The organism is Bradyrhizobium sp. NBAIM03, assembly GCF_020194055.1.
Taxonomy (GTDB): Bacteria; Pseudomonadota; Alphaproteobacteria; order Rhizobiales; family Xanthobacteraceae; genus Bradyrhizobium; species Bradyrhizobium yuanmingense.
This window is the reverse complement of record NZ_JADYVS010000003.1, coordinates 56,951-112,651: the sequence shown is the minus strand read 5'-3', so window position 1 is coordinate 112,651 and position 55,701 is coordinate 56,951. Positions and strand designations below refer to the sequence as shown.

Genomic DNA, 55,701 nt, shown 5'->3' with positions numbered 1-55,701 from the left:
CAACAACGCCTATGATTTTGGCCTCGGGGCCGGCTTCTATGTGGACGCCACGCAAGAGCCGTTCGCGCGCAATTATCGCATGTGGAGCTACGTCACGGACGAGCTGCCGAAGCTGGTTGCGGAGAGCTTTCCGGTCGATGCCAAGCGGCAATCGGTGATGGGCCACTCGATGGGCGGCCACGGCGCGCTGACGGTGGCGCTGCGCAACCCGCACCGCTTTCGCGCAGCCAGCGCCTTTGCCCCGATCGTGGCGCCTTCGCTCGTGCCCTGGGGCATCAAGGCGCTGACCGGCTATCTCGGACCGAACAAGGAGGCCTGGCGCAATCACGACACGGTGGCGCTAATCGAGGACGGCGCCAAGTTCTCCGGCTTCCTAGTCGACGTCGGCGAGGCCGACAATTTCCTGAAGGAGCAGCTCAGGCCGGAGCTGCTCGAGGCCGCCTGCGCCAAGGCCGGCATCCCGCTGACGCTGCGGCGCCAGGCGGGCTACGACCACAGCTATTATTTCATCTCGACCTTCATGAGCGATCACCTGCACTGGCATGCGGAGAGGCTGAAGGGGTGATGTCTTTCTCCTTCTCCCCTTGCGGGAGAAGGTGGCGCGAAGCGCCGGATGAGGGGTTCTCTCCGCTCGCACGACCATTCGTGGGGATGGAAACCCCTCACCCGTCTCGCCGCTACGCGGCGAGCCACCCTCTCCCACAAGGGGAGAGGGAAAACCTCTTCACGGCTTCCCGTAGTTCGGCGCCAGCAGGCGGTTGCGGATGAGATAGCTCATCGTGCGCGACCAGGATTCATCCGTGTTGCCGCGCATGTCGGCGCTGGCGACCGCGACCATGTTGCCGGTCTTCACGTCGCGCAGATAGATGTTGAGATTGATGATCAGGTTGGAGACCTTCTGCACAAGGCCGGTGATCTCCAGATCGGCGCCGAGCTGGCCGGCGAGCTTGAGGTCGCAGCCGCCGCAGGCCTGCAGGTTCGCGCCACGGGCGGCCTCCCGTATCGGCGCGATGTCAAGCACCTGGAACCGGCCCGACTCTGCCAGCTCCTTGCGCAGCTGCTCGCTGATGCGCATGAGCCGCGCCTCTTCCGGCTTGGAGCCGTAGAACTCGCCCGGCAGGCTGGTGTCGACCAACTCGAAATCGAACACCGCGAGCTTCGGTGGATCGGCGAGCGCGCCCGCCCCCGTCGGCAGCAATGCTGCGGTTGCCAACAATGCTCGCATGATCGTGATTCCCGGCTTCGCGCGCGCGGGGACGAAATGCGGGGTTGCACGGCCTGACAAATTGGTCATGCTTGAAGCAGAGACAATTCTTCACCGGCGGTCAAGCCGGGGAGATCGTCTGGAGGAAACATGATCCGATGGTTGGCCGGCCTGATCGGCTTTGGTTTTGCCGCGACGAGCGCGCTTGCGGCCGATCCCGTCACGATCGGCGTCGGCTATCTCGCAATCGCCGGCACCCGATCAACGCTGTCGCTCGCCGAGCAGCCTGCCGAGAATGACGGCCTCGCCGGCGCGCGCCTTGCCATCGAGGACAACAACACCACCGGGAAATTCACCGGCCAGCGCTTCACGCTGGAGGAGCGCCGCATCAGGGAAGGCGAGGACGTGGCGCAGGCTGCGACCGCGCTCGCCGAGAAGAACGGCTTCATCATCGCCGACCTGCCCGCCGATGCGCTGTTGAAGGTCGCGGACGCCTTGCGCGACCGCGGCACGCTGCTGTTCAACGCCGGCGCGATCGACGAGCGGCTGCGCGAGACCGATTGCCGCGCCAACGTCATCCACACCGCGCCGACGCGTGCGATGCTCGCCGACGCGCTCGGCCAATATCTGGTGTGGAAGAAGTGGTCGCGCTGGCTGCTGGTGGTCGGCTCGCACGACGAGGACAAGCTGTTCGCGGATGCTATCAGGCGCACCGCGGCGCGGTTCGGCGCCAAGATCGTGCAGGAGCGAACCTTCGAGGACAAGGGCGGGGCGCGGCGCACCGATAGCGGCGTGGCGCAGATCCAGCGTCAGATCCCCGTCTTCACGCAGCAGGCACCGGCCTATGACGTGCTGGTCGCCGCCGACGAGAGCGAGGTGTTCGGCTCTTATCTGCCCTATCGCACCTGGGATCCGCGCCCGGTCGCCGGCTCGGCCGGCCTCGTGCCGCGCAGCTGGGACGCATCGCAGGATCAGTGGGGCGCGATCCAGATGCAGAACCGCTTCATCAAGCTGAATTTGCGCCGGATGACCGCGCGCGACATGCAGGCCTGGACGGCGGTGCGCATGATCGGCGAAGCCACCTCGCGCGCCAATTCCGGCGAGGTCAGGAAGGTCACCGATTTCATCAAGGGCCCGGATTTCTCGGTCGCCGCCTTCAAGGGCACGCGGCTGACCTTGCGCGACTGGAACCTGCAGCTGCGTCAGCCGATCCTCCTGGTCGACGGCCGCATGGTGGTGTCGGTGTCGCCGCAGGAAGGATTCCTGCACCAGGTCTCCGAGCTCGACACGCTCGGCTACGATCGCCCGGAGAGCAAATGCAAGCTGAAGTGAGGATGCAGATGTCGCGGATGTGGCGTGTTGGACTTCTCTCCGCATTGGCGCTGGCGGCAGCCCCAGCGCATGCGTTCATCGCCTATGTCTCGAACGAGAAGAGCAATACGGTCTCGGTGATCGATACCGACAGCTGGACCGTGACCAAGACCATCAAGGTCGGCCAGCGTCCGCGCGGCATCGACCTTACCCGCGACGGCAAGTTCGTGATGGTCGCGGTCGGCGACGACGACACCATCCAGGTAATCGACGCCAAGACGCAAACCGTGGTGGACAGCCTGCCCTCCGGACCCGACCCCGAGCTGTTCGCGCAGGATGCCGCCGGCAAGATGCTCTACGTCGCCAACGAGAACGACAACACGGTGACGGTGATCGACCTCGAGAAGCGCGCCCGGCTCGGCGACATCCAGGTCGGTGTCGAGCCCGAGGGCATGACCATCAGTCCGGACGGCAAGACGCTGATCAACACCTCGGAAACCACCAACATGGCGCATTTCATCGACACCGCCTCGCGCCAGATCGTCGCCAACGTGCTGGTGGACGCGCGGCCGCGCTACGCCGAGTACAAGCATGATTCTTCCGAGGTGTGGGTGTCCTCGGAGATCGGCGGCACTGTCTCGATCATCGACCCCAAAAAGCACGAGGTGATCGGCAAGGTCACGTTCGAGATTCCGGGCTTGCGCAAGGAGGCGATCCAGCCGGTCGGCATCGGCATGACCAGAGACGACAAAACCGCGTTCGTCGCGCTCGGCCCCGCCAACCGCATCGCCGTGGTCGACGTCGCCTCGCGCAAGGTGACGAAATATCTCCTGGTCGGGCAGCGGGTCTGGCACATGGCGTTCACGCCGGACGAGAAATATTTGCTCACCACCAACGGTGTGTCGAACGACGTCTCCGTCATCGACGTCGCCGCGCAGAAGGTGATCAAGACCATTCAGGTCGGCGAGCTGCCCTGGGGCGTTGCGATCGCGCCATGACCAGCCCCGCTCCGATCGCCGAAGCGCAGGAGACGCCGAGACCCGAAGGAGCCACGGTGCCGGCGTTGTCGATCGACGGCGTCAGCCATGCCTATGGTCCGCGGCGCGCATTGATGGACGTGTCCTTCAATGTGCAGCCCGCGAGCTTCACGGCGCTGCTGGGACTCAACGGCGCCGGCAAGAGCACGCTGTTCTCGCTGATCACGCGGCTGTTCGGCATCCAGTCCGGCCGCGTCGGCATTTTCGGGCACGACGTCAGCAAGAGCCCGGGCGAGGCGCTGCGGCTGCTCGGGGTCGTATTCCAGCCGCGCACGCTCGATCTTGATCTGTCGCTGACGCAGAACCTGCTCTACCACGCCGCCCTGCACGGCATTGGCCGCCGCGAGGCCTCGGCGCGCAGCGCCGAGCTGCTCGGCCGCATCGGCCTTGCCGATCGCGCTGCAAGCAAGGTGCGCGACCTCTCGGGCGGACAGATGCGGCGGCTGGAGATCGCCCGGGCGCTGCTGCACCAGCCGCGCCTCTTGCTGCTCGACGAGCCGACCGTCGGCCTCGACGTCAAGGCGCGTGCCGACATCATCAGCCACGTCCGCCAGCTCGTGACCGAGCAAGGCATCGGCGTGCTCTGGGCCACGCACCTGTTCGACGAGATCATGCCCGGCGACGATCTCGTGGTGCTGCACCAGGGCAAGGTGCTGGCGCAGGGGCCGATGAGCCGCGTCATCGCCGCAACAGGCGCGCAGGACGTCAACACCGCCTTCATGCGCCTGACCGGCGCACAAACCATGCCTGGAGGCGGCGCATGAGCAGCATCACGACGCGCGAGGCGCCGCGCGGCTTCTCGTTCGCCGAGTACATGACCTGCCTCAGCGGCATCGTCTGGCGCGAGGGCCTGCGCTTCCTGCATCAGCGCGAGCGCTTCGTCTCGGCGCTGGTGCGGCCTCTGGTGTGGCTGTTCATCTTTGCCGCCGGCTTCCGCCAGGTGCTCGGCATCTCCATCATCCCGCCCTACGAGACCTACATCCTCTACGAGGTCTATATAGCGCCGGGACTGATGGCGATGATCCAGCTCTTCAACGGCATGCAGTCCTCGCTCTCGATGGTCTATGACCGCGAGATGGGAAACATGCGCACGCTCCTGGTGAGCCCGCTGCCGCGGGGGTTCCTGTTGTTCTGCAAGCTGCTCGCGGGCACCGCGGTATCGCTGCTCCAGGTCTATGCGTTCCTGCTGATCGCCTGGCTCTGGGACATCACCCCGCCGCCCCAGGGCTATCTCACCGTGCTGCCGGCGCTGATCCTGTCGGGGCTGATGCTGGGCTCGCTCGGCATGCTGATCTCGTCGGGCATCAAACAGCTGGAGAACTTCGCCGGTGTCATGAACTTCGTGATCTTCCCGATGTTCTTCGCCTCCTCCGCGCTCTACCCGCTCTGGCGCGTGCAGGAGGGCAACCCCTATCTCTATTATCTGTGCGAGGCCAATCCGTTCACCCATGCGGTCGAGCTGATCCGTTTCGCGCTGTATGGCCAGATCAACTGGATCTCGCTGGCGGTGGTCGCTGCTTGCACAATCGTCTTCATGATCGGCGCGATCCTGGCCTATGATCCCTCGCGCGGGCTGGCGCGACGCGGGCCTGCGGGAGGCGAAGGATGATTGTTCGGGTTCTGGTCACCTCTCTACTGGTGCTCGCTGTCGCGAGCACGACGGCGCACGCCGCCGATCCGCGCTATCCGGACTGGCCGTGCACCCAGGCGAAGGTGCCCGAGATCTCGCTGGCGGCCGTGTGGGGCGGTCCGCCGCTCGACGACGTCCAGAACAGATGGAAGGACGACGCCAGGATCAGCGCGCTCGTTGCGAAACTGGCGGCGCGCAAGACGCCACTGGATGAGGCGGAAAAGCTGGTGAAGGAGTTTCTCGCGGGTTCCGCTGCCGACAAGACCGCGAACGCAAAGCTGCTGTTCGCCGGCCTGTTCGACACGCTCAACGCCCAGCGCTCCCAGGTCATGAACGGACTCGAGCGAGTCAGCCGCAAGCAGCGCGATGCCGCCGACAAGATCCGCGAGGAGGCAATTCAGCTCCAGGCCCTGCAAGGGGCCACACCGCGTGACGAGGCCAAGGTCCAGGCGCTCAGCAACGAGCTGATCTGGAAGACCCGGATCTTCGAGGACCGTAACAAGGTGGTGCGCTTCGTCTGCGAGGTTCCAACCTCGCTCGACCAGCGCCTGTTCGCGCTCGGACGCGTCATCCAGCAGGAAATGGAATAGCGTCAGTTACGCTGACCGCTCACGAAAAGTTCCCGCAATCGCCCCGGCAACGTTAACCTTTCGCCGCGCTATGTGCCGGAACCAAATCGATTTATGATGGCTTGTCGACGTGAACTCAAGACGTCGGGAGGCCTCGATGGGAACCACAAGAATCATGTTTGCGGGCGCTGCGGTCCTCAGCATGCTCGCAACCAGCGCCTTTGCTGACGACATGACCGGGATGATCACGCGGATCGATCGGCTCAACGGCACGATTTCGATCCAGCAGACCCAGAAGGGCACGGTCGGCGCCAGCACAGGCAGCGCCGGCGCGCTCCAGGAGTACAAGGCCAAGGATGCGGCGATGCTGGATGCCGTCCATGCCGGCGACAGGGTGAGCTATTCTGCGACCGAGACCAACGGTACGGGCACCTTGACGAAGCTGCAGAAGCAGAAGTAACGGCGCAGGCGCCTGATCTCTCCTGCTTGCATCAATGTTGCTCCGGCCGCGGCTCCGGCTGCGCCTCTTCCGTCGGCAGCTTCGCGCCCTCCCAGCCGTCGGTGCCGTCAGGATACCAGGCGATGTTGGCATAGCCGTAAGCGAGCGCACGCTTCGCCGCGTTCCAGGACATCCAGCAATCGGCGAGGCAATAGATCACCAGCAGCGCGGCCTTGTCGCCGCGTGAGGCGCGCGCGAGGCCACGCTGAAGATAATCGTCCATGGCGGGCGGCAAGTTGCCGTAGCCGGTGTCCGGCAGCCAGAAGCTGCCCGGAATGTTCCTGCGCGGCGCGTCACGCCACACCGTGCTCACAGGAAGGTTCTTTGGTTTCGGCGCGCGCGGCATCACGTCAACGAAGGTGCCGCTGTTCGCACGCCAGATCGCCTCCGCCTCGCCGGTCGTGAGCACGCGCGCGCCAGCGAGCGTCGCCGGCACCGGCGCGCGATAATTGTCGGTACGATATCCCTCGGGCTCGAACGGCTCCTGCTGCTGGGCCGACGCCGGGGCCACGAGCAAGGCAACGACGAACGCAGCGGCAAGCGGCCGGCTCATGGCGCCTTCTTGGCCGTCTCCGCGCCGAGCGGCCGGTTGTTCTCGTCCAGCAGCGGCACGCCGAAATCGAGCAGGATCTTGTTGATCTCGCCCTGGTTCTCCTGGATCACCCGGTTGAGCTGCCGCTTCCAGTTCTGGTCGGCGGGTCGCACGCCCATGCCGATGCGATAGACCAGCTTGGACCCGGTGGTCTCCTTGACCAGCGGCATGACGTGCAGCGAGGGGCCGGCTTTCTTCGCATAATAGCCGGCCATCGGTCCCCAGAGCACGCCGGCGTCGATCTTGCCGGCAGCGAGGTCGTCGATCATCGCCTGCGCGGAATTGTCGAAGCGCGTGTCGATCATCAGCTGATAGGGCTTTGCATCGCCCATCAGGCCTGCCAACGCCATATTGGTCGCCGGCGGCGTGCCGGCGACGATGCCGATATGCTTACCTTTCAGGCGTGCGTCCTCCAGCGTGTCGACGTCCTCGAGCCCGCTACCGGTCTTGGCAACCAGTGCATAGGTCGTGCGGTAATAGGGATTGGTGCCCTGCACGAGGTCGTCGCCCTGCGGGTAGCCCATGATGACGTCGCAGCGATGCGCACCCAACGTCATGCGCACGAAGCCGGCGGCCTGCGGGAAGAACACGTAGTCCAGCTTCTTCTGCAGCTTGTCCGCCAGAAACTCGGCGAGCTTGTTCTCGAAGCCCTCGCCCTTCTCGTTCGAGAACGGCAGGTTGCGCGGGTCGGCGCAGACGCGCAGCACCTTCGGGTCGACCAGCTCGAATGAGAGATCTCCGGTCTCGTTGGTCTGCGCGATGGCGAGATCGCCATAGGCACATGATGCGATCACGATCCAGAGTGAAAACCACCAGCGACGATGTCGTCCGGCCTGCGTCATCGCGCTTCCTCCTCGTTTTGTTTGAATGTAATCCATGCAACGCATGACGCGCCACGTGTGCCAACTTTTGCCGGCTTTGCTTTGTTGCAGTGCAATGAGGCCAATCCTTTGAACTGAGGCGGAAAAGTGTCTCGCATCGCTCTCGTGATCGCAGCCTTGTCCCTGGTAACAGCTACGCTAGCACGCGCCGGGGCGGGCGAATTGCCTGTGAGCGAAGTCGCGCCGGGAATCTTCGTACACTCCGGGGCCATAGCGCTGATGAGCCGCGAGAATGAAGGCGGCATCGCCAATATCGGCTTCATCATCGGAGGTGACGCGGTGGCCGTGATCGACACTGGCGGCAGCCTGCGCGAAGGCGAGGCGCTGCTGGCGGCGGTACGAGCGCGCACGCAAAAGCCGATCCGCTATGTCATCAACACCCATGGCCATCCCGACCATGTCTTCGGCAATGCTGCCTTCATGGGGGAGGGAACCAGCTTCGTCGGCCACAGCAAGCTGCCGCAGGCGCTGGCGAGCCGCGGGCCCTTCTATCTCGACAATTTCAGGCGCCTCATGGGCCCCGAGCTGATCGATCCCGTGAAGATCGTACCGCCGACCCTGCTCGTAACGGACACGCTCACGCTCGATCTGGGCTCGCGCCGCTTGACCTTGCGCGCTTGGCCGGCCGGGCACAGCGACAACGATCTGACCGTGTTCGACGAGAGCACCAAAACCCTGCTTGCCGGCGATCTCGTCTTTCTCGGCCACATTCCGGTGATGGACGGCAGCATTCGCGGCTGGCTCGCCACGCTGAAAGAGTTGGAGACGATCCCGGCGCTGCGCGTTGTTCCCGGTCACGGTCCTGTGAGCGACTGGCCAGCGGCGCTGAGCGATCAACGACGTTACCTGTCAACGCTGCTGTCCGACGTCCGCGCCCTGAACAAGAGGGGCGCGCCGATCCGCGCCGCTGCGGACAAGGCGGCGGCGGACGAGCGGCCGCACTGGCAGCTGTTCGAGGACTACAACGCCCGCAACGCAACTGCAGCATTTTCGGAAATTGAATGGGAATAGCGGGCGCGCTACGCTGGCAGGAGATCAGCGTCGCCTAAACCCACGAGCATGACCATGATGGGATGCACACGCCGCCTGCCCCTGATCGCCCTACTCCTCGGCATCGCCTTCGCCGCGCCGACGCAGGCGGACGAGGCCTCCGATCCCTGGCCGGGCCTGGTGCAGGACATCTTCAGCAACCGGCCGATGAACGACGGCGCCGAGGTCATCGGCATCGAGATGCCCTATCGCGCCGAGGATGCCGCCATCGTGCCGGTGACGCTGCGCAGCAAGCTGTCGCCCGGCGACAGCAGACGCATCCGTTCGATCACGCTGGTGATCGACCGCAATCCCGCGCCGATGGCCGCGAAGTTCGAACTCGGGCCGGAGGCCAATGTCACGGAAATCTCCACCCGTGTGCGCGTCAACAATTACACCGACGTGCACGCGGTCGCCGAGCTCAGCGACGGCCAGCTCTACGTCTCGAAAGTCTATGTGAAGGCCTCTGGCGGCTGCTCGGCGCCGGCTGCAAAGAACGTGGAGGAAGCCAAGAACCGGCTCGGCCAGATGCGCTACCGGCAATTCGCCCGTGAAGAGGGTCCGGCAAGCCGGCTGCGCGAAGCGCAGATCATGATCGGCCATCCCAACAATTCCGGCCTGCAGATGGACCAGGTCACGCAGCTCTATATCCCCGCCTTCTTCATCAACCAGCTCAGATTGACGCAGGACGACAGCCCCGTGCTGTCGATGGAAGGCGGCATCTCGATCTCGGAAGATCCCAACCTGCGCTTCACCTATGTCTCCAACGGCGCCAAGCGCTTTCGTGCGGAGGCCCGGGATACGGACGGGCATGTGTTCCGCAATGAATGGGATGTGGAGAAACCGGGGACTTAGTTTCGTCAGACTTGCGCTGAAGCCCCCTCTCCCCTTGCGGGAGAGGGTGGATCGCCGCGTAGCGGCGAGACGGGTGAGGGGTATGTTTCCGCGCCCACCTGCCTCTCATGCTGGAATATGCCGATAGAACCCTCATCCGGCGCTTCGCGCCACCTTCTCCCACAAGGGGAGAAGGAAGATCGCACCGTCTGTGCCGCGATAGCTAAAAACACCTCACCTCGGCTTCCGCCTGCGCGCGCCTTAAGTCATTCACCGCCGAGTTGGCCTGCTCCGAGGTGCGAAACTGCACGCCGAGATCGCCGCGCACTTGCGACATGCTGAGCGCGGTCTCGGCGGTAACATAGCGCTCGTAGGGTATGATCGAGGCGACCACGTCGATGGAGCAGGAACATTGCTCGATCGCGGAGCGCGTCTCGCCGTTGGCCTTCATGCAGCCATAGACGTATTCCGCGCGCGCCGCGGTGGGATAATCATTGGCCTCTTCGGCCCGTGCCACGCATACGCTGGCAGCGAGCGCCGTCAATGCGGCGACAATCGGTCGTAGCCGTCCGGCCAGATCCATGCGCGTCCTCCCGCTGGTTGCGACCAAGGCTATGCTATGCGTATTGTGCTGAAAAGCACTCTGTCAGAGGAAACGGCTCACAAGGTGATGACAGTTTTGGCGCGAATTTGGGCGCTCGCAACGGTGCTGGCGCTAGCCGCACCTGCCGGCGCTGCGGACACAATCCGCCTTGCGGTGCAGAAGACCGGAACATTCTCGTGGGAGCTGGCCGCGATCCGAAGCGCCGGCCTCGACAAGGAGGCCGGCCTGGCGCTGGAGGTCACCGAGCTCGCGAGCACCGAGGCCGGCAAGATCGCGATGCGCGCCGGCAGCGCCGACATCATCCTGTCGGACTGGCTGTGGGTGTCGCGCGAGCGCACGCTCGGTGCGAAGCTCACCTTCTATCCCTATTCCAGCGCGCTCGGCGCCGTGATGGTGCCGGCCTCATCGCCGATCAAGACGCTCGCCGACCTCAAGGGCCGCAAGCTCGCGGTCGCCGGCGGGGCGATCGACAAGAGCTGGCTGCTGCTGCAGGCGCGGATGAAGCAGGACGGCATCGACCTCAAGTCGGAAGCAACCATCGTCTACGGTGCCCCGCCGCTGATCGCCGCCAAGGCGCTGGACGGCGAGATGGATGCGAGCCTCAACTTCTGGAATTTCTGCGCCCAGCTCGAGGCCAAGGGTTTCAGGCGCCTGACCGGCATCGAGGACATCTTGCCGAAGCTGGGTGCCAAAGGCGCGGTCGCCGCGGTCGGCTATGTCTTCGATGAGAGCTGGGCCGCGAGCCATAAGGAGGCCGTCGCGCGCTTCATCGCGATGACCCGCAAGGCCAAGGAGTTGCTGGCGACCTCGGATGCGGCCTGGGACAAGGTCGCGCCGCTCACCGGCACGACGGATCCTGCCCTGCTCAGGACCTACCGCGAGCGCTACCGCGACGGCATTCCGCGCCGGAGCATCGATGACGAGGAAAAGGACGCGCGCGTGCTATACCGCGTGCTGGCCGAGATCGGCGGCCGCGACCTCGTCGGCCCCGCAGCCGAGCTCGATCCCGGCACCTTCTATCACGCAGTCCCCGGAGACTGAGGTGCTGCGCCTGCTGTCGTTCGCTCTGTTCCTCGCGATCTGGTGGATTGCCGCGCTCGTGGTCGGCGGCGCAAAGCTGCCTTCCCCGCCGGCGGTGCTTCAGGTGATGATCGCGGAAGCATCAAGCGGCGCGCTGTTCCTGCATCTCGGCGCCACGCTGGCGCGCGTCGCGCTCGCCTTCACCCTCGCGATGTCGCTCGGCAGTGCCATCGGCTATTTGATGGGCCGGGTGAAGCTCGCCGACCGGCTCGGTGATCCCTGGCTGATCCTGCTGCTCAACCTGCCCGCATTGGTCGTGATCGTGCTGGCCTATATCTGGGCTGGCCTCACCGAGGCCGCCGCGATCGCAGCGATCGCCATCAACAAGCTGCCGACCGCCATCGTCACCTTGCGCGAGGGCACGCGCGCGCTCGACCGTTCGCTCGACGAGATGGCGAGCGTGTTCGCAATGCCGCGCTGGCGCGCCTTCCGCCACGTCGTGCTGCCGCAACTGGCGCCCTATATCGCGGCCTCGGCCCGCTCCGGCCTGTCGCTGGTGTGGAAGATCGTGCTCGTCGCCGAGCTGCTGGGGCGGCCGAACGGCGTCGGCTTCGAGATCGGCGTCGCCTTCCAGCTGTTCGACACGCCGCGGCTGCTGGCCTATTCCCTCACCTTCGCCGCCGTCGTGCTCGTCATCGAAACCTTGCTGGTGCAGCCGTTCGAAGCCCGCGCAAACCGGTGGCGGCCCCGTGCGGCTTGAGGTCGATATCACGGGCAAGACTTTCAGGAGTGCCGCGGGCGGAACGCACGAGGTTCTGGCGCCCGTCAAGTTCGCGCTGCAATCGGGCGAGGTCGGCGTGCTGATCGGCCCCTCCGGCTGCGGCAAGAGCACGATGCTGCGCATCATTCTGGGACTGGACCACGATTTTGCTGGCAACGTCGCGCGACCGCCGGAGGCACGGATCGGCATGGTGTTCCAGGAGCCGCGCCTGCTGCCGTGGCGCTCGGTCGAGCAGAATGTACGGCTGGCTGCGCCCGATGTCGCTGATGCCAAGCTCGCCGAGCTCTTCAGGATTTTGGAGCTGGAAGCGCATCGCGACCACTATCCCGGTGAGCTCTCGCTGGGTTTGGCCCGGCGCGTGGCGCTCGCCCGCGCCTTTGCCGTCGAGCCGGATATTCTGGTGCTCGACGAACCGCTGGCATCGCTCGATGACGCTCTCGCCGGACGCTTGCGCGATGAAATTGCAACGCTCGTCGCGAGCCGGCCGGTGATGACGCTTTTGGTGACACACAGCCTGGACGATGCCGTGCGCCTGGGCGACCGGCTGTTCTTCCTATCGCCGCGACCAGCGCGGATCGTGGCCGAGGTGCCCATCGGCATCCCGCGCGACACACGCGGCGAAGCCGAAATTGCAGCGATAAAGGCCGGCCTCGCGCAACGAACTCAAGGCGACCGCACTGAGCGAGATGCCTCATAGCCGGTCGCCTGGCGGACGTGCTAGATTAGCGGGCGGCGGAGCTGATGATGACACGAACAGTCGCCTTCGCAACGCTTGGTCTTGCAGCGCTTAGCCTCGCACTCGTTGCGGTGACGGCGGGCGCGCAGGACATGATGCGTGGCGTCGACCTCACCTCCCCCGCGATGGTCTCGGCTGAAATGACGAGGCCGGAGGTCGAGGCCATGTTGGCCAAAGCGAGCCCAAAGCAGCCTGCCGATTTCACCGGCAAACGCCTGTCGGGTCTCGATCTGTCGGGGCTGGACCTGTCCAACACGGTTCTCCGCGCCGCGCGGCTCAACAAGACAATACTTCGAGACGCCCGGCTGGACGGTGCGATCCTCGATCAGGCGTGGCTGCTGGATGCGGATCTTACCGGCGCAAGCCTGAAGGGCGCCAATCTATTCGCCTCGCAAATGGCCCGCGCGCGTCTCGACGGTGCGAACCTGTCAGGAGCGCGCATCGCTGCCGACCTCACCGGCGCAAGCCTGGTCGGCGCCTCGATCGCGGACGCGAATCTCGGCGCCGATATGCGCAACCAGTCGATGGGACTGATGCGCGCGGTGCTGAGATCCGCCAAGCTGGAACGGCTGAACGCGCGCAACGCCGATTTGTCGCGCGTCGACCTCGAATTCGCAGTCCTCAGGGGCGCCGATCTGAGCGGCGCATCACTGAAAAACGCCCAACTCGGCGGAGCCGATCTGACCGGCGCCATCGTCATCGACGCCGATTTCGACGGCGCCGATCTCATCTCGGCGAAGCTGATCGCACCAAACGGGCTTGACCGCGCCAAGAATTTCGACAAGGCAAAGAACCGCGAGCGCCTGATCAAGGAATGACGGCGCCCTTTGGGAGGACTGGCTGATGCGTGGGGTTCTTGCTTTGATCGCGTTGTTGACGCTTGCCGGCGAAGCCGCCGCGCAGACCAAGGGCAAGGGCATAAGGCTCTGGAATCTCACGACGGAGACCATCTCCGGCTTCCAGCTCGCACCCGCCGGCAAGACCGACTGGGGTCCGAACCAGTGCCTGAATGACAAGGACAAGGAGGTCGACCACGACGAGCGGTTGCGCATCAACGGCGTCGAGCCCGGCCGCTACGACGCCAGGGTCAGTTACCCCAATGCACGGCAGTGCGTCGTCCGCGATATCGAGATCAAGGCGGATGCAGTGTTCTCGATTGCGGACAAGGATCTGAAGGACTGCACCAAGTAGCGTTCGAACCGATTCTGGCAGCTCACGCCTTGTCGTTCGGGTGCGGATATTCGCAGCGCCACTTCACCGCGTGCCACTTCGGATGCTCACCGACCCATTGCGCGATATAGGGCGGCGCGGCCATCGCGCATTGCCGCGGCGACCCGGAATAGTGGAACACCAGATGCCGCTCCTCGCAGGTCGCAGGCGAGAGCACCGCGCACACAGTCACCACCAGGTCAATCGGGTTCATGCCGGGATCCTCTCGCAAGGGGGCGATGGAGAGATTAGCACATGAAGCTACGCGCGAAGGAGGGGGAAGTTTCATAGCGCCGAAGCCTCGTCATGGCCGGGCTCGGCTATCCACGCCTTGCCTCGTGGAACAAAGAACGTGGATGCCCGGGCCGTCGCCTCGCCGAAGCGGCTTCGGCCGCGTAGCCGGGAGAAGCCCGAGCATGACGACCTTCCGTGTTAGAAGTTCACGCCGAACACCAATCGCGCCTGATGCCGCTCGAAATTGACGAGGTCGAGATTGCCGCCTGAGCCGGCCGGGCGCCCCCAGGCCTGCATGCTCCAGCTTGCGGTGAGCCGGGAACGCTCGGAGAGCTGGAAATAGGCGGTGGGGCCGACAAACAGGGCCTGGCCTGAGAACTCGCTAAGGCCGATGCCCTCATATTGCCGGAAGTAGCGCATCTCGCCGCCAAGCAGCACATTGGGCCGCACGCGAACCAGGCCGGCAAACGCGGCCCCGATCGTCGAGCTCTTCTCGGATGCCCCTCCAATCTCGAAGCGCGCCCATTCCGGCTGGTAGATCAGGTTGAGGGCGCCGATGGCGAAGTTCGGAATGAGTTCGCGGTCGAAGGCGAGCGTGAATTCGGTGCCGTACATCCGCCCTTTCGCGCCGCTGGTCTCGTCGATGCGGTCGCCGTGGAGCTCGGCCGCAATCGTGAAGCCGAATGGTGCGCGCTCGCGGTCGAGCAGGCGATAGCGCAGGTCAAGCGAGATGCCCTGGAAGTTGAACTGGCGGCGGTCGTCTATATCAGGGACGCCGGTGATGTGGTGCAAGCTGGCGGTGCCGCCGACCTCGACACGAAAATTCGGCAGCGGCACGACCTCGATCTCGACCTCATGTTCAAGGGCGCGATAAGCGCCCCCGCCTTTGCCGAAGCGCCCCGTCGTCTGGGTCTGGAATTCGCGCTCGCCGACATTGCCGATATCGGTGCCGATCATGAAGCCGAAGATGTGCTCGGTATCAAAACCTGCCTCGGCGCTGCTGCGCGCCGGCGCCAGCACGATCGCGCACACGATCACCGTCCAGAACTTGCAGGCTCTGCCGCCCATCCCGTGCCCCAAAGGCGCGCGCCGCTGTGATCCGGCAGCAGCGCTGACCGGGCGTCAGCGTAACACACTGCCGCAGAGCACGGTCGAAATTTTGCGGGAAAAGAATTGAAGCCCCTCCACGTGCGGCTTTCGCGCGATCCGCAAAGCATGGAGCACGGCGAGGCGCAGATCCGACACTGCCACGGCTCCGACGGCGTTTGCCATCGAAGCCGCGGCAGGTCGTCGGTCTTACTTGCGCGAGGCGCAGGCGTACATGTTGATTTCCATGCCGACCGGCACTTCCACGATCTTCGGAGCTTTCCAAGCCATTCGGGTCTCCCAAGGTATTGAGCGCGACATCGCGCGGCGAAAAACCTAGGGCTGCGTCGAGTGCAGTTCAAGCCTCGATTCGACTGCCGTCACGTCTGTGCCGATACTTCGCGGCCGCAATTTCTCTCTCGGACAAAGCAAGTTCCCTCCTGGTCAAACACGACCAGCGAGACACCGCCTTGTGCAATGCACCGCGCGTCCAATCGACAACGGTGCCGTCAGCAGTCCTTGTCGGCCATTTCGGCATTCGGCTTGGCGCCCGCGGCGCGCTGAGCCGCCGTCGGCTCGCTCTGCATTTGCCGCTGCGCATCCTCGGACGACGCCGGCGATTCACCGCTGGCCCTGTTCATCGTGCTGGTCGGCGGATGCTGGCTGCTATCGCTCGCCGAACCGGACGTGTGCGATTGCGCGGAGCCCACGGTGACAGGGCCAGAACCGGCATCCTTGTCGGCCTTGTCGGTGCTGGCGCTGCCGGTGTTGCAGGGACCGGCGACCGCAACCCCGGCGCTCAGCGTCAGGATTGCGCAGGCAGCAAGAAGGGAACGCTTCGTATTCATTTGCATCTCCTTTTCTCCCGCAGCGCAGCCCCGGCGCCGGCAGGACATGCGGAGAAACAGGCCGAGCAGCCCGATGTTCCCGAGCATCAGGCCGGAATGATCGCAAACGTTACGCCCGTCATGCCCGTTCCGCTTGCGGCGCTTCACCGGAGCAATCGTACGAGCGCGCGCCCGGCACGCGAACTCAGCTCCTTCGCATCCAGCGTTCCATCCTTGTCGGGATTGGCTGCGTTGAAACGCTGCTCGACCACCGACAGATATTCGTCGAGGGTGAGGGTCCCGTCGCGGTCAGGGTCTGCCGCGGCGAGTTCTTTCGCGCTCAACCGTCCACGCAATTCGCGCGCATCGAGCGTGCCGTCGCGATCGGGATCGAGCTTTGCGAACGAGGCGGCGGCCACCTTCTTCACCTCGGCAAGATCGAGCGTGCCGTCATTGTCGGTGTCGAACAACTTGACCGCATTGCCGGAGGCCGACCACGCCGGACCGGCCGAAAGTGCAATCACAAGTGCAAGGGCAATCGAGCGAGCCGAAATCATCGAGACCTCCCTGACATAGCCCCCAGATCAATGGGGCAGAGCCGAGATAAACCCGCAAGCGGCCCTCGGTTCAAGTCCGGACCTGCAACTTGCGCGCGCCACAACCGGTAGAGATGCATTGCCCTGCTCCCAATAGTGCTTCGCGTCGCGGAATTTCTCAGCGTCTGCGCACAAGTTGGAGTTGCCTTTGTCAGGTTTCCGTCAGGTGACCGCCGACGATATCGGCACGGCAGTTACGACTTTCGTATTGACGCGTTTTGGTTTCCGACGGAGTGTTGCAGCCGCAGCGTCAAAAGGCGCGCATTTTGGGAGGAACGGATGAAACGCTTTGCGATGGCCGCGAGCCTCGTCATGCTTGCGTCAACCTGTGCAAATGCACAAACCACCGAGCAGCTGGTCAAGGGTGCGACCGACACATCGAACGTTCTCAATTACGGAATGGGCTACAATCTCCAGCGCTTCTCGACGCTGAAGCAGATCAACAAGGATACGGTCAAGAATCTCGTCCCAATCTGGAATTACAGCTTCAATGACGATCGGAGCGAGGAATCACAGCCAATCGTCTATCAGGGCGTCATCTACGTCACCTCGCACAATGCCACGATGGCGGTCGATGCCAAGACCGGCAAGCAGATCTGGAAGAGCAAGATCGAATATCCGGCGGAGACGCCGCGAATCGTCTGCTGCGGCATCATTAACCGCGGCGTCGCGATTCACGAGGGCAAGCTGTTCCGTACGACGCTCGATGCCCACGTGGTTGCCATCGACGCCAAGAACGGCAAGGAGCTGTGGCGGCAGAAGGCAGCCGACATCAAGGAAGGCTATTCGATGACGGTGGCCCCGCTCGTTGCCGACGGCGTCGTCATCACCGGCATTTCCGGCGCCGAATTCGGCACCCGCGGCTTCATCGACGGCTGGGATCCGGCGACTGGCAAGCATCTCTGGCGAACCCACTCGATCCCCTCGCCGGACGAGCCCGGCGGCGACACCTGGAAGGGCGACACCTGGAAGCTCGGCGGCGGCTCGACCTGGATCACCGGCTCTTATGACCCCGAGCTGAACACGATCTATTGGGGCACCGGCAATCCCGGCCCGTTCAACTCGGCGGTGCGCCCCGGCGACAATCTCTACACCTGCTCCGTCCTGGCGTTGGATCCCAAGACCGGCAAGATCAAGTGGCACTACCAGTTCTCGCCGAACAATCCGTTCGACTACGACGCCGTGGCCGAGATGGTGCTCGCCGACGTGAACATCGAGGGCAAGCCGACCAAGACGCTGATGAATGCCAACCGCAACGGCTTCTTCTACGTGCTCGACCGCACCAACGGGAAGCTGCTCGCGGCTAATCCTTACGTGAAGGTGAATTGGGCGACCGGCATCGACATGAAGACCGGACGTCCGATCGAGACCGACATCTCGAAGGACGCACGCGAGGGCAAGAAGGTGACGGTCTATCCCTCGATCCTCGGCGGCAAGAACTGGGAGCCGATGTCGTTCAATCCGCAGACCGGCCTTGCCTATGCCAACACGCTCGCGTTCGGCGGCAGGTACAAGACCGAGCCCGTCACCTACAAGCAGGGCGAATGGTACCTCGGCATGGACCTGACCGACCTCTGGGAATACGGCGACGGGCCGCGCGGCCATCTCAAGGCTATCGATCCCATGACCGGCAAATCGAAATGGGAAGCGCCGAGCGACATTCCGCGCTTCTCCGGCGTGCTCTCGACGGCCGGAGGCGTCGTATTCTCTGGCGCGCTGACCGGCGAGTTCGAGGCTTTCGACGCCGACACCGGCAAGAAGCTCTGGCAGTTCCAGACCGGCTCCGGCATCGAGGGACAGCCGGTGACCTGGCAGCAGGACGGCGTGCAGTATGTCGCCGTGACGAGCGGCTATGGCGGCGTCTACTCGCTGTTCTCCGGCGACGAGCGGCTTGCCAACGTGCCGCCCGGCGGCTCGCTGTGGGTCTTTGCGGTCAAGCAGTAAACACGGGTACGATGCTGAAACTGATCTCTCACAAGACGGCGGCGATGATCGCCGCCGTCGCGGTGCTCTCGGTCGCGCATGCGGCGACCGTCCGCGCCGATGACACCACCGGCAATTCCATGCAGGCGCAGATCGACCATGGTAAGTCGACCTACGCCTCGAAATGCTCCCACTGCCACGGCCCCAATCTGATGAATTCCGGCACCGTCACGCCGGATCTGCGTGCCATTCCCGACGACAAGACGCGCTTCGTCACCACGGTGAAGAACGGCAAGAACAACAAGATGCCACCCTGGGCCGACATTCTCAGCGACGACGAGATCGGAAACCTCTGGGCGTTCGTCTCCAGCCGGAGGAAGCCATGAGGGGCCGGCGCGTTGCCTGGAGCGTTGCGGCCGTTCTGTCCGCGATGGCGTCGGTCGCTCTCGCAGCCGACGATCCTCTGAAGGTCTGTCTCGACGAGGACCGGCCGCCGCTCTCGGTGCATCGCCGCGACAAGCCGGATGCCGGCTTCGACGTGCTGCTGGCGCAGGCGATCGCCGAGCGGATGGGACGCCCGCTGAAGATCCAGTGGTTCGAGAGCAGGCTGGATGAGGATTCGAGCCCGCAGCTCGAGGCCAATGCGTTGCTCTCGGACGGGCGCTGCTCGCTGGTCGGCGGCTACGCGCTGACGCAGGATTCGCTTGTCGCACCCGGGATGAAGACGGCGCGCTTGCCGGGTTTCGCCGGCGCCACGCGCGACGATCGGCGGCGCCGCGTCCCGCTCGGCGTGCTCGCGCCGAGCCAGCCCTACATCTATTCGCCGATGACGGTGGTGCTGGGGCCAAAGGCCCGCGGGCGCAAGGTCGGCGACATCGGCGATCTCGCCGGCCTTCGTCTCGCCATCGAAAGCGGATCGCTCGGCGACGCCATCCTGATGACCTTCGACAAGGGGCGCCTGATCGACAACATCACCCATCTCGTCCCCGGCCGCGACGATCTCCTCGGCGGACTCGAGCGCGGCGACCATGACGCGACGCTGATCGATCTTGCCCGCTTCGACGCCCATCGCGCCGCGCACCCGGACACGGCGATCACGGCGTCCGGCTACTATTATCCGATCGGAGCCAATCGCGGCTATGTCGGGCTCGCCAGCGATGGCGCGCTGATCGCGGCCGTCAACAAGGCGCTGACGGAGCTCACGGCTTCGGGCAAGATCGCCGAATTCGGCAAGCAGGCCGGCCTCACCTATCTGCCGCCGCGCGAGCCCGCGATCCTCGGCGATGTCTGGACGAAGATCATCCAGCGGTGAGGCTCCCGCGGCCCGAACGCAGTGCGAGCCAATGCGCCAATCTGTCTCGCCTGCGGCCCATGGCAGCGACGGCCTGATGCAGTAGGTTCGGCAAAAATCAGGGAGAGAATCATGTCCGCCAAGCTCGATCGCCGCCACTTCATCGCCGCCGGTACCGGTGCACTGGCGATGCCGTTCGTCGCGCGCGGCGCATCGGCACAGGGCGGCTGGCCGGCGCGGCAGATTCGCATGATCTGCAGCTATCCCGCCGGCGGCCAGACCGACCTGCTCGCGCGCGCCTATGGCGAGTTCATCTCCAAGCAAGTCGGCAAGACCGTCGTGATCGAGAACAAGCCCGGCGCCTCCGGCGCGATCGGGACGGCGGAAGTCGCCCGCGCCGAGCCCGACGGCCACACCATCCTGTGCTCGATCTCGACCACCTACATCATGAACCGGGTGGTGATGAAAAATCCCGGCTACGACATGGACAAGGATCTGACGCTCGTCAGCGTCATTCCCGGCGCGGGCCTGTTGCTGGTCGCGAACCCGAAAACCGGGGTCAAGACGCTGGAGGATTTCGTCGCCTTCGCGCGCAAGAGCGGCAAGGTGAATTTCGGCACCTACAGCGCGGGCTCGGCCCCGCACATGACCGTCAACGAGCTCAACAAGCAGTATGGTCTCAACATCGAGCCGGTGCATTATCGCGGCGAGGCGCCGATGTGGACGGGAATGCTGGAAGGCACCCTCGATGCCGCGATGGGCAGCTACACGGCCGCGCAGTCGGTCCTGCAAAGCGACCGCGGCACGGTGTTCGCCGTGCATTCGAAGAAGGTCGATGCGATCCCCGCGATCAAGACCCTTCCCGAGCAGGGCGCGACGTCGAAATTCTTCACCGTGAGCGGATTTACCGGCTGGGCCGTGCCCAAGGCGACGCCGCAAGCCGTCGTCGACCGCCTGGCCGAGCTCTGCGTCGCCGCCAACACCGATCCGAAAGTGAAGGAGGTTCTCTCGACTTTCGTGCTCGAGCCCGCAATCGGCTTCAAGGAGACTAATGCGCTGTACCAGCGCGAGCTGCCGATCTGGATCGAGAGCGCGAAGTCGTTGGGCCTCGAGCCGGCCTGATCAGAAAGTTGGGCGCATCAGGAGGACGGCCTCGCCGGCCGCTTCTGGAAAAACCGCGTCTAATGCTCGCCCGAGCTCGCAGCGCCCTGCTGTGCCTTGTGGATCGAGGACGGCACCACGCCGAAGTATTTCCGGAACACCCGGCTGAAATGCGATGAGCTGGAGAACCCCCAGGAGAAGGCGACGTCGGTAATGGTCTTGCCGGCGTGGGCCTCGAGCTCCTGGCGGCAGTTCTGCAGCCGCGCCTGCCAGATGTAGTCGCTCACCGTGGTGCCGCGCTCCGAGAACAGCATGTGCAGATAGCGCTTGGAGCAACCGAGCTCGGCCGAGATCTGGTCGATGCACAGATCCGGGTCGCGCAAGTGCTCCCGGATGAAGAACTGGGCGCGCACATACATCGCTTCGGGCCCGACACGATCGAACATCGTGTCGGCTTCGCGCAGCGGCAGCAGCAACAGGTCGATCAGCGAATCGGCGACGCCGACCGCGCTGTTGGCCGACAGCTTTGCCGCCTCGTCGAAGGTGGCATGGACGAAATCGTGGGCGATCCGCCCGGTCCCCGTCTTCGCCGTCAATTTGCACGCCGGCATCCGCTGCGACGGGAATCCGCGGTCGCGCAGCAGCGCCTTCGGCACGATCACCACGTCGTGACGGGTAAAGGCCGGACTGATGATCGAATGCGGACAGGAGACGTCATAGGCGATGATGTCGCCCGGATTGATCTCGATGTGACGGCCTTCTTGTTCGAAATAAGACACGCCGTAGGTCTGGAAGTGGATTTTTATGTACGGGTGTTCATTGGCCTTGGCGCGCGCCAGCGTGTGCGCGATGCGATGCTGGCTGACCTCGATCTGGCAGAGCTTCAGGCGCGAGACCGTGGTGTAATCGATGCGACCTTCGAGCGAGGACGCTTCCAGCGGATCGACGTCGAAATGCCCGCACAGGCTCGTGAGCCCGTCGATCCAGCTCTGGATCTGCCGCTTCGGCGTCATTCCGGTCGTCGAGAGCGTGTGAATGGTGTCGGACATTAATCCAGCCACTGATTTGATCCGGAGGTTCGGCGCGAATCGCAACCAGCGCTGCCGGAGCCCTCAGCCGTGATTGCGTGACGTTTACCTCGCATTTGAGCGGTCTCTTGCAACGAGCGCCATCGTTCCATTGCCACTCTTGAAACTTAATCCTCCGCCTTAGTTGCAGCGCCGTCAAGGGGAACCTGAGCGCCGAGGCCGGCCTCGAGGGCGCACCGAAGCCGCTGAATTCGCTACTGCAAAATCAAAATCTTCACCTCCGTGCGCTGTCGAGCAAACCGCCTTCGCTCTTGGGCAAGTTTCCCGATGGCGAAGCCGTTAGGGATTGCGGCAGGAACAACAAGAACGGGCCGCTCCTGCACGTGGACCCGTAGCTCTCATCAGGAGGAGGAAACAGCACAGCATCGTTTCTGGTCCCCACGCGACCGCCCTGCACGAGCAGACGCCGGACGAGAAGCCCGGTGATTGAGCAATGCTTCGGAAACAATAAACGAGATCAACGGAGGAATGACTATGCGCAAGGTGCTACTGGCGACCTGTCTTGGTTCGGCGGCGGCTCTCGCCGTCGGCAGCGCTTCAGCAAATGACGAGCTGATCAAGATGTCGCAGAACCCGAAAGACTGGGTGATGCCGGCGGGCGACTACGCAAATACCCGCTATTCGAAGCTGAACCAGATCAACGCACAGAATGTCGGGAAACTCCAAGTTGCCTGGACCTTCTCGACCGGCGTGCTACGTGGTCACGAAGGTGGCCCGCTGATCATCGGCAACATGATGTACGTCCATACGCCGTTCCCGAACAAGGTCTACGCCATTGACCTTTCGCAAGAGAACAAGATCGTTTGGAAATACGAGCCGAAGCAGGATCCCAACGTCATCCCCGTTATGTGCTGCGACACCGTCAACCGCGGCCTGTCCTATGGCGACGGCAAGATCATCCTGCATCAGGCCGACACCAACCTCGTCGCGCTCGACGCCAAGACCGGCCAGGTGGCCTGGTCGGCGACCAACGGCAATCCCGCGAAGGGCGAGACCGGCACGTCGTCTGCGCTGGTCGTCAAGGACAAGGTCCTGGTCGGCATCTCCGGCGGCGAGTTCGGCGTGCAGTGCCATGTCACCGCATACGACCTCAAATCCGGCAAGCAGGTCTGGCGCGCCTATTCCACAGGCCCGGATGATCAGATCAAGGTCGATCCGGCGAAGACGACCTCGCTCGGCAAGCCGGTCGGCCCGGACTCTTCGCTGAAGAGCTGGCAGGGCGATCAGTGGAAGATCGGCGGCGGCTGCACCTGGGGCTGGATCTCCTACGATCCCGCTCTGAACCTCGTCTATTACGGGTCGGGCAATCCCTCGACCTGGAACCCGAAGCAGCGTCCCGGCGACAACAAATGGTCGATGGCGATCTTCGCCCGCGATGCCGACACCGGCATGGCGAAGTGGGTCTACCAGATGACGCCCCACGACGAATGGGACTATGACGGCGTCAACGAAATGATCCTCAGCGATCAGCAGATCAACGGTCAGAACCGCAAGCTGCTGACGCACTTCGACCGCAACGGCCTCGCCTACACGATGGACCGCGAGAGCGGCGAACTGCTGGTCGCCGAGAAGTACGACCCGAAGGTGAACTGGACCAGCGGCGTCGACATGGACAAGAACTCGCCGACCTACGGCCGTCCCAAGGTCGTCGCACAATACTCGACCGAGCACGGCGGAGAGGACAAGAACACAAAGGGCATCTGCCCGGCCGCGCTCGGCACCAAGGACCAGCAGCCGGCAGCCTACTCGCCGGACACGCAGCTGTTCTACGTTCCGACCAACCACGTCTGCATGGACTATGAGCCGTTCAAGGTGAGCTACACCGCGGGTCAGCCCTATGTGGGTGCGACGCTCTCGATGTATCCGCCGCAGGGCGAAAGCCACATGGGCAACTTCATCGCCTGGGACAACAAGACCGGCAAGATCGTCTGGTCGAACAAGGAGCAGTTCTCGGTCTGGTCGGGTGCGCTCGCAACCGCCGGGGGCGTGGTGTTCTACGGCACGCTCGAAGGCTACCTGAAGGCGGTCGACGCCAAGACCGGCAAGGAGCTCTACAAGTTCAAGACTCCCTCGGGCATCATCGGCAACGTCACCACCTATGAGAACAATGGCAAGCAATACATTGCCATTCTCTCCGGCGTGGGCGGCTGGGCCGGCATCGGACTGGCGGCAGGCCTGACCGACCCGACCGCAGGCCTCGGTGCGGTCGGCGGCTACGCGGCCCTCAGCAACTACACGGCGCTCGGCGGTACCCTGACCGTGTTCTCGCTGCCGAACTAAACCCGTCAGCATCGCTCCGGCGCGTGGATCGCTCCACGCGCCGGCTCGTCTCCACCGAATGCCGACCGAGGAACAATCTCTTGCGTCAAATCTGCTCTGTCATTGCTGTGATGATGATCTTCGTTGTGTCCGGAGGAAGCGCGGTCGCAGAGGGTCCGGGCGACCCGACCGCCGTGAAGAAGGAAGACGACGGAAAGTGGCTCGATAAGGACGGAAACCCGACCTACAAGATTTCGGCCGACGGCACCGTGGACTGGTTCACCTATTCCGGATACCGCCGCTATCATTCGGACTGTCACGTGTGTCACGGCCCCGACGGCATGGGATCGACATACGCGCCGGCGCTGAGGGATTCCGTGAAGTCGATGAGCTACGGTGACTTCCTCGGCGTGGTCGCCTCCGGCCGCAAGAACATCTCGGCCGCGCAGGAGAACGTCATGCCGGCCTTCGGCGACAACCCGAACGTCGCCTGCTACATGGACGATCTCTACGTCTATCTCCGCGCGCGCTCCACCGACGCCTTGGGCCGGCAGCGTCCTGCGAAAAAGGAGGAGAAGACGGAGGCCTATACCCAGGCTGAAGACGCCTGCATGGGCAAGAAATGAACGTTACGAGGGCTGCCAGGACTACTTCTTGGCGCCTGATGAGATTTGAGGAGCTACCGATGAAGACACGTGCCGCCGTTGCTTTCGAAGCCAAGAAGCCGCTCGAGATCGTCGAGGTCGATCTGGAAGGCCCGAAGGCCGGCGAAGTCCTGGTCGAGATCAAGGCGACGGGCATCTGCCATACCGACGCCTACACGCTCGACGGCTTCGACAGCGAGGGAATCTTCCCGTCGATCCTGGGACATGAGGGAGCCGGCATCATCCGCGAGATCGGCCCCGGCGTGACCTCGGTGAAACCGGGCGATCACGTCATCCCACTCTACACGCCGGAATGCCGGCAGTGCAAAAGCTGCCTCAGCCAGAAAACCAATCTCTGCACCGCGATCCGCGCGACGCAGGGCAAGGGCGTGATGCCCGACGGCACCAGCCGTTTCTCCTACAAGGGCAAGCCGATCTACCACTACATGGGTTGCTCGACCTTCTCGAACTTCACCGTGCTGCCCGAGATCGCGGTCGCCAAGATCCGCGAGGACGCGCCGTTCGACAAGAGCTGCTACATCGGCTGCGGCGTCACCACCGGCGTCGGCGCCGTCGTCAACACCGCCAAGGTGACGCCGGGCTCCAACGTGGTCGTGTTCGGCCTCGGCGGCATCGGCCTCAACGTCATCCAGGGTGCCAAGATGGCCGGCGCCGACAAGATCATCGGCGTCGACATCAACGATTCCAAGGAGGAATGGGGTCGCAGGTTCGGCATGACCGACTTCGTCAACCCGAAGAAGATCACCGGCGACATCGTTCAGCACCTCGTCGGCCTCACCGACGGCGGCGCCGACTACACCTTCGACTGCACCGGCAACACCACCGTGATGCGCCAGGCACTGGAGGCCTGCCATCGCGGCTGGGGCACCTCGATCATCATCGGCGTCGCCGAGGCCGGCAAGGAGATCGCCACCCGCCCGTTCCAGCTCGTCACCGGCCGCAACTGGCGCGGCACGGCCTTCGGCGGCGCGCGCGGGCGCACCGACGTGCCGAAGATCGTCGACTGGTACATGAACGGAAAGATCCAGATCGATCCGATGATCACCCACGTGCTCAAGCTCGAGGAGATCAATAAGGGCTTTGATCTCATGCACGAGGGCAAATCCATCCGTTCAGTCGTCGTGTTCTAGCTCGAAAACGTCACACCAAGGAGGATCGACCATGACTGTTGCACTCCATCCCTCGATTGACAACGGCATCAAGCAAGGCAGCGGCAGCTTCGCCGGCGGCACGCTGGCCTGCAAATGCAGCGACCATCCGGTGAAGGTCGGCATCAAGGGCGACGTCGCCCACAATCACGCCTGCGGCTGCACCAAGTGCTGGAAGCCGCAGGGCGCGACCTTCTCCGTCGTCGCCGTCGTGCCGCGACAGAACGTCACCGTGCTCGAGAACGGCGACAAGCTCCAGATCGTCGACCCCTCCGCGGTGATCCAGCGTTACGCCTGCAAGGCCTGCGGCACGCACATGTACGGCCGGATCGAGAACAAGAACCATCCGTTCTACGGCCTCGACTTCATCCATCCCGAACTGTTCCAGGAGCAGGGCTCGCAGGCGCCGCAATTCGCCGCCTTCGTTTCCTCCGTGATCGAATCGGGTGTGAAGCCCGAGCAGATGGCCGGCATCCGTTCGCGGCTGAAGGAGATCGGCCTCGAGCCCTATGACTGCCTGTCCCCGCCCCTGATGGACGCGATCGCGACCCATGTCGCGAAGGCCAAAGCCGCTTAGGAAGACTGCCTGGACGCCCGCCTGAACTGGCCGGCCGCCGGATCTTGGCTACACCATCTGCAGCTCGCTGGCGTTCGTTGCCGCCAGCGAGCCTCACGGGTCCCCGCTGCCGGGACCACCGCGGCGCGATGCCGCCGCTTCTGCACCACGCGTGGGTGAGGACCATCGGCTCCTCAGTCCTGGTCTCTGAATGACTGCGCAGGACCGTCCGCTTCCTGCTTGAAGTTCGCGGTGCTCTGCGTTCTCCCTCCCTCGACTGAGGCCTACTGCTTCGTCCGTTCGGTGCAGCCGGCGGACGAAGCTTTTTTCGTTGCGTCCATTTGATACGCAACGTGGCGGATGACGCGCCCTGCTTTTGACAAACCGTCGATGCAATCTTTTCCCGGTGAGAACACTCGGCTGTGAACGCCGGGTCGGCGCGATCTCTGCTAAGGTCGCGCCGTCACGATGCCGCACGACGTACAATCAATTAAGAAGAAAACGGGAGGTATCGAGCACATCCAGACATCGCTAGCTGCGTTCCTGCCTCCTTCCGGGATTTGCCCGCGCGGGACCACGGCGGGATGTGGCGAGACGACGCACGAGCGGTCGCCGACCGGCGTCGGCGGACTTTGAATTTGGCATGCTTATGAAGAGCGAGGCACGATCATGATCAAGGTGAAGATCAACGGCCAGGAACAGAGCTGGGACGGTGACCCGGATCTCCCGCTACTCTGGTTCCTGCGTGACGAGGCCGGTCTCACCGGCACCAAATACGGCTGCGGCCAGGCCCTGTGCGGCTCCTGCACGGTCATCGTCGACAAGCAAGCGGTGCGCGCCTGCATCACGTCCGTCAACGACGTCGCCGGACGCGAGGTCACCACGATCGAAGGCCTGCATCCGAACGGCGATCACCCGGTGCAGAAGGCGTGGCGTCAGGTCAACGTGCCCCAATGCGGCTTCTGCCAGGCCGGCCAGATCATGCAGGCCGCGGCGCTTCTGATGGAGAATCCCAAACCCTCGCACGACCAGATCCGCGAGGCGATGTCCGGCAACATCTGCCGTTGCGGCTGCTATCAGCGCATCGAGAATGCCGTCCATCTCGCATCGACGGGAGTGTGACATGAACTTCATCGACAATCCCCGCAAGCTTCGCGGCTTCGAAAAGCACATCAAGGTCGAGAAGGTGTCGCGCCGCAGCATCCTGAAGGGGCTCGGCGTCACCGGCAGCTTCGTGCTCGCCGCCCCCGTGATGTCGCGCCAGGCGCTCGCCTATGAGACCGGCGCCGGCAAGATGCCGCATGGCGTCGTGGTCGATCCGCGCGTGTTCGTTTCGGTGGGCGCGGATGGCATCGTCACCATCGTCGGGCATCGTTCGGAAATGGGCACCGGCGTGCGCACCAGCCTGCCGCTGATCGTGGCCGAGGAGATGGAGGCCGACTGGTCCAGGGTCAAGGTGCGGCAAGCCCATGGCGACGAGGTCAAGTTCGGCAACCAGGACACCGACGGCTCGCGCAGCACGCGGCATTATCTGATCCCGATGCGCCAGATCGGCGCTTCGGCTCGCACAATGCTGGAGCAGGCCGCGGCCAAGCGCTGGGGCGTGCCGGCGACCGAGGTCAAGGCGGTCAACCACGAGGTCGTGCACAGCGCCAGCGGGCGCAAGCTCGGCTTCGGCGAGCTCGCTGCCGACGCCGCCAAGGAATCGGTGCCCAGCATCGAGGGCCTCAAGCTGAAGGACCCCAAGAACTTCCGTTATCTCGGCAAGGGCCAGATCGGCATTGTCGATCTCCACGATATCACCACCGGCAAGGCGAACTACGGCGCCGACGTGCGGCTGCCCGGCATGAAATATGCCGTGATCGCCCGTCCGCCGGTGACCGGCGGCAAACTGGTCAAGTTCGAGCCGGCGGAGGCGCTGAAGGTCCCCGGTGTCGAGAAGGTGATGCAGGTGCGCGGCTGGCCGTGGCCCTCGAAATTCCAGCCGCTCGGCGGCGTCGCGGTGATCGCGCGCAACACAGGCGCGGCGATCAAGGGCCGCGACGCGCTGAAGCTGACCTGGGACGACGGTCCCAACGGCAAGTACGACTCCGTCGCCTACCGCAAGGAGCTCGAGGAGGCCTCGCGCAAGCCGGGGCTCGTGCTGCGCAAGGAGGGCGATGCGGACGCTGCCCTGAAGAGCGCCGACAAGGTGATCGTCGGCGAATACTACCTTCCGCATCTCGCCCATGTCGCCATGGAGACGCCGGTGGCGGTCGCGGACGTCAAGGGCGACAAGGCCGAGATCTGGGCGCCGGTTCAGAGCCCCGGCGGCACCCGCGAGGACGTCGCCAAGACGCTCGGCATTCCCGAGGCCAACGTCACGGTCAACGTGACGCTGCTCGGCGGCGGGTTCGGACGCAAGTCGAAATGCGACTTTGCGCTCGAAGCCGCGCTGCTCTCGAAGGAGCTCGGCGCGCCGGTGAAGGTGCAGTGGACGCGGGAGGACGACATCCACAACGGCTTCCTGCACACCGTCTCGGTCGAGCGGATCGAGGCCGGCCTCGACAAGAGCGGCAAGGTGATCGCCTGGCGCCACCGCAGCGTGGCTCCCAGCATCGCCTCGACCTTTGCCGCCGGCACGGTGCATCAGGCGCCGTTCGAGATCGGCATGGGCCTGGTCGATATGCCGTTCGAGATCGCGAACATCTCGTGCGAGAACCCGGAAGCCGCGGCGTTCACCCGCATCGGCTGGTTCCGCGCGGTCTCGAACATCCCGCGCGCCTTCGCCGTCCAGTCGATGGTCGGCGAGATCGCGCAGGCAACGGGCCGCGACCAGAAAGACATGCTGCTCGAGCTGATCGGCTCGCCTCGCATCGTCAAGCCCAACGTGAAGGACCTCTGGAATTACGGCGAGCCCCAGGACAGCTACCCGATCGACACCGCGCGCCTGCGCAAGGTGGTCGAGCTGGTCGCCGAGAAGGGCGAATGGGGACGAAAGGTGCCGAAGGGCCACGGTCTCGGCATCGCCGTGCACCGCAGCTTCGTCAGCTACATCGCGACCATCGTCGAGGTCGCCGTCGACGACAAGGGCAAGCTGACGGTGCCGCGGGTCGACACGGCGATCGATTGCGGCACCTATGTCAACCCCGAGCGCATCGCTTCGCAGATCGAGGGCGCGGCGATCATGGGGCTCAGTCTCGCCAAATACGGCGAGATCACCTTCAAGGACGGCAAGGTGCAGCAGAAGAATTTTGACGACTTCCAGGTCGTCAGGATGGACGACTCGCCTGTGGTGACCAACGTTTACATCGTGCCGCCCGGACCCGACACGCCGCCGAGCGGCGTCGGCGAGCCCGGCGTTCCTCCGTTCGCGCCAGCCCTGATCAACGCGATCTTCGCAGCGACGGGAAAACGCATCCGCGCGCTTCCGATCGGCAAGCAATTGGAGGCGTGAGACGGAACCGAAGTGCGAGGCGGAACACAAGCCGCCTCGCGCCGTTTCCATCGATCTGACAGGAGCAGATCGATGACCAACATCTCAAGGGCGCTCGCAGTCTCGCTGTCGGGCGCCTTTCTTTTGACCGCCGCGGGCGCATTCGCCCAGAGCAACACGACGCCGCCGACCACCGCGACGCGCCCCACCGGCCCCGACCAGACTTCGCTGCCGAACGCCAACGCCCCACCCGCCTCCGCCACCCAGACCACCGGGCAGCACAATCCGGATCCCAAGATTCGCGAGATGAACCAGAAGGAGAAGGACAAGGTCGAGCGCGAGGGGAAGTAGTCCTCGCACCACATGCCCTCATGGCCGGGCTTGTCCCGGCGATCCACGGCCTTGCCGCGGCACGAAGACGTGGATGCCCGGGACAAGCCCGGGCATGACGACGAGTGCATGGCGCGTTCGACGCCCATCGCAAACAAATGCGGCGGATGTTGCCATCCGCCGCATTCGCCACCCCCCGCTGCTCCGCTTCTTTCGATCCGCCCGCGGAGCTATTTCTTCAGCGCGAAGACCCAGACGACGCCGCCCTGCGGCACGTTGGCTTCGATGCCGATATTGTTGGTCACGAGCGCATCCTGGATGCGCTGCGCGTCGACGCCCCAGCCCGACTGGATCGCGATGTACTGCGTGCCGTCGATCTCATATGACACCGGCATGCCGACGATGCCGGAGTTGGTCTTCTGCTCCCACAGCAGTTCGCCCGTCTTGGCGTGGAAGGCGCGGAAATAGCGGTCGTTGGTCCCGCCGACGAAGACGAGATCGCCCGCAGTCGCCGTGACCGATCCGAACAGATGCGACTTGGGGAAGTTGTGCTGCCAGACCTTCTTTCCGGTTGCGGGATCCCAGGCCTGCAGCTCGCCAAAATGATCCGCACCCGGCTTTACCTTCAGGCCGATGTCTTCCGGCTTGGTGCCGAGCCAGAGCTCGCCCGGCTTGAGTGGCACTTTCTCGCCGGTAAAGCCGCCGCAGAAATTCTCGTTGGCAGGCACGTAGACGAGGCCGGTCCTCTGGCTGTAGGCCGCCGATGGCCAATCCTTGCCGCCCCACAGCGAGGGACAGAACTCGACGCGCTTGCCGATCACCGGCTTGTGCGCTGGATCCACGATCGGCTTGCCGGTCTCGTCGATGCCCTTCCAGACGTCAGTGAAGACGAACGGCCATCCGGCGACGTAATTGATCTTGGTCGGAGTCCGCTCCAGCACCCAGAAGATCGCGTCGCGGCCGGGATGGACCAGGCTCTTGATGGTGCGGCCGTTGCGTTGCAAATCGATCAGCATCGGCGCGTCGACCTCATCCCAATCCCAGGAATCGTTCTGGTGGTATTGGTGATAGGCCTTGATCTTGCCAGTGTCGGGATCGAGCGCGAGCACCGATGCTGTGTAGAGATTGTCGCCGGGATGCGAGTCGCCGGGCCATGGCGCGGCATTGCCGACACCCCAATAGATCGTCCTGGTCTCCTTGTCGTAATTGCCTGTCATCCAGGCCGACCCGCCGCCGTTTTTCCAGTCGTCGCCTTGCCAGGTGTCATGACCGGGCTCGCCTTCACCGGGGATGGTGTAGGTCCGCCACAACTCTTTTCCCTCCTTGGCATCATAAGCAACGATATAGCCACGCACGCCGAACTCGCCGCCGGAGCCGCCGACAATGACCTTACCGTCGACGATCAAGGGCATCAGGGTGAGGTACTGCCCCTTCCTGTAGTCCTGCACCTTCGTGTCCCACAGCACCTTGCCGGTCTTGGCATCGAGCGCGACCACGTGGTCGTCCGTGGTGGCGAGGTAGAGCTTGTCCTCCCACAGACCAACGCCGCGGTTGGTCGGATGCAGCTGGAACAGATCGTCAGGAAGCTGCCGCTTGTAGCGCCAGTATTCGTCGCCGGTCTTCGCATTCAGCGCGATCACCTGGCCCATTGGGGTCGTCACGAACATCACGCCATTGTTGACGATCGGCGGGGCCTGATGGCCTTCGACCACGCCAGTGGAAAAGGTCCAGACCGGTGTGAGGTTCTTCACGTTGGAGGTGTTGATCTGATCGAGCGGGCTATAGCCGTGCCCGTCATAGGTGCGCCGGTAAAGCATCCAGTTGTGGGGCTCGGGGTTTTCCAGCCGCTGCGCGGTGACCGGAGAATAACTCTCGATCGGACCCGATAGGGCGGCGGTTGAGGCAAGACACGTGAAGGCGACCAAGCCGGACAGTAACCATTGCTTCCTGATCATGGAAGTTTTCATGGACGTTCCCCTTTTCATCCGCTTGAATTCTTGTTGTGAATTCTTGTCGTTCGTTCCGTCGCCCGCCCTTCGGCGGAAGCGGCTAGTCGTGAGGCGGGCCCAGCCCGCAACCGTCCATCATCCTGGCTGTGTGCCACCTACCTTTCCCATGAAATTGCCGGCGACGCTGAGCGAACCATCAGCGAGCGCCAGCGGCAGCGCTGCTAGCCGCCGCGGCGCCGGCCCGAACACGACCTGCGCGCCCGCGCGGGGATCGAATTCGGAGTTGTGGCACATGCACTTGAAAACCTCCTTGTCGCCGACATCGCTCTTCACCCAGGCGGTGACGGGACAGCCGGCATGCGAGCAGATCGCCGAATAGGCGATGATGCCGTCGACGGCGCGCGCGCGGGTCTTCTCGTCGAGGTCGGCGGGATCGAGCTTGATGATCAGGATTTCGTTGAGCCGCGAGGCGCTGCGCACCACCGATGTGGTGGGGTCCTTCGGCCAGGCATGGATCGGCGGTCCACCGACCCGTAGATCAGCCGCAGTGATGAGCTTTCCCTCCTGGTCACCTTCGGAGAAGACGAGCAGATCGCCTTTCTGCGGCCGCTCATCCGAGCCGGGCGGATCCTCACCTGCGCGGGCCCTGGTTGAACAGCCGAGACACGCCGTCGTGGCCATCGCACCGAGCAGCAGGGATCGCCGTGTCTGTTCGGTGCCCGCTTCGACGTCGGGTTCCGTAGCATTTTCGGAAGATGATGAATGGGTATCGAACGATGCGCGAGCCATGCCTGCTAGCAGGCGCTGGAACTCTGCCGAAAACAAGGCGAAGACTTGGCGCCGCAGTGCATCAATATGGCTTTGCTCGCGTTGATTGCGTAGGAGTAAATGCGTTCAAGCGCGTTTTCGCGATTTCTACATCGCGTTGCGCGAATGGCATGATGATTTCGCAGATCAGATCCGATGATGGAGGAATTGCTGCGACGCCACGATGCGATGCGGAATCCCACGCAGGCATCGTGTCCTTCACGACCTGAGCACGTGACGCGGCGAAGCGATGCGGCCCGCAAGTGTTGCCGACGCCATCTCAAAGCTGTCAGCGATACGACGCGCCTTGTCGATGAACAGCGCAGCCGCCGCCGGCGGGCAGACCTCGCGCGCGGTCTGCTCGAACAGATCGAGCCAGCGATCGAAATGGCCGCCGGCCAGGCTGAGCGGCAGGTGTGCCCGCATCGGCGAGCCATGATAGCGGCCGCTCATCAGCACGACCGACGACCAGAAATCCCTGAGCTTGGCGAGATGCTCGTCCCAATTCTGCACGACGCCGAAGACGGGCCCCAACAGCGCGTCCTCGCGCACGCGTCCGTAGAAGCGGGTGACGAGTTCTCCAATCATCTCCTCGGTGATCCCGGTGCGCTCGATCGCATCCTGGGTCAACAGGCTCCGGCGCGCGGCCGCAGCTTCCCGCTCGGCCTTCAGTCGATCCGACATGTCCTTTGCTATCCGTTCCGTTATCCCCGCAGGCCGCCCGTTCGACATTGTCGGGCCTATCGCACGCGGCGTCTTTGTCGCAGCGCAAATTGCGGGATCTGGCGGCGGACGCTGGGCGCCCGCCGCCAATGCCTTCGTCAGGCGGAATAAGTGTAAAAGCCCTGCCCGGTCTTGCGGCCGAGATGGCCGGCATCGACCATCTCTTTCAGCAGCGGCGCTGGCCGATATTTAGGATCGTTGAAGCCCTTGTAAAAGACCTCCATCACCGAAAGCATGGTGTCGAGCCCGACGAGATCGGCAAGTGCGAGCGGCCCGATCGGATGGTTGCAGCCGAGCTTCATGCCCGCGTCGATCTCTTCCGCCGTCGCGATGCCCTCCTGGAGCGCGAAGATCGCCTCGTTGATCATCGGACACAGGATGCGGTTGACGGCGAAGCCCGGGCTGTTCTTGGCCGTGATCGCCACTTTGCCGACGCGCTTGGCGAAATCCAGCGCCTTGGCATGGGTGTCGTCCGAGGTCTGCAGGCCGCGGATGAGTTCGAGCAGCGCCATCACCGGCACCGGGTTGAAGAAGTGCATGCCGATGAAGCGGTCGGGACGGTCGGTCGCGGCGGCGAGCTTGGTGATTGAGATCGAGGAGGTGTTGGTCGCGACCAGCGTGCGCGGCGACAGGGTGGCGCAGAGATCCTTCAGGATCTTGACCTTGAGCTCCTCGTTCTCGGTCGCGGCCTCGATGACGAGGTCGCAATCCGACAGCTTCGCCCGGTCCGTGGTGCCGGTGATGCGCTTGAGCGTCGCCTCGCGGTCGGCCGCCGACATCTTCTCTTTTTTGACCAGCCGCTCGAGGCTTCCGCCGACGGTCGAAAGGCCGCGGTTCACCGCCGCATCGGAAATATCGACCATTACGACCGAGAGGCCGGCGGCCGCGCAGACCTGCGCGATGCCGTTCCCCATGGTCCCTGCCCCGATGATGCCAACGGTCTGGATCATTGCGTCACATCCTTCATCCTTGCGGGCGCGCCAGTCGCAGCCCGGCTCCATTGTTCCTGCATTAGGGTCTAGCACCGCCATTGGGCCGGCGCGACCCGATCCTGTTCCTTAGCGCATCCGAGGCCGGAAGAAAGCCGCCCGCGGGGCCGCCAGGCGCCTCGATTGTCGGTCCCTGGCCGCGTCTATCGATCATCCTGAGCCCTTCTCCAACGGCTCCGGCGGGGTTGCCCACCCCCTGGCCCCTTGATTATGGCAGCGGCAGCAGCGAGAAGGGCGGCGCGGGGCTACCGCGGAACAGGGGCTTGCCCGAGACCGGATGAACGATTTCGCACGATCCATCGGTGCCGCCTTTGCGCTGATCGGCGACGCCGACACCGAGCTATTGGGCATCGTCGCCCTGTCGTTGCGGGTCAGCCTGACAGCCAGCATCCTGGCGCTCCTGATCGGCGCCCCCTTTGGAGCCCTGCTTGCGATCACCCGCTTCCGGGGACGCCAAATCATCATCATTCTGACCAATGCCCTGCTCGGGCTTCCGCCGGTCGTGGTCGGGCTCGCGCTCTATCTTCTGCTGTCGCGGTCCGGCCCGTTCGGGGCGGCGGGCTTGTTGTTCACGCCGGCCGCCATGGTGATCGCGCAGACGCTGCTGGCGACGCCGATCGTGGTGGCGCTGGTGCACCGGCCGGCAAGCCTGTTGTGGGCGGAGTATGGCGACCTGGCGCGGATCGACGGGCTGTCGGCCCTGCGCAGCATGGCCCTGCTGTTCGCGCTCGGCCGGACCTCGTTGCTGACGGCCTTTCTCGCCGCGTTCGGGCGCGCCATTGCGGAAGTCGGTGCCATCATCATCGTCGGTGGCAACATCCGCGGCTTCACCCGCACGATGACGACGGCGATCGCGCTGGAAACCAGCAAAGGCGAGCTGCCGCTGGCGCTCGGACTCGGGCTGATCCTGCTCGCTCTCAGCGTCGCGGTCTCGACCGTCGCCTTCGTCCTAGTTGGGCGCGTTGGGGAAAAATAGCTGCTCGCCACCGACCTTGTACCCGGCGATCGCTTGCTGCCCTTGCGGCGAAACCAGCCAGTCGACGAAAGCCTGTCCCTCCTTTGCCTTCACGTTCGGATGCTTTGCAGGATTGACCAGCATGACGCCGTACTGGTTGAAGAGCCGCTTGTCACCCTCGGTCAGGATGGCGAGTTCGCCACGGTTCTTGAACGACAGCCAGGTGCCGCGGTCCGACAGGAGGTAGGCATTCGACGACGAGGCCATGTTCAGCGCCGGGCCCATGCCCTGGCCGATCTCCCGGTACCAAATGTCCTTGCCGGCACTGAGGTCGACGCCAGCCTCCTTCCATAGTCTCAGCTCGGCCGCATGCGTGCCGGACTTGTCGCCGCGCGAGATGAACGGCGCCTTTGCGGTCGCAATCTTGCGCAGCGCCTCGGCCGCGTCCTTGCTGCCCGAGATCTGCGCCGGATCGCTCTTGGGGCCGATGATGACGAAGTCGTTGTACATGACGTCGAAGCGCTTCACGCCCTGCCCTTCGGACATGAACCTGTCCTCCGCGGGCCTGTCGTGGACGAACACCACGTCGGCATCGCCGCGCCGCCCGATGTCCAGCGCCTGGCCGGTGCCGACGGCGACGACCTTCACGCCGATGCCTTCGGCCTTAGAGAACAGCGGCAGCAGATGACCGAACAACCCCGACTGTTCCGTCGAGGTGGTTGAAGCCACGGTGATGGTGCGATCCTGTGCGGATGCGATGGTGGACCAGAGCAGAACCGCGATGGTGACAAGCTTCCTCATGCGACGTCCTCGGCCAGACAATGACGGCTCTGAATAGCGGCTCGCAAGGATGGCGGGAACCCCAAGCTTCGGATCGCAACGAGAGTTGATGCGGGCGGTGCACCTCGCAGAAAAAGCGCGCCGGCGCGCGCTAGGCACGCCTGCAAAACAAGAAGTGAAAAAACAACCCCATGCACAGTAGCGATGGGGTTGAAAGGCTTGAGCATTTCGGTGTTGCCGAAGACACGCTTGCGGCGTCGGGCAAAACAGGGGTATTATTGCATCATCGGCTGCTGTGCGGGTTGCGTAACTCGGGCGGATGCGCGCTGGATGCGCGGATGTTCTGCAATTGGTCCACCCTACATTGACACGGATGTGACGGCCGGGGCAGGTTTTCACATTGCTGACGAATCAGCGATTGCTTCACGCCGAGCACCTCTTGGACAACTCCCAGTGCTTTCGAGACTGATATCGTTGCTGCGCCGCATCCCTGCGGTGAATTGGGCGTTTTCCCGACTCCGGCCTGTGCCGCACAGCGGCAACATTGAGGTCGCGCCGACCGCCACGGACGCTTCGCCCGCCATCATCGAAGACGTCGAGGTCCCGGCTCAAGCTCCAAGCGCCGAGATCTGCACCGCCCCGGTGCGCGACGACGCTGCCCCCGCCACCAAGGCTCTGGTCGCGGAGAACGATGCGGCTGTGTCTGTCGTCGCGGAGAATCCGTCCGACGAAATCCGTATCAGCGGGGACTCCTCTCCGGAGACCGTGGCGGAAATCGAGGCGCCCGCGACGCCGCCAGTCTCCGAGGAGGTGCTGACTGCATCGGTCGGTGCGGAGAGTGGGCCAGTTGCAGCCTCTGATCTCGCCATCGTTGACGACGATGCATCGCCTGCTGAGATTCCTGCAGAGATCGACTCCGCCGTCATAGAGGAGGTTGTGATTTCGTCAGCGGACGTCGCGACCGCCTTGACTGATGTCCCTGATGTCATCATCGAGGCGGCCTCCTCGCCCGACGTTTCCGCCGCCGTCGATCCGGTCGCTGTCGAAGAAGTCGAGCTTCTCCGCGCCGAGGCCGATAGCGTCACGACTGATGCCTCTGAAGCCAGCGCCGACAGCGAACCGGCGCCCGTTGTCGAAAGCCCGCAAGTCCCTACAAACGATGTTCCGCTCGCTGCGGCAACTAACGACTCATTGAGCGGCGTCACCGCCATCGAGCCGGTTCAGCCTCTCGCGTCTCCCCCTTCCGAGATCCGCAACGTCCCGAAAGTTCGCGCGAGAGCCGCAGAGCCCGCCGACCGCGCGGCGCTGATCCGGCAGCGCTGGGCGGAGAGCGGAATCAGGATGTGGAATCCGCGGCTGCACGGCACCGGCGAAGCCGCGCTGAACATCCAGGGAAGCATCGGGCTGCTGCCCCCGGCACCCGGCGAGACAATGCCGCGCTACGACAAGCTGGAATTCAGGATGCTCGGCGGACAGATCGTCTGTGAGGGCGTGATCGTCGAGGCACCGGTTCAGGCGAGCCATCGGAGCTTCACGCAGCTTGCCGAGCCGCGGACCAGCGAGCGCGTCCGCGAACCGGCGCGCGAGCGCCAGGCCGTCCTCGCCTGATCCGACCGTGGCCATGTGCTAGGCTGATGTCGCGCATGGGCGATAGCAGGCGGTAGCTGCAGCGATTTCGGGCGACCTGTGCCTGAGACGTGCGCACGCTGCGGCCGGATATCCTTAACGGGACCTCACCAATGCACGCGATCGGAAAATCGTAAGGCAGCGCGCAACCAGTGCTGGCCTGCCCGGGCCAGAATTGATCTAACGGGCCCTTTACCCCTGCCGTGCAAGATTGCCCACGTTTTTCAGGGGATCTGGGGCTCGTATTGCAATGCCTGTTGCCGATTTGAAATCTCATCTTGCCGCCGCGATGCGATTGTTTCGCGTTCCCGCCGACAATCCGGACCTGACGCGGGCGCAGTTCGACGCCTTCTCCAAGCAGATCCCGCTGCTCTACTTCATCCTCATCAGCAACACGATTGCGGTCGCCTACACCTATGTGAACGTGGCGCCGGACTGGCTGACGATGATCGTGCCGGCCGTGTTGACGGTGCTCGCGGCCTTACGGACTTTCTGGTGGCTGCGCCAGCGCCGGCTGGTGCGCAGCGATGCCGACATCCTGCGCAATCTGCGCGCCACCAACTGGCTGACCCTGCCGATCGGTGCCGGCTTCACCGCCTGGTCCTTCGCGCTCTACCCCTACGGCGATCCCTTCGCCAAGAGCCAGGTCGCGTTCTACATGGCGGTCACCGTGATCGGCTGCATCTTCTCGCTGATGCATCTGCGCTCGGCGGCGCTGATCGTGACGCTGATCGTCGACGTGCCCTATGTGCTGTTCTTCTTCGCCACGGGCGAGCCGACGCTGAAGGCGATCGCGGTCAACAACCTCCTGGTTTCCGCCGCGATGGTGACGGTGCTGTTCATCTACTATCGCGACTTCGCCGATCTCGTCGCCAGCCGCAAGTCGCTGCTCTCGCAACAGGCGGCGACGCAGGCGCTCTCTGACGAGAACTTCCGCCTTGCCAATCTCGATTCACTCACCGAGCTGCCGAACCGCCGCCGCTTCTTCGCCGAGCTGTCGAGCGCCTTCACCGATGCCGAACGCAGGAAAGTTCGGATCGCGGTCGGCATCATCGATCTCGACGGTTTCAAGCCGATCAACGACAATTACGGCCATTCGGTCGGAGACCGCGTCCTGATCGAGGCCGGCCGGCGCATCCGCGAGGTCTGCGAGGGCTTTGGTCCGCAGCGGGTCGAATTCGCCCGATTAGGCGGCGACGAGTTTGGCCTTGTCGTTTGCGGCGACCCCGACGATGCGGACCTGCTGCGGCTGGGCCAGCGCATTGGCGACCAGGTCAGGCTTCCCTACCAGCTCGACACCGCCCATACCGGGCTGTCCTGCTCGATCGGCTTTGCCTCGTTTCCCCAATCGGCAACGACCGCGGAAGCACTCTATGAGTGCGCCGACTATTCACTTTATCACGCCAAGCGCCATCTGCGCGGCCGCACCGTGATCTTCTCGAGCGAGCTCGAGGCCGAGATCCGCAGTCGCGGAGTCATCGAGAATCTGCTGCGCACCGCCGATTTCAGCACCGAGATGGACCTGGTGTTCCAGCCGATCGTCGATGCCATGAGCGAGCACACCGCCGGCTTCGAGGTTCTGGCGCGCTGGCGCAGCGCCCGCCTCGGCCTGGTCTCCCCGGCCGATTTCATTCCGGCCGCCGAGCGCATCGGACTGATCCGGCCGCTGACGCAAGCGCTGCTCGTGCGCGCGCTCGCCATCGCCAGGACATGGCCCGATCACATCCGCCTGTCGTTCAATCTCTCAGCCCACGATGTCTGTGCGGCGGAGGGCATCCTGCCGCTGATCTCGATCATCGAGAAGAGCGGGCTGCCGCCGCGCCGGATCGATTTCGAGATCACCGAGACCGCCGTCACCTTCGACTTCGTCCGCGCACAGCAATCGATCGCAACGCTGAAGGCAATGGGCTGCGGCATTTCGCTGGACGATTTCGGCACCGGCTATTCGTCGTTGAGCCACGTGCACCGGCTGCCGCTCGACAAGATCAAGGTCGACCGCAGCTTCGTTTCCGACATCAACGAGAATCCCGTCAGCCACAAGATCATCAAATCGCTCACCGGTCTCTGCGACGACATGGAGATCGCCTGCGTCGTCGAGGGCGTCGAGACGCGTGCTCAGCTCGACACCCTGCGCCGCCTGGGATGCGACTTCATCCAGGGTTACTATTTCGCCAAGCCCATGCCGGCCGATGCGATTGGCGACCATCTTGCGAAGGAGAGCCGGCGCCTCGACGGCACCGGGACCAAGGTCGTGGCCTAAAGCGCGATGCGCGCTTTAGGTTATTGTTTGAGCATAATCTTTTCGGAAAACCGCTACGCACTTTTCCGGATCATGCTCTAAAGCCTCTCCGCCAGACTCGGCAGATCGAGCCCCTTGTCGCGCGCGCACTCGATCGCGATGTCGTAGCCTGCATCGGCGTGGCGCATGACGCCGGTGGCGGGATCGTTCCACAGCACGCGCTCGATCCGCTTCGCAGCCTCGGGCGTGCCGTCGGCGACGATCACCATGCCCGCGTGCTGCGAATAGCCGATGCCGACGCCGCCGCCATGATGCAGCGACACCCAGGTCGCTCCGCTGGCGCAATTGAGCAGCGCATTGAGCAGCGGCCAATCGGACACCGCATCCGATCCGTCCTTCATCGCCTCGGTCTCGCGGTTAGGGCTCGCCACCGAGCCGCTGTCGAGATGATCGCGGCCGATCACGATCGGCGCTTTCAATTCGCCACGCGCCACCATCTCGTTGAAGGCAAGACCGAGGCGATGGCGATCGCCGAGGCCGACCCAGCAGATGCGTGCCGGCAGGCCCTGGAATTTGATGCGCGCCTTTGCCATGTCGAGCCAATTGTGCAGATGCTTGTCGTCAGGCATCAGCTCCTTGACCTTGGCATCGGTCTTGAAGATGTCCTCGGGATCGCCCGACAGCGCGGCCCAGCGGAATGGCCCGACGCCGCGACAGAACAGGGGGCGGATATAGGCGGGCACGAAGCCGGGGAAATCGAAGGCGTTCTTCAGGCCCATGTCCTGTGCCATCTGGCGGATGTTGTTGCCGTAGTCGAGCGTCGGAATACCCTGGGCATGGAAATCCAGCATGGCCTGGACATGCTCGACCATCGACGTCTTCGAGGCGCGCTCCACTGCCTTCGGATCGGACGCGCGCTTGGCTTCCCATTCGGCAAGCGTCCAGCCCTTCGGCAAGTAGCCGTTGATGGGATCGTGCGCGCTGGTCTGGTCGGTGACGATGTCGGGCTTGACGCCGCGGCGCACCAGCTCAGGGAAGATCTCCGCGGCGTTGCCGAGCAGGCCGACCGAGACCGCCTTGTTCGTCTTCGCGGCGTCCGCCATGATCGCGAGCGCTTCATCAAGCGTTGCGGCTTGCCGGTCGAGATAACCGGTCCGCAGGCGCATCTCGATGCGGCTCGGCTGGCATTCGACCGCAAGCATCGAAGCGCCGGCCATGGTCGCCGCCAGCGGCTGCGCGCCGCCCATGCCTCCCAAGCCGGCCGTGAGAATCCATTTACCGGCGAGGCTGCCGCCGTAATGACGCCGACCGACCTCGACGAAGGTTTCATAGGTGCCCTGCACGATGCCCTGGCTGCCGATATAGATCCAGGAGCCCGCCGTCATCTGGCCGTACATCATCAGGCCCTGGCGATCGAGCTCGTTGAAATGATCGAGCGTCGCCCAATGCGGCACGATGTTGGAATTCGCGATCAGCACGCGCGGTGCATCGGCATGGGTGCGGAATACGCCGACCGGCTTGCCTGATTGCACCAGCAGCGTCTGGTCGGCTTCCAGCTTGCGCAAGGCCGCAACGATCCGGTCAAAACTCTCCCAGTCGCGCGCGGCGCGGCCGATGCCGCCATAGACGACGAGCTCGCTCGGGCGTTCCGCAACGTCAGGATCGAGATTGTTCATCAGCATGCGCAGCGGCGCTTCCGTGAGCCAGCTCTTGGCGCTGATGTCGCTGCCGCGGGGAGCGCTGATGGTGCGGTCATTGTCCAGTCGGCGGTTCATGTGGGCCTCTTCAGACGAGTCTCGGAAACGGATCGGCGGGAAGCTGGGCGAGCGCGGCAGCTGGAAGCGCATCGGCTTCGATCAATGCAGCGGCCTTGGCCAGATCACCGGCCATGTAGCGATCGGCGCCCAGTGCGGGCACCTGCTCACGCAACGCGGCAATGACGGCGACCAGCGGCGCACTGGTTGCGTGCGGCGCGCGCAGCGTGATGCCCTGAGCGGCGACCAGAAGCTCGATGCCGAGGATGGCGGCGAGATTGTCGGCCATGTCGGACAGGCGCCGCGCAGCATGCGCGGCCATCGAGACATGATCTTCCTGATTGGCGCTGGTCGGCGTCGAATCGATCGAGCAGGCGAGCGCACGCTGCTTGTTCTCGGCATAGAGCGCGGCCGCCGTCACCTCGGCGATCATGAAGCCGGAATTGAGGCCGGGATCGGGGGTGAGGAACGGCGGCAGTCCGAAATTGAGCGCGGGATCGACCAGCGTCGCGATGCGCCGCTCGCTGATCGCGCCGATCTCCGACAGCGCCAGCGCGATGGCATCTGCGGCAAACGCCACCGGCTCGGCGTGGAAATTGCCGCCGGAGACGATCTCTCCGGTCTCGACCAGCACCAGCGGATTGTCGGTGACGGCATTGGCCTCCACGATCAGCGTGCGCGCGGCCTGCGTGATCAGATCGAGCGCAGCACCGGCAACCTGTGGCTGGCAGCGCAGGCAATAGGGATCCTGCACGCGCTCATCACCCTCGAGATGCGACATACGGATGTCGCTGCCGTCGAGCAACGCATTCAGCGTCGCAGCCGCCGCGATCTGGCCGGCATGGCCACGCAGCGCCTGGATTTCGGGCCGGAACGGTGCCGTCGACGCCATCGCCGCGTCCACCGACAGCGCACCGGTCACGAGCGCGGCGCGGGCGAGGCGAAATGCGCGCAACACGCCCGAGAGGGCGTAGGCGGTCGAGAATTGCGTGCCGTTGATCAGCGCGAGGCCTTCCTTGGGCCCAAGGGTCAAGGGCGTGAGGCCGGCGGCCGCGAGTGCCTCGCTGCCGGACACGATCTTGCCATCGATGATCGCCTGCCCTTGGCCGATCATCACGGCCGTCATATGCGCAAGCGGTGCCAGATCGCCGGAGGCGCCGACCGAGCCCTGCTGCGGCACCAGCGGATAGACGCCACGGGCCAGCATGTCCTGCAACTGCTCGATCACCACGCGGCGCACGCCGGAAGCGCCGCGGCCGAGCGAGACGATCTTCAGCGCCATCATCATGCGGACGATGGGCTCCGGCGTCGGCTGGCCGACGCCGCAGCAATGCGAGACGATCAGGTTGCGCTGAAGCAGCGCGGTCTGGTCCGGCGGAATGCGCTTCGATGCGAGCTTCCCGAAGCCGGTGTTGATGCCGTAGACGGGGACGTCGGCCTGCGCGGCCTGCGCAACGATCAGCGCAGCCGTATCGACACGCGGCCAGAACGAAGGATCGAGCAAGACGGGAGCACCTTCGAGCACGCGCGCGAGATCGTCGAGGCTCACTGTTCCCGGCTTGACGACGATCGCCGTCTCCTGCTCCGTCACTGCCCCCTCCATACCCGCTTGTGCAGCGGATTGAAGCCGATGCGGTAGACCAGCTCGGCGGGCCGCTCGATCTCCCAGATCGCGAGGTCGCACCATTTGCCGGTTTCCAGTGTGCCGATCTCGTTCAGCAGGCCGAGCGCCCGCGCGCCTTCACGGGTAACGCCGGCGAGGCACTCGGCCACATTCATCCGGAACAATGTCGCGCCCATGTTCATCGCGAGCAGCAGCGAGGTCAGTGGCGAGCTGCCGGGATTGCAGTCGGTCGCCAGCGCCATGGGAACGTTGTGCTTGCGGAACGTCTCGACCGGCGGCTTCTGCGTCTCGCGAATGAAGTAGAACGCGCCCGGCAGCAGCACGGCCACCGTGCCGGCCCTCGCCATGGCGGCAGCACCGGCTTCATCTGTATGCTCGAGATGATCGGCCGAGAGTGCCGAGAATTTCGCGGCAAGCGCAGCGCCGCCGAGATTCGAGAGCTGGTCGGCATGGAGCTTGATCGGCAGTCCAAGTCCCCTCGCCGCTTCGAACACCCGCGCAGTCTGTTCGGCGGAGAATGCGATGCCCTCCATGAAGGCATCGACGGCATCGGCGAGGCCCGCGTTTGCGATCGCCGGCAGCATCTCCTTGCAGACGAGATCGATGTAACCATCCTTGTCGCCACCCGCCTCGACCGGCAGCGCATGCGCACCCAAGAACGACGTGCGGATCGTAACAGGCCGCTCACGGCCGAGGCTGCGCGCAGCCGCGAGCTGGCGCATCTCGGTTTCGGTGTCGAGGCCGTAGCCGGACTTGATCTCGACCGTGGTGGCACCCTCGCCGATCAACGCGTCGAGCCGCGGCAGCGCGCCTGCGACGAGCTCGGCTTCGCTGGCTTTGCGCGTTGCCGCCACGGTCGAGACGATGCCGCCCCCGGCGCGCGCGATCTCCTCATAGCTTGCCCCCTTCAGGCGCAGCTCGAATTCATGCGCGCGGTTGCCGCCATAGACCAGATGGGTATGGCAGTCGACGAGACCAGGCGTGATCCAGCGCCCCTTGCACTCGATCCGCTCGATCGCGTCTGCATCGGCGGGAAAATCCGCTTTCGCGCCCGCATAGGCGATGCGACCGCCGCGTGCGGCGATGACACCATGCTCGATCTCGCCAAGATCGGGACGATCGACCCGCATCGTCGCGAGGCGGGCATTGTGCCAGATCCGGTCGAAGCGCTCTGCCATGCGGGTATCCATTCGCCGTGGGGATGCTTGACTTATATGTCTAGACATATAATCGTAAGGCGGTTCTGTCCAGCCGGCGTGTAGATCATGACCCGACTGCATTTCGCTTCCGCGCTCCTGCCTTCCGGCTGGGCCAATGACGTGCAGGTGGTGATCGCCGCCGGCGCGATCGCCGCGGTGACGCCGGGCGTGGCGCCGTCCGCCGGCGACGAGCGCCATGCTATCGCGCTTCCCGGACTTGCGAGCCTGCACAGCCACGCCTTCCAGCGCGGCATGGCAGGCCTTGCCGAATTGCGCGGCGATTCCACCGACACGTTCTGGACCTGGCGCGAGACGATGTATCGCTTTGCGCTGGCGATGACGCCCGACGACGTCGCGGCTGTGGCGACGCTGCTCTATGTCGAGATGCTCGAGCAGGGTTTTACCCGCGTCGGCGAATTCCACTATCTGCACCACGACCGCGACGGCTCGCCCTACGCTGACCCCGCCGAGATGGCCACGCGGATTGCACAGGCGGCCGAAGCCTCGGGCATTGCGCTGACGTTGTTGCCGACTTTCTATGCGCATGGCTCGTTTGGAGGCGCAGCGCCGAATGCCGGGCAGCGCCGCTTCATCTGCTCGGTCGATCAGTTCGCCGCATTGATGACGGCCTCGCGCCAGGCGATCAGCGCCTTGCCCGGCGCCAATATCGGCATCGCTCCGCACAGTTTGCGCGCGGTCACGCCGGACGAGCTCGCCGCGATCCTTCCGCTCGCCGAGGGCGGGCCGGTGCACATCCATGCCGCCGAGCAGGTGAAGGAGGTCGAGGATTGCCTCGCCTGGTCGGGCCGGCGTCCGGTGCAATGGCTGCTGGAGCACGCGCCTGTCGATCGGCGCTGGTGCCTCATTCACGCGACCCACATGACGAGTGAGGAAGTGACGGCTTTCGCCAAGACGGGCGCGGTCGCCGGCCTTTGCCCGATCACGGAGGCGAGCCTCGGCGACGGCACTTTCTCGGCGCGGGAGTTTGTCGACGCCGGTGGCCTTTTCGGCGTCGGTACCGATTCCAACGTGTTGATCGGCGCCGCAGACGAGTTGCGCCAGCTCGAATACGGCCAGCGGCTCAAGCACCGCCAGCGCAACGTTCTCTCCGGCGGCGCCGGCCGCTCCACGGGACGCTCGCTGTTCGACGGGGCGCTCGCCGGCGGCGCGCGGGCGCTGGCGCAGCCGACGGTCGGCCTCACACCCGGCGCGCGCGCCGATATCGTCACGCTCGACACGGCGTATCCATCGCTGGCGGGACGCGCGCAGGATGCGGCCATCGACGGCTGGATTTTTTCTGCCGGCGGCGCCGCCATTGATTGCGTCTGGGCCGGGGGCAACAAGGTGGTCGAGCGCGGTCAGCATGGATTGCGCCAAGCCGCACGCGAACGCTTCAACGCATCGATGCGGAGGCTCGTGGCATGAGCCTCGTCACCGATGCCGACAGGCCGACGCTCTACAAGCGCATCCGCGCCGACATCGAGCAGCGCATCCTGACCGGCGAATGGCCGCCCGGCCATCGCATTCCCTTCGAGCACGAGCTGGTCGCGCGCTACGGCTGCTCGCGCATGACCGTGAACAAGGCACTGTCTGAGCTGGCGCAGGCCGATCTGATCGAGCGGCGGCGCCGCGCCGGCTCGTTCGTGCGCCGGCCGCAGCATCAGTCGGCGGTACTCAAGATCGCCGACATCCGCGCCGAGATCACCGCGCTTGGCCGCAGTTACGGCTACGAGCTGATCGGCCGCAAGCTGCGCGCGGCGACGGCCGCCGACCGCGACCGGCTCGGCGTGAAGAAGGCCAACAAAGTGGTCGCGATCACCTGCCGGCACAGCGCCGACAAGGTCCCGTTCGCGGTCGAGGACAGGCTGATCGATCTCTCGTCCGTTCCTGACGCCGCAACCGCGGATTTCTCGCGCGAGCCGCCCGGCTCCTGGCTGCTTCACCATGTCCCATGGACCGAGGCCGAGCACACGATCAGCGCCATCGTCGCGGACGACCGCGCGGCGGAAGCGCTCGCGATCGCCGTCGGCGCCCCCTGTCTCGTGATCGACCGCTATACCTGGCGCAGCGCACGCACGATCACCGCCGTGCGCCTGCTCTATCCCGGTGACTCTCACCGCCTTGTCGCGCGATTCAAGGGTGGCTGAGAGGATATGTCGGCACAAATCGTGCAACGCTTCGCGGAACCGCCCATATGGGCCGGCAGAGATCAACAGGACGTCAAACCATCGATCGGCAAGAGGACGATAATCATGCGTAGTTCGACAGTATTTGCGACAATCATTGCTCTCGCGGCCTCCACTCCGGCGCTCGCCCAGGACGTCAAGGTCGGCATCGGCATTTCCGGGTGGACCGGCTTCGCGCCGCTGACGCTGGCGAAGGAGGCCGGCATCTTCAAGAAAAACGGCCTCGACGTCACCATCAAGAAGATCCCGCAGAAGGACCGCCATCTCGCCATCGCCTCCGGCGACATCCAGTGTGCGGCGACCACGGTCGAGACCTGGATCTCCTGGAACGCCAACGGCGTCGCCACCAAGCAGATCTTCCAGCTCGACAAGAGCTATGGCGCCGACGGGATGGCCGTGCGCAACGACATCGCCGCGATCAAGGACCTGAAAGGCAAGACCGTCGCCGCCTCCGCGCCGGGCACCTCGCCCTACTTCGCGCTGGCCTGGATGCTGAAGAAGAACGGCCTCACCACGAAGGACGTGACGGTGGTGAACCTCGAGCCGGCGGCTGCGGCGCAGGCCTTCGTCTCCGGCCAGAACGATGCGGCTATGACCTATGAGCCATACTTGTCGACCGTGCGTGCCGCGCCCGACAAGGGCAAGATCATCGCCACCACGCTGGACTATCCGATGGTCATGGACACGTTCGGCTGCACGCCGAAGTTCCTCACCGACAATCCCAAGGCCGCCAAGGCGCTCGCCGACAGCTATTTCGAGGCGCTCGAGATGATCGCCAAGGACCAGGCCAAGTCCTACGAGATCATGGGCGCCGACGTGAAGCAGACCGGCGAGCAGTTCGGCAACTCGGCGAAATATCTGCGCTGGCAGGACAAGGCTGCAAACCAGAAATTCTTCGCGGGCGAGTTCCTGACCTTCAACAAGGAGGCCGCCGAGCTCCTGCTCGAGATTGGTATCATCAAGGCCGTGCCGAAGGTCGAGGACCTCTACGACGCGAGCTTCATCAAGTAACGTTCTCCAAGCTGCCGGTTCCGCCTCAAGCGGAGCCGGCGCACCATTCGGATACAGTTTGATGCGTCCCCTGGATCCCGTGACATCGAAGCAACGTGCGGCATATGGCCTGGCGTTCTTCGTGCTGTTCGTCGCCCTCTGGTCATGGGCGACGTTCGGCGGCCATGTGTCGAAGACCTTCCTCGCCAATCCGCTCACCATGGTGCAGGAAGGCCTCGAGCTGCTCACCAAACACGGTTTCCTGTTCGACATCGGCATGACGATCTGGCGCGTCGTCGGCGGCTTTGCGCTCGCGGCGGTCATTGCGGTGCCACTCGGCGTGCTGATGGGCGCCTACAAGCCGGTCGAAGCCTTCCTCGAACCCTTCGTCTCATTTGCACGCTATTTGCCCGCCTCGGCCTTCATCCCGCTGCTGATCCTGTGGGCCGGCATCGGCGAGCTGCAGAAGCTGCTCGTCATCTTCATCGGCTCGGTGTTCCAGGTCATCCTGATGGTCGCGGTGACGGTCGGCGCCACGCGGCGCGATCTGGTCGAGGCCGCCTACACGCTGGGCGCCAGCGACCGCGGCATCATCCGCCGGGTGCTGCTGCCTTCCTCCGCGCCGGAGATCGCAGAGATCCTGCGGCTGGTGCTGGGCTGGGCCTGGACCTACGTCATCGTCGCCGAGCTGATCGGCTCGTCCTCGGGCATCGGTCATATGATCACCGACAGCCAGGCGCTGCTCAACACCGGCCAGATCATCTTCGGCATCATCGTGATCGGCTTGATCGGCCTGATCTCGGACTTCCTGTTCAAGGCGTTCAATGCCTGGCTGTTTCCCTGGAAGCTCGCATGACCATTCTTAAGGTTGCGCAGGTCTCGCGCACCTTCCCCGCGCGTCACGGCAACGCGCCGACCAGGGCGCTGGAGCCGACCGATCTCACCATCGGCAACAACGACTTCGTCACCATCCTCGGTCCCTCCGGCTGCGGCAAGTCCACGCTGCTGCGCATCGTCGCCGGTCTCGACCGTCCGACCGGCGGCCGCGTCACGCTCGATGGACGCGAAGTGACCGGCCCGGGCGCCGATCGCGGCATGGTGTTCCAGTCCTACACGCTGTTCCCCTGGCTGACGGTGCGCGAGAACATCGCATTCGGCCTGCGCGAGCGCGGCGTGTCCGAGGCGGAGCGACACAAGATCGCCGATGCCTTCATCCGCCAGGTCGGCCTGTCCGGTTTCGAAAACCATTGGCCCAAGCAACTCTCCGGCGGCATGCAGCAGCGCACCGCGATCGCACGCGCGCTCGCCAACGACCCGAAGATCCTGTTGCTCGACGAGCCGTTCGGCGCGCTCGACAACCAGACCCGCGCCTTGATGCAGGAAATGCTGCTCGGGATCTGGGAGCGCGACCAGAAGACCGTGCTGTTCGTGACTCACGATATCGAGGAAGCCATCTTCCTCGGTAGCCGCGTCATCGTCATGAGCGCGCGCCCCGGCCGCATCAAGGCGGACATTCATGTAGACCTGCCGCATCCCCGCTCCTACAAGATCAAGACCACGCCGGAATTCGTCCAGCTGAAGGAACGGCTGGTCGAGGAGATCCGAACCGAGGCGCTGAAGGTTGCCGAACATGCCTGACGCTCGTGCCGACGGACATCGCGTTCTCGCCGACCTCCATGCACTGCGTGCCTTCGGCGCCTACAAGACCGGCGTGCACAAGCCGACCTTCTCCGAGCCGCACAAGCTGTCGCTGGAGTGGCTCGTCCAGAAGCTGCCCGAGGCCGAGCTCTCCGCGACGATTGACGGCATCGGCAATGTGTTCGGGACGAGCTCGAAGTCCGGACCGAAACTGCTGGCGGGCTCGCACCTGGAAAGCCAGAACTATGCCGGCTGGCTCGACGGCCCGCTCGGCGTCGTCTATGCGCTGGAGGCGGCGCGCGTGCTCAATGCCGACGCTTCGGTGAACGGCGCGGTCGAGGTCGCCGCCTGGTGCGACGAGGAGGGACATTTCGGTCATTTCCTCGGCTCGCGCTCCTATGTCGGACAGGTGACCGAGGCCGACATCGACGCCGCGCGCGACCGCACCAGCGGCCGCAGCATGCGCGATGCCCTTGCCGACATGGGGCTGGCGGGGCGCCCGCGCATCACCGCCGAGCCGGGACGGCACGTCGGTTATCTCGAGGCGCACATCGAGCAGGGCGACACGCTCGAAAGCGGTCGCCTGGCGATCGGCGTCGTGACATCCATCGTCGGCATCTGGCAGTACCAGATCAACTTCGTAGGCGAGCAGAATCATGCCGGCACCACGCGCATGGCGGTGCGCAAGGATGCGGGCCTGGCGCTGGCCAGGTTCTGCGTGGCGATCGACGAGCGTTTCCCCGCCGCCTGCGGCCCGCGCACGGTCTGGACCACCGGCCGCATCACGCTCGATCCGGGCGCACCGAGCATCATTCCCGGTGGCGCGGAGATGTTGTTCCAGATCCGCGACGACGACCCGTTTGTCATCGCGCGGCTGGAGCAACTGCTGCGGACCATGGCGGACGAAGCCAGCGCAAATGGTCCCTGCACCGTCACGGTGACGAAGCTGCGCACCGGCGCACCCGCGATGATGAACGCGGGCTTTCAGGACGCGATCGAGGCCGCGAGCAAGGCCGTCGCCGGCGGCCGTTCCATCCGCATGCCGAGCGGCGCCGGCCACGATGCGCAGATGCTGGCGACCGTCATGCCCGCCGGCATGCTGTTCGTGCCGTCGATCGGCGGCATCAGCCATCACTGGACCGAGAACACGGCGGATGCCGATATCGTGACGGGCGCAGAGGTGTTCGTCGAGGCGTGCCGGCGGATCCTCGGGGGCTAGGTCGAGGCATGCAGCCGTTGAGCGCCTGCCACGACCATTCGAGCAGGGCTCTGCCATAAAGCCGCGGCAATCCTCGGGCCTGTCGACCGTCTCCTCCCCTGCTTCCCCGGAGTTCCCATGTCTTCTGCCGACCGGCCGGCGACCCGCCTCGCCACCCGGCTTGCCTTCCTCGTTGCGGGCTTCGGCATCGCGTGCTGGGCGCCGCTGGTGCCGTTCGCGAAGGCGCGGCTCGCGGTCGATGACGGCGTTCTCGGGCTGCTGCTGCTCAGCCTCGGCATCGGCTCAGTGATCGCGATGCTGCTGACCGGCGTGCTCAGCGCGCGCTACGGCAGCAAACCGATTATCATCGCGGGCGGACTTGGTCTCACGTTGGTGCTGCCATTGCTGGCCATCGCGGCGTCGCCCGCGACGCTCGCGCTGGCGCTGTTCGTCTTCGGGGCCGCACTCGGCTCCATTGACGTCGCCATGAATATCCACGCCGTGGAAGTGGAGCGCGCCGCGCGACGCCCGCTGATGTCCGGCTTCCACGCCCTGTTCAGCATCGGCGGCTTCGCCGGTTCCGCGCTGATGACGGCGCTGCTCTCTCTGCAGCTCGGCGCGCTCGCCTCGACGTTGATCTGCTCCGTGCTGATGCTGATCGCGATGCTCGTGACCTGGCCGCGCCTGCTTCGATCGGTGCAGGTGCAGGAAGGCCCATTGTTCGTGCTGCCGCATGGATCGGTGCTGCTGCTGGCGCTGCTCGGCGCCATCACCTTCCTGGTCGAAGGCGCGATGCTCGATTGGGGCGCGCTGCTCGTGATCGGCGCCGGGCTCGTCAGCGAGGCCCAAGGCGGCATCGGCTACATCGTGTTCTCGATCGCGATGACGATCGGCCGGCTCAGCGGCGACGCGGTCGTTGCACGCATCGGAGACCGCACGACGTTACTGTGGGGCAGCCTCATCGCGATCGCCGGCTTCGTGGTGCTGCTCACCGCGCCCGTGGCAGCGGTCGCCATCGCCGGATTCCTGCTGATCGGGCTCGGCGCCTCGAACCTCGTGCCCGTGCTATTCCGCCGGGCGGCGCAACAAAAGGTGATGCCCACGGGACTTGCGGTCGCGGCGATCACGACGGCCGGCTATGCAGGCGTCCTGCTGGGCCCTGCCGGCGTCGGCTTCGTCGCACAGCTCGGCGGACTGCCGCTGGCATTCTGGCTGCTCGCCGCCTTGATGGGTCTCGTCACGTTGACGGCGGGGATCGTCACCGCGGAGCAGCGCCGGACCTTGCATGTCGATGCGTGAGCGGACTCGCGTCGGCTTTGACCGATGAGGAGGTGGACCGCCACAGCCGGCGAGCCACCTTCTTCAGGCTCTAGCCTCCGACTGCCGCAGCGCGCCGCGGCAGCTTCCAGCCCGGCCGGATGAAGTGGCAGGTGTAGCCGTCAGGATAACGTTCGAGATAATCCTGATGCTCGGGCTCGGCTTCCCAGAACTCGCGCGCGGGCGCGACCTCGGTCACCACCTTGCCGGGCCACAGGCCGGAGGCCTCGACGTCGGCGATGGTGTCTTCGGCAATCCGCTTCTGCTCCTCGCTGGTGTAGAAGATCGCCGACCGGTAGCTCGTGCCGATATCGTTGCCCTGGCGGTTGAGCGTGGTCGGATCATGGATCTGGAAGAAGAACTCCAGCATGGTCCGGAAGCTGGTCCTGGCCGGATCGAACACGATCTCGATCGCTTCGGCATGACCTTCGTGATTGCGGTAGGTGGCGTTCCTGACATGCCCACCGGTGTAACCGACGCGGGTGGAGATCACGCCCGGCTGCTTGCGGATCAGATCCTGCATGCCCCAGAAGCAGCCGCCGGCCAAAACTGCGCGTTCCGTCGTCATGTGATGTGCTCCCAATGATCACTCAAGCGTTCGCATCATATAGGCTTTCGGCCGCCCGGCCGAAAGCCGCGCCTTGACGCCCACCGGGTCGTCTGGACCGGATGGACCAGAAGCAGGCGCTCGCCCTAGACCAGCTTGGCGTCGAGCGTGATGGCGGCGTTGAGCACCTTGGACACCGGGCAGTTCTTCTCGGCCTCGCCGGCGAACCGGGCGAAGCCGGCATCGTCGAGATTAGGCACCTTCGCCCGCAGGGTCAGGGCGGATTTGCTGATCTTGAAACCCTTGCCCTCGGGCTCGAGCGTGACGGCGGCTTCGGTCGAGAGTTCGTCGGGCGTGAAACCCGCCATCTGCAGGCCGAAGGCGAGCGCCATGGTGAAACAGCCGGCATGGGCTGCGGCGATCAACTCTTCGGGATTGGTGCCCTTCTCGTTCTCGAAGCGGGTCTTGAACGAATAGGGCGTGCTGGCAAGCACGCCGGATTCGCTCGACAGATGGCCCGTGCCATCGCGACCAGTGCCCTTCCAGACTGCTGTTGCCTTGCGGATCATCTCCGTTCTCCTTGCTTGCCTAAACCGGATCGAACGCGCGGATCGGCGGCAGATTGCCGGTGAACTTCTCCACCTCGACGGCCGTCAACTGGCCGGTGCAGCCCTGCGCCAGGGACGAGGTGCCGACGTCGCGGGTCAGCACATTCGGATTGCCGTGAACGCAGAGCGGCGCCTCGTCTTCGGGATCCATCGGATCGTACCACGCGCCGGTCGGAAGCTGAACCACGCCTGATACGATGCCGTCGGTGATGCGGACCGCGGCGAGGCACGCGCCGCGCTCGTTGAACAGGCGGATGATGTCGCCGTCCTTGATGCCGCGCGCCTGTGCATCGACCGGGTTCATGCGCGCGACCTCACGGCCGCGATGCTTTGAGCCGAGCGAATGACCGCCGAAATCAAGCTGGCTGTGCAGGCGCGTCACCGGCTGGTTGGCGACGAGGAAGCACGGTGCCCCCGGCTTGGGAACATCGGTCTTGTCGAGCCAGACCGGATGTCCGGGACAATCCGCATCACCGTGCCCCGCGATCTTGGCCGAGTAGATCTCGATGCGTCCGCTCGGCGTCGGCAAAGCGTGATTGATGGGATCCTCGCGAAAGCGGCGTAGCCGGCCGCCGTCGTCGGGCTGCTGCGGCACGATCAGGCTGCCGCGCGCCCAGAATTCTTCGAAGCTCGGCGCTTCGAGGCCGCGCTTGGCAAGCGAGGCGCGGGTCGGCTCGTAGAGATGCTCCAGCCATTGCCGCGACGTGCGCCCTTCGGTGAAGGGCTCGCGCGCCCCGAGGCGTTCGGCGAGATCGGCGAAGATGTCGTAATCGTCACGCGCGAGCCCGAACGGCTCGGCGATCCGGTGCATCGCGACCATCAGGGGATCGTTGGTGGAATAGCCGATATCCTCGCGCTCCAGCGTCATCGTCGCGGGCAGCACGATGTCGGCGTGGCGGGCGGTGGCGGTCCAGGCGAGCTCGTGCACGACCAGCGTATCCAGCTTCGCGAAGGCCTTGCGCAGGCGGTTGATGTCCTGATGGTGATGGAAGGGATTGCCGCCGGCCCAGTAGACCAGACGAATGTCAGGATAGGTGCGCGTCTCGCCGTTGTAGCGATACGTGGTGCCGGGATTGAGCAGCATGTCGGCGATGCGCGCCACCGGAATGAAATCGGCAACGCCGTTGCGGCCCTGCCCCAGCGTCGGCCCCGGCACGTCGTTGACGCGGCGGCCGTAATAGCCGATCGCACCCAGCGAATAGGCATAGCCGCCGCCGGGAAGGCCGATCTGGCCGAGGGCCGCCGCCAGCACCATGCCCATCCACACCGGCTGCTCGCCATGCTCGGCGCGCTGCAGTGAATGGGAGACGGTGATGAGCGCGCGCTTTCCGGCGAGGCGCCGCGCCAGCTTGCGGATCGCATCCGCACTGACGCCGCAGATCGCGGCGGCCCATTCGGCGTGCTTGGCTTGCCCGTCGCTCTCGCCGGTCAGATAACGCAGGAAGATCGGCCAGCCCTCGGTGTAGCGATCGAGAAAGGCCTGGTCGTGCAGCTTCTCGCTCACCAGCGTATGGACGATGCCGAGCATCAAGGCGGTGTCGGTGCCGGGCACGCAACTCATCCATTCGGCGCCGGCCTCGACCGGCAGATCGTCGCGCAGCGGGCTGACCAGGATGAACTCGCAACCGCGCGCCCGCGCCGCGGCCATGGCGCCGCGCTCGACATGCTTGCTGATCGAGCCGCCCGCCACCATGGAGTTCTTCAGCGCCATGCCGCCGAACGCCAGCACGATGTCCGTCTCTGCCGCAATCTGCTCCCAGGTGACGTTGCGCTTGGTGATGTCCTCGTAGCCTGCCAGGATCTGCGGCAGCAGCACCGAGGACGCACCGGACGAATAGGTGTTGACCGAGCGCACATAGCCGCCCATCGCGATGTTGAGGAAGCGATGCACCTGGCTCTGGGCGTGATGGAAGCGCCCGGCACTCGACCAGCCATAGGAGCCGCCGAACACGGCGCCGGGTCCGCGGGTGTCGCGAATGCGGCCAAGCTCGTCGCCGAGGAGATCCAGCGCCTTCTCCCAGCTGACGGAGACGAACTCGTCGCGGCCGCGGCGATCGTCGGGGCCCGGCCCGCGCTCGAGCCAGCCGCGGCGGATGGCCGGCTGGGCGATGCGCGCC

Annotated in this window: 56 protein-coding genes (2 of these 56 only partly in view); 35 read left to right on the top strand and 21 right to left on the bottom strand. The window is 64.8% G+C overall.

The genetic code is table 11. From position 1 onward, the window contains the following. A protein-coding gene (fghA, locus tag I6F21_RS05435) for an S-formylglutathione hydrolase (RefSeq protein WP_225182857.1) crosses the window boundary here: on the top strand, positions 1-565 show its 3' portion. Its footprint begins 281 nt before the window's first position; only the last 565 of its 846 coding nucleotides appear in the window; the start codon falls outside the window, past its left edge; the stop codon is at positions 563-565. Between the two features lie 159 nt (positions 566-724). Here the strand turns inward: fghA and I6F21_RS05430 are convergent, their stop codons facing one another. Next, on the bottom strand, positions 725-1,294 hold the full coding sequence (locus I6F21_RS05430; protein ID WP_225182856.1) for a DUF3280 domain-containing protein: 570 nt from the start codon (positions 1,292-1,294) through the stop codon (positions 725-727). 60 nt (positions 1,295-1,354) lie between these two features. Here I6F21_RS05430 and I6F21_RS05425 point away from each other — a divergent pair, with 60 nt between their 5' ends. From I6F21_RS05425 to I6F21_RS05400, 6 genes are all read left to right on the top strand, one after another. Continuing rightward, on the top strand, positions 1,355-2,536 hold the full coding sequence (locus I6F21_RS05425) for an ABC transporter substrate-binding protein (protein WP_225182855.1): 1,182 nt from the start codon (positions 1,355-1,357) through the stop codon (positions 2,534-2,536). A gap of 8 nt (positions 2,537-2,544) precedes the next feature. Next, positions 2,545-3,513 (top strand): YVTN family beta-propeller repeat protein, encoded by a 969-nt coding sequence (locus I6F21_RS05420; protein ID WP_057026749.1) that lies wholly within the window; start codon positions 2,545-2,547, stop codon positions 3,511-3,513. After that, a complete protein-coding gene (locus I6F21_RS05415; protein ID WP_225142952.1) occupies positions 3,510-4,316 on the top strand; it encodes an ABC transporter ATP-binding protein in 807 nt (268 codons plus the stop codon). Before I6F21_RS05420 ends, I6F21_RS05415 begins: the two co-directional genes overlap by 4 nt. After that, the gene (locus I6F21_RS05410) at positions 4,313-5,161 is read left to right on the top strand and encodes an ABC transporter permease (RefSeq protein WP_225112021.1); all 849 of its coding nucleotides are present in this window, start codon (positions 4,313-4,315) and stop codon (positions 5,159-5,161) included. The genes I6F21_RS05415 and I6F21_RS05410 overlap by 4 nt, the downstream gene beginning before the upstream one ends. Then, positions 5,158-5,772, top strand: a complete 615-nt coding sequence (locus I6F21_RS05405; protein WP_225182854.1) for a hypothetical protein — start codon at positions 5,158-5,160, stop codon at positions 5,770-5,772. Before I6F21_RS05410 ends, I6F21_RS05405 begins: the two co-directional genes overlap by 4 nt. A gap of 136 nt (positions 5,773-5,908) precedes the next feature. Next, positions 5,909-6,211 carry a copper-binding protein gene (locus I6F21_RS05400; RefSeq protein WP_036007909.1) on the top strand — a complete coding sequence of 101 codons (303 nt, stop codon included), beginning with the start codon at positions 5,909-5,911 and terminating at the stop codon, positions 6,209-6,211. Between the two features lie 31 nt (positions 6,212-6,242). On the opposite strand, the gene I6F21_RS05395 is transcribed toward I6F21_RS05400, so the two are convergent. Together I6F21_RS05395 and I6F21_RS05390 are read right to left on the bottom strand one after the other, a co-directional pair. Further along, positions 6,243-6,803: a PQQ-dependent catabolism-associated CXXCW motif protein gene (locus I6F21_RS05395; protein ID WP_036029396.1), complete on the bottom strand. Its 561-nt coding sequence runs from the start codon at positions 6,801-6,803 to the stop codon at positions 6,243-6,245. After that, complete coding sequence (locus tag I6F21_RS05390) at positions 6,800-7,684, bottom strand: substrate-binding domain-containing protein (RefSeq protein WP_192893120.1); 885 nt, start codon at positions 7,682-7,684, stop codon at positions 6,800-6,802. The genes I6F21_RS05395 and I6F21_RS05390 overlap by 4 nt, the downstream gene beginning before the upstream one ends. A gap of 126 nt (positions 7,685-7,810) precedes the next feature. Between I6F21_RS05390 and I6F21_RS05385 the strand changes: the two genes are divergently transcribed. Both I6F21_RS05385 and I6F21_RS05380 read left to right on the top strand, forming a co-directional pair. Beyond that, entirely contained in the window at positions 7,811-8,734 is a 924-nt protein-coding gene (locus I6F21_RS05385) for a quinoprotein relay system zinc metallohydrolase 2 (RefSeq protein ID WP_225182853.1), read from the top strand. 54 nt (positions 8,735-8,788) lie between these two features. Then, positions 8,789-9,607 carry a quinoprotein dehydrogenase-associated SoxYZ-like carrier gene (locus I6F21_RS05380; protein WP_225182852.1) on the top strand — a complete coding sequence of 273 codons (819 nt, stop codon included), beginning with the start codon at positions 8,789-8,791 and terminating at the stop codon, positions 9,605-9,607. Positions 9,608-9,809: 202 nt separating this feature from the next. Here I6F21_RS05380 and I6F21_RS05375 read toward each other — a convergent pair whose 3' ends face one another. Continuing rightward, positions 9,810-10,169, bottom strand: a complete 360-nt coding sequence (locus tag I6F21_RS05375; protein WP_109142938.1) for a hypothetical protein — start codon at positions 10,167-10,169, stop codon at positions 9,810-9,812. A gap of 87 nt (positions 10,170-10,256) precedes the next feature. On the opposite strand from I6F21_RS05375, the gene I6F21_RS05370 reads away from it, so the two are divergent. Genes I6F21_RS05370 through I6F21_RS05350 form a run of 5 tightly spaced genes read left to right on the top strand, consistent with a single transcriptional unit; the run spans position 10,257 to position 13,918 of the window. Next, positions 10,257-11,231, top strand: coding sequence for an ABC transporter substrate-binding protein (locus tag I6F21_RS05370; RefSeq protein ID WP_109142937.1), 975 nt, complete (start codon positions 10,257-10,259; stop codon positions 11,229-11,231). A 1-nt stretch (position 11,232) separates the two neighbouring features. Next, positions 11,233-11,970 (top strand): ABC transporter permease subunit, encoded by a 738-nt coding sequence (locus I6F21_RS05365; RefSeq protein ID WP_036042015.1) that lies wholly within the window; start codon positions 11,233-11,235, stop codon positions 11,968-11,970. Further along, positions 11,960-12,688, top strand: coding sequence for an ATP-binding cassette domain-containing protein (locus tag I6F21_RS05360; protein WP_128263283.1), 729 nt, complete (start codon positions 11,960-11,962; stop codon positions 12,686-12,688). Before I6F21_RS05365 ends, I6F21_RS05360 begins: the two co-directional genes overlap by 11 nt. A gap of 47 nt (positions 12,689-12,735) precedes the next feature. After that, positions 12,736-13,545: a pentapeptide repeat-containing protein gene (locus I6F21_RS05355; protein ID WP_225182989.1), complete on the top strand. Its 810-nt coding sequence runs from the start codon at positions 12,736-12,738 to the stop codon at positions 13,543-13,545. 25 nt (positions 13,546-13,570) lie between these two features. Then, positions 13,571-13,918, top strand: a complete 348-nt coding sequence (locus tag I6F21_RS05350; protein ID WP_225182851.1) for a hypothetical protein — start codon at positions 13,571-13,573, stop codon at positions 13,916-13,918. Positions 13,919-13,940: 22 nt separating this feature from the next. On the opposite strand, the gene I6F21_RS05345 is transcribed toward I6F21_RS05350, so the two are convergent. The 5 genes from I6F21_RS05345 to I6F21_RS05325 form a co-directional block, all read right to left on the bottom strand. After that, entirely contained in the window at positions 13,941-14,150 is a 210-nt protein-coding gene (locus I6F21_RS05345; RefSeq protein ID WP_036007926.1) for a hypothetical protein, read from the bottom strand. Positions 14,151-14,368: 218 nt separating this feature from the next. Continuing rightward, on the bottom strand, positions 14,369-15,238 hold the full coding sequence (locus I6F21_RS05340) for a hypothetical protein (protein WP_051056922.1): 870 nt from the start codon (positions 15,236-15,238) through the stop codon (positions 14,369-14,371). Positions 15,239-15,466: 228 nt separating this feature from the next. Beyond that, on the bottom strand, positions 15,467-15,547 hold the full coding sequence (pqqA, locus tag I6F21_RS05335; protein ID WP_008562446.1) for a pyrroloquinoline quinone precursor peptide PqqA: 81 nt from the start codon (positions 15,545-15,547) through the stop codon (positions 15,467-15,469). A gap of 218 nt (positions 15,548-15,765) precedes the next feature. Continuing rightward, entirely contained in the window at positions 15,766-16,251 is a 486-nt protein-coding gene (locus I6F21_RS05330) for a hypothetical protein (RefSeq protein ID WP_225182850.1), read from the bottom strand. Further along, positions 16,248-16,640, bottom strand: coding sequence for an EF-hand domain-containing protein (locus tag I6F21_RS05325; RefSeq protein ID WP_225182849.1), 393 nt, complete (start codon positions 16,638-16,640; stop codon positions 16,248-16,250). Before I6F21_RS05325 ends, I6F21_RS05330 begins: the two co-directional genes overlap by 4 nt. Before the next feature lie 318 nt (positions 16,641-16,958). Between I6F21_RS05325 and I6F21_RS05320 the strand changes: the two genes are divergently transcribed. From I6F21_RS05320 to I6F21_RS05305, 4 genes are all read left to right on the top strand, one after another. Then, positions 16,959-18,623: a methanol/ethanol family PQQ-dependent dehydrogenase gene (locus tag I6F21_RS05320; RefSeq protein WP_036007936.1), complete on the top strand. Its 1,665-nt coding sequence runs from the start codon at positions 16,959-16,961 to the stop codon at positions 18,621-18,623. An 11-nt stretch (positions 18,624-18,634) separates the two neighbouring features. Then, positions 18,635-18,988: a cytochrome c gene (locus tag I6F21_RS05315; protein ID WP_225182848.1), complete on the top strand. Its 354-nt coding sequence runs from the start codon at positions 18,635-18,637 to the stop codon at positions 18,986-18,988. Next, positions 18,985-19,914 carry a transporter substrate-binding domain-containing protein gene (locus I6F21_RS05310; RefSeq protein ID WP_036007940.1) on the top strand — a complete coding sequence of 310 codons (930 nt, stop codon included), beginning with the start codon at positions 18,985-18,987 and terminating at the stop codon, positions 19,912-19,914. Before I6F21_RS05315 ends, I6F21_RS05310 begins: the two co-directional genes overlap by 4 nt. A 111-nt stretch (positions 19,915-20,025) precedes the next feature. After that, entirely contained in the window at positions 20,026-21,015 is a 990-nt protein-coding gene (locus I6F21_RS05305; RefSeq protein WP_036029360.1) for a tripartite tricarboxylate transporter substrate binding protein, read from the top strand. A gap of 59 nt (positions 21,016-21,074) precedes the next feature. On the opposite strand, the gene I6F21_RS05300 is transcribed toward I6F21_RS05305, so the two are convergent. After that, positions 21,075-22,043: a helix-turn-helix domain-containing protein gene (locus I6F21_RS05300; protein WP_025037738.1), complete on the bottom strand. Its 969-nt coding sequence runs from the start codon at positions 22,041-22,043 to the stop codon at positions 21,075-21,077. Between the two features lie 513 nt (positions 22,044-22,556). Here I6F21_RS05300 and xoxF5 point away from each other — a divergent pair. The 7 genes from xoxF5 to I6F21_RS05265 all read left to right on the top strand — a co-directional run bounded on the left by xoxF5 (position 22,557) and on the right by I6F21_RS05265 (position 30,476). Then, the gene (gene xoxF5 / locus I6F21_RS05295; protein ID WP_036029357.1) at positions 22,557-24,362 is read left to right on the top strand and encodes a lanthanide-dependent methanol dehydrogenase XoxF5; all 1,806 of its coding nucleotides are present in this window, start codon (positions 22,557-22,559) and stop codon (positions 24,360-24,362) included. A gap of 113 nt (positions 24,363-24,475) precedes the next feature. Next, positions 24,476-24,967, top strand: coding sequence for a c-type cytochrome, methanol metabolism-related (locus I6F21_RS05290; protein ID WP_036007993.1), 492 nt, complete (start codon positions 24,476-24,478; stop codon positions 24,965-24,967). A 59-nt stretch (positions 24,968-25,026) separates the two neighbouring features. Further along, complete coding sequence (locus tag I6F21_RS05285) at positions 25,027-26,136, top strand: S-(hydroxymethyl)glutathione dehydrogenase/class III alcohol dehydrogenase (protein ID WP_027574628.1); 1,110 nt, start codon at positions 25,027-25,029, stop codon at positions 26,134-26,136. Between the two features lie 31 nt (positions 26,137-26,167). Next, positions 26,168-26,731, top strand: a complete 564-nt coding sequence (gfa, locus tag I6F21_RS05280; RefSeq protein WP_036007953.1) for an S-(hydroxymethyl)glutathione synthase — start codon at positions 26,168-26,170, stop codon at positions 26,729-26,731. 648 nt (positions 26,732-27,379) lie between these two features. Then, entirely contained in the window at positions 27,380-27,832 is a 453-nt protein-coding gene (locus I6F21_RS05275; RefSeq protein ID WP_024342565.1) for a (2Fe-2S)-binding protein, read from the top strand. A 1-nt stretch (position 27,833) separates the two neighbouring features. Further along, complete coding sequence (locus I6F21_RS05270) at positions 27,834-30,146, top strand: molybdopterin cofactor-binding domain-containing protein (protein WP_225182847.1); 2,313 nt, start codon at positions 27,834-27,836, stop codon at positions 30,144-30,146. A gap of 72 nt (positions 30,147-30,218) precedes the next feature. Then, positions 30,219-30,476 (top strand): hypothetical protein, encoded by a 258-nt coding sequence (locus tag I6F21_RS05265; RefSeq protein ID WP_036041998.1) that lies wholly within the window; start codon positions 30,219-30,221, stop codon positions 30,474-30,476. A 209-nt stretch (positions 30,477-30,685) separates the two neighbouring features. Here I6F21_RS05265 and I6F21_RS05260 read toward each other — a convergent pair whose 3' ends face one another. From I6F21_RS05260 to I6F21_RS05245, 4 genes are all read right to left on the bottom strand, one after another. Further along, positions 30,686-32,410: a methanol/ethanol family PQQ-dependent dehydrogenase gene (locus I6F21_RS05260; protein ID WP_085972394.1), complete on the bottom strand. Its 1,725-nt coding sequence runs from the start codon at positions 32,408-32,410 to the stop codon at positions 30,686-30,688. Between the two features lie 129 nt (positions 32,411-32,539). Beyond that, on the bottom strand, positions 32,540-33,193 hold the full coding sequence (locus I6F21_RS05255; RefSeq protein WP_036007969.1) for a Rieske 2Fe-2S domain-containing protein: 654 nt from the start codon (positions 33,191-33,193) through the stop codon (positions 32,540-32,542). Between the two features lie 237 nt (positions 33,194-33,430). After that, on the bottom strand, positions 33,431-33,895 hold the full coding sequence (locus I6F21_RS05250) for a group III truncated hemoglobin (protein WP_036029348.1): 465 nt from the start codon (positions 33,893-33,895) through the stop codon (positions 33,431-33,433). Between the two features lie 137 nt (positions 33,896-34,032). Beyond that, positions 34,033-34,884, bottom strand: coding sequence for a 3-hydroxybutyryl-CoA dehydrogenase (locus I6F21_RS05245; RefSeq protein WP_036007996.1), 852 nt, complete (start codon positions 34,882-34,884; stop codon positions 34,033-34,035). Between the two features lie 316 nt (positions 34,885-35,200). Here I6F21_RS05245 and I6F21_RS05240 point away from each other — a divergent pair, with 316 nt between their 5' ends. Further along, a complete protein-coding gene (locus I6F21_RS05240; protein WP_036007971.1) occupies positions 35,201-35,899 on the top strand; it encodes an ABC transporter permease in 699 nt (232 codons plus the stop codon). On the opposite strand, the gene I6F21_RS05235 is transcribed toward I6F21_RS05240, so the two are convergent. Next, entirely contained in the window at positions 35,873-36,679 is an 807-nt protein-coding gene (locus tag I6F21_RS05235; protein WP_225150386.1) for a substrate-binding domain-containing protein, read from the bottom strand. The genes I6F21_RS05240 and I6F21_RS05235 overlap by 27 nt on opposite strands. Before the next feature lie 453 nt (positions 36,680-37,132). On the opposite strand from I6F21_RS05235, the gene I6F21_RS05230 reads away from it, so the two are divergent. Beyond that, complete coding sequence (locus tag I6F21_RS05230; protein ID WP_225182846.1) at positions 37,133-38,266, top strand: hypothetical protein; 1,134 nt, start codon at positions 37,133-37,135, stop codon at positions 38,264-38,266. 268 nt (positions 38,267-38,534) lie between these two features. Next, positions 38,535-40,544 (top strand): EAL domain-containing protein, encoded by a 2,010-nt coding sequence (locus I6F21_RS05225; RefSeq protein ID WP_225182845.1) that lies wholly within the window; start codon positions 38,535-38,537, stop codon positions 40,542-40,544. A gap of 77 nt (positions 40,545-40,621) precedes the next feature. On the opposite strand, the gene hutU is transcribed toward I6F21_RS05225, so the two are convergent. From hutU to hutI, 3 genes are read right to left on the bottom strand one after another with little or no spacing between them, the layout of a single operon-like run. Beyond that, positions 40,622-42,298 (bottom strand): urocanate hydratase, encoded by a 1,677-nt coding sequence (gene hutU / locus I6F21_RS05220; RefSeq protein WP_225182844.1) that lies wholly within the window; start codon positions 42,296-42,298, stop codon positions 40,622-40,624. Positions 42,299-42,308: 10 nt separating this feature from the next. Then, a complete protein-coding gene (gene hutH / locus I6F21_RS05215) occupies positions 42,309-43,868 on the bottom strand; it encodes a histidine ammonia-lyase (RefSeq protein ID WP_225182843.1) in 1,560 nt (519 codons plus the stop codon). After that, positions 43,865-45,079 (bottom strand): imidazolonepropionase, encoded by a 1,215-nt coding sequence (gene hutI, locus I6F21_RS05210; RefSeq protein ID WP_225182842.1) that lies wholly within the window; start codon positions 45,077-45,079, stop codon positions 43,865-43,867. The genes hutH and hutI overlap by 4 nt, the downstream gene beginning before the upstream one ends. Before the next feature lie 87 nt (positions 45,080-45,166). Between hutI and I6F21_RS05205 the strand changes: the two genes are divergently transcribed. From I6F21_RS05205 to I6F21_RS05175, 7 genes are all read left to right on the top strand, one after another. Then, positions 45,167-46,525, top strand: a complete 1,359-nt coding sequence (locus I6F21_RS05205; RefSeq protein WP_225182841.1) for a formimidoylglutamate deiminase — start codon at positions 45,167-45,169, stop codon at positions 46,523-46,525. Continuing rightward, on the top strand, positions 46,522-47,247 hold the full coding sequence (hutC, locus tag I6F21_RS05200; protein ID WP_074448225.1) for a histidine utilization repressor: 726 nt from the start codon (positions 46,522-46,524) through the stop codon (positions 47,245-47,247). Before I6F21_RS05205 ends, hutC begins: the two co-directional genes overlap by 4 nt. Positions 47,248-47,352: 105 nt before the next feature. Next, complete coding sequence (locus tag I6F21_RS05195) at positions 47,353-48,297, top strand: ABC transporter substrate-binding protein (protein WP_225182840.1); 945 nt, start codon at positions 47,353-47,355, stop codon at positions 48,295-48,297. A gap of 61 nt (positions 48,298-48,358) precedes the next feature. Next, entirely contained in the window at positions 48,359-49,132 is a 774-nt protein-coding gene (locus I6F21_RS05190; protein WP_036008029.1) for an ABC transporter permease, read from the top strand. Further along, on the top strand, positions 49,129-49,914 hold the full coding sequence (locus I6F21_RS05185; RefSeq protein WP_225182839.1) for an ABC transporter ATP-binding protein: 786 nt from the start codon (positions 49,129-49,131) through the stop codon (positions 49,912-49,914). The genes I6F21_RS05190 and I6F21_RS05185 overlap by 4 nt, the downstream gene beginning before the upstream one ends. Beyond that, a complete protein-coding gene (locus I6F21_RS05180; protein WP_225182838.1) occupies positions 49,907-51,133 on the top strand; it encodes a Zn-dependent hydrolase in 1,227 nt (408 codons plus the stop codon). Before I6F21_RS05185 ends, I6F21_RS05180 begins: the two co-directional genes overlap by 8 nt. Before the next feature lie 117 nt (positions 51,134-51,250). Then, positions 51,251-52,411 carry an MFS transporter gene (locus I6F21_RS05175; protein WP_225182837.1) on the top strand — a complete coding sequence of 387 codons (1,161 nt, stop codon included), beginning with the start codon at positions 51,251-51,253 and terminating at the stop codon, positions 52,409-52,411. 70 nt (positions 52,412-52,481) lie between these two features. On the opposite strand, the gene msrA is transcribed toward I6F21_RS05175, so the two are convergent. From msrA to I6F21_RS05160, 3 genes are all read right to left on the bottom strand, one after another. Then, positions 52,482-52,997 (bottom strand): peptide-methionine (S)-S-oxide reductase MsrA, encoded by a 516-nt coding sequence (gene msrA / locus I6F21_RS05170; protein ID WP_225182836.1) that lies wholly within the window; start codon positions 52,995-52,997, stop codon positions 52,482-52,484. A gap of 125 nt (positions 52,998-53,122) precedes the next feature. Further along, complete coding sequence (locus tag I6F21_RS05165; protein WP_225182835.1) at positions 53,123-53,545, bottom strand: OsmC family protein; 423 nt, start codon at positions 53,543-53,545, stop codon at positions 53,123-53,125. 19 nt (positions 53,546-53,564) lie between these two features. Beyond that, positions 53,565-55,701: the 3' portion of a molybdopterin guanine dinucleotide-containing S/N-oxide reductase gene (locus I6F21_RS05160; RefSeq protein WP_225182834.1), read on the bottom strand. Its footprint extends 185 nt past the window's final position; the window shows 2,137 of its 2,322 coding nt (coding positions 186-2,322); its start codon lies off the right edge, out of view — the gene reads right to left on this strand; it ends in the stop codon at positions 53,565-53,567.

Bases quoted from the DNA above. Each gene is read 5' to 3' on its own strand.
- I6F21_RS05430 (WP_225182856.1), bottom strand. From the start codon at position 1,294: ATGACCAATTTGTCAGGCCGTGCAACCCCGCATTTCGTCCCCGCGCGC.
- I6F21_RS05425 (WP_225182855.1), top strand. From the start codon at position 1,355: ATGATCCGATGGTTGGCCGGCCTGATCGGCTTTGGTTTTGCCGCGACG.
- I6F21_RS05420 (WP_057026749.1), top strand. From the start codon at position 2,545: ATGTCGCGGATGTGGCGTGTTGGACTTCTCTCCGCATTGGCGCTGGCG.
- I6F21_RS05415 (WP_225142952.1), top strand. From the start codon at position 3,510: ATGACCAGCCCCGCTCCGATCGCCGAAGCGCAGGAGACGCCGAGACCC.
- I6F21_RS05410 (WP_225112021.1), top strand. From the start codon at position 4,313: ATGAGCAGCATCACGACGCGCGAGGCGCCGCGCGGCTTCTCGTTCGCC.
- I6F21_RS05405 (WP_225182854.1), top strand. From the start codon at position 5,158: ATGATTGTTCGGGTTCTGGTCACCTCTCTACTGGTGCTCGCTGTCGCG.
- I6F21_RS05400 (WP_036007909.1), top strand. From the start codon at position 5,909: ATGGGAACCACAAGAATCATGTTTGCGGGCGCTGCGGTCCTCAGCATG.
- I6F21_RS05395 (WP_036029396.1), bottom strand. From the start codon at position 6,803: ATGAGCCGGCCGCTTGCCGCTGCGTTCGTCGTTGCCTTGCTCGTGGCC.
- I6F21_RS05390 (WP_192893120.1), bottom strand. From the start codon at position 7,684: ATGACGCAGGCCGGACGACATCGTCGCTGGTGGTTTTCACTCTGGATC.
- I6F21_RS05380 (WP_225182852.1), top strand. From the start codon at position 8,789: ATGATGGGATGCACACGCCGCCTGCCCCTGATCGCCCTACTCCTCGGC.
- I6F21_RS05375 (WP_109142938.1), bottom strand. From the start codon at position 10,169: ATGGATCTGGCCGGACGGCTACGACCGATTGTCGCCGCATTGACGGCG.
- I6F21_RS05370 (WP_109142937.1), top strand. From the start codon at position 10,257: ATGACAGTTTTGGCGCGAATTTGGGCGCTCGCAACGGTGCTGGCGCTA.
- I6F21_RS05355 (WP_225182989.1), top strand. From the start codon at position 12,736: ATGACACGAACAGTCGCCTTCGCAACGCTTGGTCTTGCAGCGCTTAGC.
- I6F21_RS05350 (WP_225182851.1), top strand. From the start codon at position 13,571: ATGCGTGGGGTTCTTGCTTTGATCGCGTTGTTGACGCTTGCCGGCGAA.
- I6F21_RS05345 (WP_036007926.1), bottom strand. From the start codon at position 14,150: ATGAACCCGATTGACCTGGTGGTGACTGTGTGCGCGGTGCTCTCGCCT.
- I6F21_RS05340 (WP_051056922.1), bottom strand. From the start codon at position 15,238: ATGGGCGGCAGAGCCTGCAAGTTCTGGACGGTGATCGTGTGCGCGATC.
- pqqA (WP_008562446.1), bottom strand. From the start codon at position 15,547: ATGGCTTGGAAAGCTCCGAAGATCGTGGAAGTGCCGGTCGGCATGGAA.
- I6F21_RS05325 (WP_225182849.1), bottom strand. From the start codon at position 16,640: ATGATTTCGGCTCGCTCGATTGCCCTTGCACTTGTGATTGCACTTTCG.
- I6F21_RS05320 (WP_036007936.1), top strand. From the start codon at position 16,959: ATGAAACGCTTTGCGATGGCCGCGAGCCTCGTCATGCTTGCGTCAACC.
- I6F21_RS05315 (WP_225182848.1), top strand. From the start codon at position 18,635: ATGCTGAAACTGATCTCTCACAAGACGGCGGCGATGATCGCCGCCGTC.
- I6F21_RS05310 (WP_036007940.1), top strand. From the start codon at position 18,985: ATGAGGGGCCGGCGCGTTGCCTGGAGCGTTGCGGCCGTTCTGTCCGCG.
- I6F21_RS05305 (WP_036029360.1), top strand. From the start codon at position 20,026: ATGTCCGCCAAGCTCGATCGCCGCCACTTCATCGCCGCCGGTACCGGT.
- I6F21_RS05300 (WP_025037738.1), bottom strand. From the start codon at position 22,043: ATGTCCGACACCATTCACACGCTCTCGACGACCGGAATGACGCCGAAG.
- xoxF5 (WP_036029357.1), top strand. From the start codon at position 22,557: ATGCGCAAGGTGCTACTGGCGACCTGTCTTGGTTCGGCGGCGGCTCTC.
- I6F21_RS05290 (WP_036007993.1), top strand. From the start codon at position 24,476: ATGATCTTCGTTGTGTCCGGAGGAAGCGCGGTCGCAGAGGGTCCGGGC.
- I6F21_RS05285 (WP_027574628.1), top strand. From the start codon at position 25,027: ATGAAGACACGTGCCGCCGTTGCTTTCGAAGCCAAGAAGCCGCTCGAG.
- gfa (WP_036007953.1), top strand. From the start codon at position 26,168: ATGACTGTTGCACTCCATCCCTCGATTGACAACGGCATCAAGCAAGGC.
- I6F21_RS05275 (WP_024342565.1), top strand. From the start codon at position 27,380: ATGATCAAGGTGAAGATCAACGGCCAGGAACAGAGCTGGGACGGTGAC.
- I6F21_RS05270 (WP_225182847.1), top strand. From the start codon at position 27,834: ATGAACTTCATCGACAATCCCCGCAAGCTTCGCGGCTTCGAAAAGCAC.
- I6F21_RS05265 (WP_036041998.1), top strand. From the start codon at position 30,219: ATGACCAACATCTCAAGGGCGCTCGCAGTCTCGCTGTCGGGCGCCTTT.
- I6F21_RS05260 (WP_085972394.1), bottom strand. From the start codon at position 32,410: ATGATCAGGAAGCAATGGTTACTGTCCGGCTTGGTCGCCTTCACGTGT.
- I6F21_RS05255 (WP_036007969.1), bottom strand. From the start codon at position 33,193: ATGGCTCGCGCATCGTTCGATACCCATTCATCATCTTCCGAAAATGCT.
- I6F21_RS05250 (WP_036029348.1), bottom strand. From the start codon at position 33,895: ATGTCGGATCGACTGAAGGCCGAGCGGGAAGCTGCGGCCGCGCGCCGG.
- I6F21_RS05245 (WP_036007996.1), bottom strand. From the start codon at position 34,884: ATGATCCAGACCGTTGGCATCATCGGGGCAGGGACCATGGGGAACGGC.
- I6F21_RS05240 (WP_036007971.1), top strand. From the start codon at position 35,201: ATGAACGATTTCGCACGATCCATCGGTGCCGCCTTTGCGCTGATCGGC.
- I6F21_RS05235 (WP_225150386.1), bottom strand. From the start codon at position 36,679: ATGAGGAAGCTTGTCACCATCGCGGTTCTGCTCTGGTCCACCATCGCA.
- I6F21_RS05225 (WP_225182845.1), top strand. From the start codon at position 38,535: ATGCCTGTTGCCGATTTGAAATCTCATCTTGCCGCCGCGATGCGATTG.
- hutU (WP_225182844.1), bottom strand. From the start codon at position 42,298: ATGAACCGCCGACTGGACAATGACCGCACCATCAGCGCTCCCCGCGGC.
- hutI (WP_225182842.1), bottom strand. From the start codon at position 45,079: ATGGCAGAGCGCTTCGACCGGATCTGGCACAATGCCCGCCTCGCGACG.
- I6F21_RS05205 (WP_225182841.1), top strand. From the start codon at position 45,167: ATGACCCGACTGCATTTCGCTTCCGCGCTCCTGCCTTCCGGCTGGGCC.
- hutC (WP_074448225.1), top strand. From the start codon at position 46,522: ATGAGCCTCGTCACCGATGCCGACAGGCCGACGCTCTACAAGCGCATC.
- I6F21_RS05195 (WP_225182840.1), top strand. From the start codon at position 47,353: ATGCGTAGTTCGACAGTATTTGCGACAATCATTGCTCTCGCGGCCTCC.
- I6F21_RS05190 (WP_036008029.1), top strand. From the start codon at position 48,359: ATGCGTCCCCTGGATCCCGTGACATCGAAGCAACGTGCGGCATATGGC.
- I6F21_RS05185 (WP_225182839.1), top strand. From the start codon at position 49,129: ATGACCATTCTTAAGGTTGCGCAGGTCTCGCGCACCTTCCCCGCGCGT.
- I6F21_RS05180 (WP_225182838.1), top strand. From the start codon at position 49,907: ATGCCTGACGCTCGTGCCGACGGACATCGCGTTCTCGCCGACCTCCAT.
- I6F21_RS05175 (WP_225182837.1), top strand. From the start codon at position 51,251: ATGTCTTCTGCCGACCGGCCGGCGACCCGCCTCGCCACCCGGCTTGCC.
- msrA (WP_225182836.1), bottom strand. From the start codon at position 52,997: ATGACGACGGAACGCGCAGTTTTGGCCGGCGGCTGCTTCTGGGGCATG.
- I6F21_RS05165 (WP_225182835.1), bottom strand. From the start codon at position 53,545: ATGATCCGCAAGGCAACAGCAGTCTGGAAGGGCACTGGTCGCGATGGC.